General features: G+C 61.3%; 37 protein-coding genes and 3 tRNA genes (1 of these 40 running past the window's edge). 29 read left to right on the top strand and 11 right to left on the bottom strand.

The genetic code is table 11. From position 1 onward, the window contains the following. On the top strand, window positions 1-1,203 hold a 1,203-nt coding region (locus VKV28_16475; protein HLH78398.1), incomplete at its 5' end, for a M24 family metallopeptidase. Window positions 1,204-1,273: 70 nt separating this feature from the next. Next, a complete protein-coding gene (locus tag VKV28_16470) occupies window positions 1,274-2,131 on the top strand; it encodes an alpha/beta hydrolase (protein HLH78397.1) in 858 nt (285 codons plus the stop codon). Between the two features lie 115 nt (window positions 2,132-2,246). Here the strand turns inward: VKV28_16470 and VKV28_16465 are convergent, their stop codons facing one another. The 3 genes from VKV28_16465 to VKV28_16455 form a co-directional block, all read right to left on the bottom strand. After that, window positions 2,247-3,089 carry a hypothetical protein gene (locus tag VKV28_16465; protein ID HLH78396.1) on the bottom strand — a complete coding sequence of 281 codons (843 nt, stop codon included), beginning with the start codon at window positions 3,087-3,089 and terminating at the stop codon, window positions 2,247-2,249. 33 nt (window positions 3,090-3,122) lie between these two features. Further along, window positions 3,123-4,439: a hypothetical protein gene (locus VKV28_16460; GenBank protein HLH78395.1), complete on the bottom strand. Its 1,317-nt coding sequence runs from the start codon at window positions 4,437-4,439 to the stop codon at window positions 3,123-3,125. A gap of 83 nt (window positions 4,440-4,522) precedes the next feature. Further along, a complete protein-coding gene (locus tag VKV28_16455) occupies window positions 4,523-6,175 on the bottom strand; it encodes a glycosyl hydrolase family 28-related protein (protein ID HLH78394.1) in 1,653 nt (550 codons plus the stop codon). Between the two features lie 413 nt (window positions 6,176-6,588). On the opposite strand from VKV28_16455, the gene VKV28_16450 reads away from it, so the two are divergent. The 4 genes from VKV28_16450 (at window position 6,589) to VKV28_16435 (ending at window position 11,057) form a co-directional block, all read left to right on the top strand. Next, complete coding sequence (locus VKV28_16450; GenBank protein HLH78393.1) at window positions 6,589-7,656, top strand: hypothetical protein; 1,068 nt, start codon at window positions 6,589-6,591, stop codon at window positions 7,654-7,656. A gap of 89 nt (window positions 7,657-7,745) precedes the next feature. Beyond that, entirely contained in the window at window positions 7,746-9,041 is a 1,296-nt protein-coding gene (locus tag VKV28_16445) for a hypothetical protein (protein ID HLH78392.1), read from the top strand. Window positions 9,042-9,098: 57 nt separating this feature from the next. Further along, window positions 9,099-9,935: a hypothetical protein gene (locus VKV28_16440; GenBank protein ID HLH78391.1), complete on the top strand. Its 837-nt coding sequence runs from the start codon at window positions 9,099-9,101 to the stop codon at window positions 9,933-9,935. A gap of 168 nt (window positions 9,936-10,103) precedes the next feature. Then, window positions 10,104-11,057, top strand: a complete 954-nt coding sequence (locus tag VKV28_16435) for an amidohydrolase family protein (GenBank protein HLH78390.1) — start codon at window positions 10,104-10,106, stop codon at window positions 11,055-11,057. Window positions 11,058-11,065: 8 nt separating this feature from the next. Here VKV28_16435 and VKV28_16430 read toward each other — a convergent pair whose 3' ends face one another. Continuing rightward, window positions 11,066-12,547: an amidohydrolase family protein gene (locus VKV28_16430; protein HLH78389.1), complete on the bottom strand. Its 1,482-nt coding sequence runs from the start codon at window positions 12,545-12,547 to the stop codon at window positions 11,066-11,068. Window positions 12,548-12,733: 186 nt separating this feature from the next. On the opposite strand from VKV28_16430, the gene cysS reads away from it, so the two are divergent. From cysS to VKV28_16395, 7 genes are all read left to right on the top strand, one after another. Next, window positions 12,734-14,161, top strand: coding sequence for a cysteine--tRNA ligase (gene cysS, locus VKV28_16425; protein HLH78388.1), 1,428 nt, complete (start codon window positions 12,734-12,736; stop codon window positions 14,159-14,161). 86 nt (window positions 14,162-14,247) lie between these two features. Further along, window positions 14,248-15,114 carry a CbbQ/NirQ/NorQ/GpvN family protein gene (locus tag VKV28_16420; protein HLH78387.1) on the top strand — a complete coding sequence of 289 codons (867 nt, stop codon included), beginning with the start codon at window positions 14,248-14,250 and terminating at the stop codon, window positions 15,112-15,114. A 47-nt stretch (window positions 15,115-15,161) separates the two neighbouring features. Beyond that, window positions 15,162-16,205 carry a low-specificity L-threonine aldolase gene (gene ltaE / locus VKV28_16415; GenBank protein ID HLH78386.1) on the top strand — a complete coding sequence of 348 codons (1,044 nt, stop codon included), beginning with the start codon at window positions 15,162-15,164 and terminating at the stop codon, window positions 16,203-16,205. Window positions 16,206-16,755: 550 nt separating this feature from the next. Next, the gene (locus VKV28_16410; GenBank protein ID HLH78385.1) at window positions 16,756-17,541 is read left to right on the top strand and encodes a glucose 1-dehydrogenase; all 786 of its coding nucleotides are present in this window, start codon (window positions 16,756-16,758) and stop codon (window positions 17,539-17,541) included. A gap of 28 nt (window positions 17,542-17,569) precedes the next feature. Beyond that, a complete protein-coding gene (locus tag VKV28_16405) occupies window positions 17,570-19,033 on the top strand; it encodes an amino acid permease (GenBank protein HLH78384.1) in 1,464 nt (487 codons plus the stop codon). Between the two features lie 142 nt (window positions 19,034-19,175). After that, window positions 19,176-20,123 (top strand): SDR family oxidoreductase, encoded by a 948-nt coding sequence (locus VKV28_16400; GenBank protein HLH78383.1) that lies wholly within the window; start codon window positions 19,176-19,178, stop codon window positions 20,121-20,123. After that, window positions 20,123-20,647 carry a hypothetical protein gene (locus tag VKV28_16395; protein HLH78382.1) on the top strand — a complete coding sequence of 175 codons (525 nt, stop codon included), beginning with the start codon at window positions 20,123-20,125 and terminating at the stop codon, window positions 20,645-20,647. The genes VKV28_16400 and VKV28_16395 overlap by 1 nt, the downstream gene beginning before the upstream one ends. Before the next feature lie 169 nt (window positions 20,648-20,816). Here the strand turns inward: VKV28_16395 and VKV28_16390 are convergent, their stop codons facing one another. Then, window positions 20,817-22,037 (bottom strand): MFS transporter, encoded by a 1,221-nt coding sequence (locus VKV28_16390; GenBank protein ID HLH78381.1) that lies wholly within the window; start codon window positions 22,035-22,037, stop codon window positions 20,817-20,819. Between the two features lie 210 nt (window positions 22,038-22,247). Between VKV28_16390 and VKV28_16385 the strand changes: the two genes are divergently transcribed. From VKV28_16385 to VKV28_16360, 6 genes are all read left to right on the top strand, one after another. Further along, on the top strand, window positions 22,248-23,171 hold the full coding sequence (locus VKV28_16385; protein HLH78380.1) for a hypothetical protein: 924 nt from the start codon (window positions 22,248-22,250) through the stop codon (window positions 23,169-23,171). A 180-nt stretch (window positions 23,172-23,351) separates the two neighbouring features. Continuing rightward, window positions 23,352-24,683, top strand: coding sequence for an MFS transporter (locus VKV28_16380; protein HLH78379.1), 1,332 nt, complete (start codon window positions 23,352-23,354; stop codon window positions 24,681-24,683). A 97-nt stretch (window positions 24,684-24,780) separates the two neighbouring features. Then, on the top strand, window positions 24,781-25,338 hold the full coding sequence (msrA, locus tag VKV28_16375; GenBank protein ID HLH78378.1) for a peptide-methionine (S)-S-oxide reductase MsrA: 558 nt from the start codon (window positions 24,781-24,783) through the stop codon (window positions 25,336-25,338). Window positions 25,339-25,588: 250 nt separating this feature from the next. Beyond that, window positions 25,589-26,296 (top strand): YqgE/AlgH family protein, encoded by a 708-nt coding sequence (locus VKV28_16370; protein HLH78377.1) that lies wholly within the window; start codon window positions 25,589-25,591, stop codon window positions 26,294-26,296. A 243-nt stretch (window positions 26,297-26,539) separates the two neighbouring features. After that, window positions 26,540-28,180, top strand: coding sequence for an FAD-dependent monooxygenase (locus VKV28_16365; protein HLH78376.1), 1,641 nt, complete (start codon window positions 26,540-26,542; stop codon window positions 28,178-28,180). An 87-nt stretch (window positions 28,181-28,267) separates the two neighbouring features. Next, window positions 28,268-28,537 (top strand): hypothetical protein, encoded by a 270-nt coding sequence (locus VKV28_16360; GenBank protein ID HLH78375.1) that lies wholly within the window; start codon window positions 28,268-28,270, stop codon window positions 28,535-28,537. Window positions 28,538-28,653: 116 nt separating this feature from the next. Here VKV28_16360 and VKV28_16355 read toward each other — a convergent pair whose 3' ends face one another. Continuing rightward, window positions 28,654-29,661 carry an LLM class flavin-dependent oxidoreductase gene (locus tag VKV28_16355; protein HLH78374.1) on the bottom strand — a complete coding sequence of 336 codons (1,008 nt, stop codon included), beginning with the start codon at window positions 29,659-29,661 and terminating at the stop codon, window positions 28,654-28,656. Between the two features lie 326 nt (window positions 29,662-29,987). Between VKV28_16355 and VKV28_16350 the strand changes: the two genes are divergently transcribed. The 3 genes from VKV28_16350 (at window position 29,988) to def (ending at window position 31,833) form a co-directional block, all read left to right on the top strand. After that, window positions 29,988-30,179, top strand: coding sequence for a helix-turn-helix domain-containing protein (locus VKV28_16350; protein HLH78373.1), 192 nt, complete (start codon window positions 29,988-29,990; stop codon window positions 30,177-30,179). 521 nt (window positions 30,180-30,700) lie between these two features. Further along, on the top strand, window positions 30,701-31,216 hold the full coding sequence (locus VKV28_16345) for a hypothetical protein (GenBank protein ID HLH78372.1): 516 nt from the start codon (window positions 30,701-30,703) through the stop codon (window positions 31,214-31,216). 71 nt (window positions 31,217-31,287) lie between these two features. Then, window positions 31,288-31,833 carry a peptide deformylase gene (gene def, locus VKV28_16340; protein HLH78371.1) on the top strand — a complete coding sequence of 182 codons (546 nt, stop codon included), beginning with the start codon at window positions 31,288-31,290 and terminating at the stop codon, window positions 31,831-31,833. Between the two features lie 10 nt (window positions 31,834-31,843). Here def and VKV28_16335 read toward each other — a convergent pair whose 3' ends face one another. The 5 genes from VKV28_16335 to meaB form a co-directional block, all read right to left on the bottom strand. Further along, a complete protein-coding gene (locus tag VKV28_16335) occupies window positions 31,844-32,143 on the bottom strand; it encodes a hypothetical protein (GenBank protein ID HLH78370.1) in 300 nt (99 codons plus the stop codon). A 92-nt stretch (window positions 32,144-32,235) separates the two neighbouring features. After that, window positions 32,236-32,331, bottom strand: a tRNA-OTHER gene (locus VKV28_16330). Window positions 32,332-32,738: 407 nt separating this feature from the next. Further along, window positions 32,739-32,815: transfer RNA gene (locus tag VKV28_16325), tRNA-Met, on the bottom strand. Window positions 32,816-32,958: 143 nt separating this feature from the next. After that, window positions 32,959-33,687, bottom strand: coding sequence for a metallophosphoesterase family protein (locus VKV28_16320; GenBank protein ID HLH78369.1), 729 nt, complete (start codon window positions 33,685-33,687; stop codon window positions 32,959-32,961). Further along, window positions 33,680-34,720, bottom strand: a complete 1,041-nt coding sequence (gene meaB, locus VKV28_16315) for a methylmalonyl Co-A mutase-associated GTPase MeaB (protein ID HLH78368.1) — start codon at window positions 34,718-34,720, stop codon at window positions 33,680-33,682. The genes VKV28_16320 and meaB overlap by 8 nt, the downstream gene beginning before the upstream one ends. Before the next feature lie 99 nt (window positions 34,721-34,819). Between meaB and VKV28_16310 the strand changes: the two genes are divergently transcribed. The 7 genes from VKV28_16310 to hflX all read left to right on the top strand — a co-directional run. Beyond that, window positions 34,820-35,206 carry a hypothetical protein gene (locus tag VKV28_16310; GenBank protein ID HLH78367.1) on the top strand — a complete coding sequence of 129 codons (387 nt, stop codon included), beginning with the start codon at window positions 34,820-34,822 and terminating at the stop codon, window positions 35,204-35,206. After that, entirely contained in the window at window positions 35,203-36,072 is an 870-nt protein-coding gene (ispE, locus tag VKV28_16305) for a 4-(cytidine 5'-diphospho)-2-C-methyl-D-erythritol kinase (protein ID HLH78366.1), read from the top strand. The genes VKV28_16310 and ispE overlap by 4 nt, the downstream gene beginning before the upstream one ends. 209 nt (window positions 36,073-36,281) lie before the next feature. Further along, window positions 36,282-36,357 (top strand) — tRNA-Gln (locus VKV28_16300). 39 nt (window positions 36,358-36,396) lie between these two features. Then, window positions 36,397-37,356 carry a ribose-phosphate pyrophosphokinase gene (locus VKV28_16295; GenBank protein HLH78365.1) on the top strand — a complete coding sequence of 320 codons (960 nt, stop codon included), beginning with the start codon at window positions 36,397-36,399 and terminating at the stop codon, window positions 37,354-37,356. Between the two features lie 29 nt (window positions 37,357-37,385). Beyond that, on the top strand, window positions 37,386-38,045 hold the full coding sequence (locus tag VKV28_16290) for a 50S ribosomal protein L25 (protein ID HLH78364.1): 660 nt from the start codon (window positions 37,386-37,388) through the stop codon (window positions 38,043-38,045). Between the two features lie 114 nt (window positions 38,046-38,159). Next, on the top strand, window positions 38,160-41,654 hold the full coding sequence (dnaE, locus tag VKV28_16285) for a DNA polymerase III subunit alpha (protein ID HLH78363.1): 3,495 nt from the start codon (window positions 38,160-38,162) through the stop codon (window positions 41,652-41,654). Window positions 41,655-41,668: 14 nt separating this feature from the next. Further along, on the top strand, window positions 41,669-42,157 hold the beginning of the coding sequence (gene hflX, locus VKV28_16280) for a GTPase HflX (GenBank protein HLH78362.1). 810 nt of this gene lie beyond the right edge of the window; 489 of the gene's 1,299 nt are visible here — the first part of the coding sequence; it begins with the start codon at window positions 41,669-41,671; its stop codon lies beyond the right edge, outside the window.

The following is a 42,157-nucleotide window of genomic DNA, read 5'->3' as shown; positions in this document are numbered from 1 at the left end:
CTTGTTATGGAACAAGCCGAGCGTGCGATTGCCCGCATCACGCGCGCCGAGATGGAACGGCGCTGGGCGCTGATGCGTGCGCATTTGGCCGAGCGCGGGGTGGATGCGTTGGTTACTACTGCGCGTGGCCACGATACCCTGGCCGGTTATGTGCGCTGGTTGACCGGCCGCCCGCAGGGCGGCTATCTGCACGTCCTGATTTTTCCGACCCGCGATCCGATGATCAGCATCGAGCACGGCCCGATGGGGCGCCGACAGAACTTGAGCGGCGATGATCCCGAGCGGCCCGGACAAGGCGAGCTTATCACGACTGCGTCGATCGGATCGGTGGAGTACACCAAGGCCTACGAGGCGGAAATCGTTGCCGACGTCGTTCGCCGCCGCGGCTATCGCAAGCTGGCGCTGGCGGGCGCTGGAGCGATGCCTTTTGGCTTTGTCAGCGCGCTCCGCGACATCCTGGGCGCGCAGGTAGAGTGGAGCGATGAAACCCAATTCCTGGACAAGTGCAAGGCTATCAAGAGCGCCGAAGAGGTCGCTGCTATCGAGCAGACCACGCGGATGCAGGACGAGGTGTTTGAGCGCCTGCTCACGCAGATACGTCCCGGGATGCGCGACGTCGAGATAACCTCGCTGGCGCGCCACGAAGGCAATCGGATTGGCAGCGAAGGCAACGGCGTTTTTCTGGGCGGCTCGGCCAGTCCCGGCCATCCCGCCCCAATTTTGCCGCAGCATCTGCAGGGGCGGCGGCTTGGACGCGGCGATCAGTTCACGCTGTTGATCGAGAACAACGGCGCGGCCGGCTATTATGCCGAGCTGGCGCGCGTGATTGTATTCGGCAAGGCCTCCAGCGAGCTGAGTGAAGCCTTCGCTGCCTGTTGCGAAGCCCAGCATCAAACCGTGGCGCAGTTCAAGCCTGGCGCCTCCTGCCGCGAGATCTATCAATCCTATAGCGACTACCTCAAAGGAGCAGGGATGCCGCCCGAGCTGCGGCTCTATTGTCACGGTCAGGGTCTGGACCTGGTGGAACGGCCGTTGGTGCGGCATGACGAGGAGATGCGGCTGGCGGCGGACATGTTTTTGGCCTGCCATCCGGGCTACGCCAGCCCCAACCTGTTCTGTTTCATTTGCGACAACTATTTCGTGGGACCCGAGGGGCCCAGCGAATGTGCCCATCGAACGCCCAAGCAGATTTTTGAGCTGTGAGCCGCGGGCAATCTCCCGGTGGAGATCGCACGCGGCGAGAAACCGAGAGAAACCTCTGACGGGGAAAGATATGGCCAATCAATACAGTTTCGATGTGCAGGAAGTCGAATACCTAAGTCACAACGGCAAGCCGCTGATGGCCAAGCTTTATCGGCCGCGCGGTCAAGGGCCGTTTCCCGCCATTATCGATGTTCACGGCGGAGCCTGGTGCAATCTGGATCGTCACAGCGACACCTATCTGGGCGAGACTTTGGCCAAGGCCGGTATCGTGGTCGCCTCGGTGGACTTTAGGATGCCGCCGTGGGCGTCCTACCCGGGTTCGCTGGCAGACATCAATTTTGCGATTCGATGGCTGAAGAGTCACGCCGAGGAGTTCGGTACACGCGCGCAGCGGGTAGGGATTTTTGGGGTATCCAGCGGCGGCCATCAAGCGATGTTGCTGGGGATGCTACCCAGCGAGCCGCGCTACAGCGCCATTCCCACTCCCGCAGGTGCGCCGGCGGTTGATGCCACGGTCTGCTGCGTAGCACTATTTTGCCCGGTAATCAGTCCGTTGGGCCGCTACCGTTATGCCAAGAAGATCAAGGAGGGTGGCAAGCCCTATCCCGATTACATCGATAACGTCTTGCCCGCCCATCACAAATACTGGATTACCGAGGAGGCGATGGCAGACGGCGACCCAGTGCTGGTGTTGGAGCGCGGCGAATCAATCGCCACGCCGCCGGTACTCTACTTGCAGTCGGGCATCGACCTAGTTCATCCCGAGGCCGACCGCCATCGCTTTGTGGAAGGGTATCGCAAGGCCGGCGGCCAGCTTACGCTGGAGGTGTTCGAAGGACAGGGGGATCGCTTCCTGCGCGATTATCCCAAGACCGACGCCTCGGTGCGAGCGATGAATTTGTTGATTGAATTCCTCCAGCGCTACTGAGGCGTGCTCTCGCGCTGTCCGCCCCGTTCGATGGGTGAACGTGCGCGATGGCTCGGGTGATGAGGGGAGTCGCGCGGGGCCGGGTGCGAATTGCGGCCCCGCGGCGGGGATGGGGTTAGAAGAAGCCGGGCAGATGGTAGGCCGCCAGCCCGTTCCTCATGCCAGTGCTGATGAAGATCTCCCCATGCTTGGGGTCGAGCGCCAAACCGTTGGGCTGAACGATCAAGGTGTCGGCGCCGCGGATAATCGCGCGCGGAGCCACGTCACCATCGTCGGTCTCGTTCCATACGCCTAGAAAGCCCAAAGGCGCGGGTGCGAATTCGGAGATCGGCCCATTACAATTGGCCACCGGCGCATAGCCGCCGGGATCGTAGGGTGGGCGATAGGCGCCCTCCGAAACGGTGGCAAAAATTTTGCCGTTAAGCATCTGGACGTGCCACAAGCCGCGGATTCCGGTGGTGGGCCCGGCGATCAGGCGCAAGGGAGCGACGTCGCCATTGGTGGTGCGGTCGAAGATGAATAAGCCGCCCTGGTAATGGGCGTTGCGAGCGGCGGCAACCACCAGATTGGTCTTTGGGTCGACCGCCACACCGGAGACCACGCGCATACCATCCTTGGAATCAGAGATGACACGCAGGGGGGCGACGTCACCGTTGCCGAACAGCGGGAAAGCGGCAATGTGGGCTTGACCGTAATCGGCTATCCAGACCTCTTTATGCACCGCGTCCACCGCCACTTGCCAGGGTTGATGAAGCTCGGTGTGGGGGCCCTGGATGACGCGCAGGGGCGGCACGTTACCGCCACTGCCGCCCTTGAAGAATACGATCGAGCTGGCCAGCGGCTCGGTGGCGATAATCAAATCGTTGACCGGGTCATAGGTGATGCCGTGAGCGACCCGGGTTAGCTTGGTGCGTTGACCTTCGATCACGCGAATGGGCTCGATGTTGCCACTTGCCACACGGGCAAATGCCGCGACGCGCGGATCGGTCACTCAATTGGGGACCAAGATTTCGTCGCGCCGCGAGTCGTAGGCGATCGCGGTGGGATTGCCGAAACCGGCGTGAGGGGAGCCGGCGGGGGCGTTGCGAATCAGGCGGCGGGGCGCGATGTCACCCTGCGCATCGCGAGCAAAGACCTCTGCGGTATGGTTGAAATTGGCGACCCAGATTTCGTTGCGCACAGGGTCGATCGCCACGCCCATCGGATGCCAAATCAGGGTGCGTGGACCGCCCAGGACCCGCAGCGGGGCCGCATTGCCGTTGGCGTCGCGACGGAAGACCAGAATATCGTTGCTGATCTCGTTGGTGACAAAAATCTCGTTATGGTCGGGATCGACGGCGATTCCGGTAGGCCAGTTGAACTGGGTGCGCGTCCCTTGGATCACGCGGATGGGCGCGACGTCGCCCTTGGCATCGTCGCGGTACACCGTGATCGAGGGCGGAAAGTAGCGGCCACCGCCGTTGTAGTCTTGGTCCCACTCGCCGCGTGACCAGTTGCCGTAATTGGCAACAAAGATCTCGCCATGCTTTTCGTCCCAGGCTATTCCGTGGGGGTCGGCCATCTTTGTCCGGTCACCCCGAATGGAGCGCAGCGGCAGATCGACCTTCTCGGCGCGCAACTTGTAGAACACGATCTGGGCGTTATGCTCGACGCTCACCGCCATCTGCTGATACTTCTGGCTGACCGCGATGCCGTATGCCCCATGAGGCACCGCCAGCACCTTGGCGGTGTAGTCGCCGTCGGCGTTATACGGGAACCGCGCGATGTCATCGCCGTAGTCGTTCTCGGCGATGTAGAACTCGTGGCGGGCCGTATCCAGGCCAATTCCGGTGGCGAAGGACAAAAACGTGGCTGGCCCTTTGACCCAACCCTTGTAGGGCGTGGGCTCCTGGTCTTTGGGGCTGGCTTTGACGTTGAGATCGTAAACCAGCGCACCCTTGAGGTTGGGGTCGCTCAAGACGGCGACTCCAGCCTTGGAATCAATCGCGACGCCATTGAATTCAGGGTAGGGGTCGGAGAGTTCCGAGCATGGCTGCACCGGGCCGCCAGGGATTGAATCGAGCACCTTGAGAAACTTGGCCGACATCTCAGTGTCGATTTTCATCTGCGGAATGGCGCCCATCTTGGCGGGCGCATGAGCCAAGTCCGCGTTGGTGGCGGAGGATGCGGCATAAACCACCGGTGCAACTATTTTCCGCAAGTAAGAGAAGCAGGTCGCTGCGGACTGGGGCGCAGCGGGCAACCGTCCGCCGGCGATCAGGAGAAGGGTTGCCAGCGAGGCGCCGGCCGCGATAGCAAGTTTCCTCATTGGAGAAGTTCTCCTTTACGGCGAGCTAGGATAGCACAGTACAGTGGATAATACCCTTCCGTTGCACCGTAATTAAATGTGGTTCAATGTTGAGCGCCCAGAGATGGCCGCAGGCTGCCGGCGAGAGTTTGGGTAGGACTGATCCAGTCGCCCAGTTGGACCAGTCTATCGGGTCCAGTGACAAAACGGGGGACCTGGTACCAGTTATTCCCGATACTGGCGACGGCGCCGTTGCCGGCGTCGATCGTGCTCAGCCCCAATCCACCGTTGTTCATCAGCCGGACGGTGTTGCCGGTGCCGCTGCTGTGGATAGCGGTGCGAGGTTGGCCGGTTTGCAGCCAGCTTGCGGTGATGGTCAGGGCGGAGTCGGAGGAGGCGAGGTCGATCAGGTCCTCGCCGGGAAGCCCGCCGGTAAAATCCATCGCGACGATGTTGACGATGAGGTTGCGCAGTTGGGGACTGGCACGCAGCAATTGGGCCCCGGTTTCGGCGAACATCCCGATGGATTGGACGGAGTGATACATGGTGCCCGGCTGGAAGTCATAAACCACCGCTTGCGGGTAGCGATTTAAAGCATAGAAGCCCTGCTCGTCGGTGAATCCTCCGGACCACGCCTGGATACCGCATGGGCCGTAACCGATATCCAGATGGCGAAAGCGATGGCCCTCGGAGTTGGAATGGCCGATCAGGATGCCACAGCCGGCGAAATCCTCGATGACGACGTTTTCGATGTCGCTGTTTTCATTATTCGCGTCATTGATGGCGGAAAAGACGATACCGTTGACCACGCTGCCACCAGTACTGGGGTTGCCGATTATCAGATCGCGGGCCAGGTTGTGAGTGGATGAGGGGCCTAGGCGGGAGTTTTCATTGAATTCCACCGCCGTTCCGGGGGTGGCGCCGTTAACTTGGGCGCCATTAATCCACATTTGCTCCACTCCGCTGTCGCGAGAGTCAATAAAACGAAAGGCGGCCATCCCGGCCAGCTCCACACTTGGATTGATTTGCGTGGCCCACCGTCCGGCGCCTCTCAACACCACGCCGCTTGCTCCAGTAATGGTTACGGGAGAGGCCCAGGTGTAACTACCTGGGGGTAGCCACAACGTCCCGCCGCCGGGATTGTCGGCCGTGCGGGTAGGAAGGCTGTCGAGGGCGCGCTGAAGGATCGGAGCGTCGTCGTGGACCAACCAGGTATGGGGGCATGAAGCAATGGCGGGGTGATTGAGCCGCACCTGGGTGGCGGTTCGCGAAGCTATGATCGCTACCAGGTTGCCGAGAATCGGCCTGGCGGGCGCTTCAGGCGGTATTGAGCCAGCCGCGGCGACCGCGGGCTGGCCAAAATCATCGAAGGCGGAGATCTGGCTGTAGGTCAGGAGTCGAAACGGCCCGGTGTCGCGACTGCGGTATATGGCATAGGCGACCGCGTGCGGAACTGGGGTCCAGGTAATTAGGTTGTGATCCTCCACGCTGAGAGCATTGGCATTGAGCACCGATGGCGCCGCTGGGCTGGCGCGTGACAGCCCATGATTAGCGTCGATTGCGACAATCTCGTAGCTCCAGTGCGCAAGGTGCGGGCAAGGCAGTGTCCGACACAGCGAACGCAGGGTGGGTGCGGCCGGTGAGGGAACGGACGGCGCCGGCCCACATTGAGGCAGGCTTACGCCCTGGCCTGGAAAGAAGTCGGCGCGGCCAGTTATCTCAATCAAGGGCGAGCCGGCCTGGCAGCGTGCCGCCACGCGCAGGGTGCTGCCGCGGGAGAAGAAACCGAGGCGTGGGAGACCCAGCCCGTGCGGAGGGGACGTGAGGGCTGTAATACGAGCATCGGGAAGGGCCGCTGGCAACGCTGCTGGCGCGCTATGGGCAGGCACGCAAAGCACGCAGGCCAAGAGCATATGCCATAATTGGGAGCGCAGGATCGGTTTTACCATGTCAGGTTGGTCAGCTTTGCCGTTGTGTCAGTCAGCTTGCTTTCGAGGCGGCGGCGGCACGCGGCGTGGGGCACCTTTGGAGCAGGGGAAAATGGTGGCAAACAGCCAAAAGATCGGCGCCGAGGAAGTGGCGGTTGACTCGGCTTGACAGTCAGGATTGGGCGGCGGTACGGTCCGCGTAGGTACGTTGGCCCGCCCCCAGCGGGCCTGGAGAAGGGACCATGGGCGAGATTTTAGGGATTGGTGGCAGTCACTTTCCCGGTCTGGTGATGGCGGACCACGAGATAATGGTGCCTTTCCATCAGATCCTGGCTGCCCCCAACGTCGATCCGCGCTATCGTGACCGCGCCAACTGGCCCGCCGAAATGATAGCGGAAATGGGTCAGGATGAAGGACTCACGGCGACTCGTGAGTTGCGCCGGCGGCTGTTCGATGATTGCCGCAAGCTGCGGCGCATTATTGACGACTTCGCGCCTGACTTTGTCGTGATATTTGGTGACGACCAGTACGAGAACTTTCGCGAGGACATCATCCCGCCTTTTTGTATCTTTGGTCTGGACGACGACTTCGACGAGCAGCCCTACGCTCATGATCCCCGTTTCGCGCGCAATGCCTGGGGGGAGCCAACCGACTTCACCTTGCGCCTGCACGGCCACCGGGCAGGCGCCAAGTATTTGGCCACTGGGCTGATGCAGCGGGGCTTCCCGATGTCCTACGCCTACAAGACCCTCAATCAGCCCCATCTGGCGCATGCCTTTACCAACACGGTCTTATTCCTTGACTGTGACCGCAAGGGGTTTCCCCATCGGATCGTACCCTTTCATGTCAATTGCTACGGCAGCCAGGTAATCACGGCCAAGGGCTTCGCGGCTCATCTGTTCCAGACCCAGAAGGCTGAGGGTTTGCCAGATCCTCCTGGGCCCTCGCCAGCCTTATGCATGGAATTGGGCGCCAAGCTGGCGCAAGTGGCGAGTCAGAGTCCTTACCGGATCGTTCTGATGGCCTCGGCTGGCTGGTCGCATGCTTTTCTGTCGCCCACCAACGGCTACATCATTCCCGACCACCAGGCCGACCGGATGTTACTGGAGGCGCTCAAGCGCGGCGATTACGAAGCCTGGCGCAAGCGCACGCCGGAGGAGAACGATCGTGCGGGTCATCAGGAGCTGCTGGCTTGGATGGTTCTGGTGGGCGCGATGGCGGAGTTGGGGCGCAAGGCTTTGGTGCATGATTTCCACGAGACCTACATCTTTCGCTCCAACAATTGCTTTGCATCGTTCCCGCCGGGATAACCTCGCTTCACGCTCCGGCGCGCTCGATATGGTTTCTTCCCCTCGAAGGTTGAGGAGGAGGCGTAAAACTAGCTGAGAGAGGCAAGACGATGCTGAAGGTGGCGGGCGGCGCGAGTTTTCAAGTGGGGTGGGGGAGGCCGGTGTGGGGTAAACGGGGACGTCGGGCGTTGGCAACGGTGGCCGCGATAGTGTTGCTGGGACTGGGCGGCGGCGAATTGTGGGGGATCAACCGCAGCAACGCAGAGGAACCCAGTTTCGACGCTCTGACCAATCCGCACAAGCTGTTTCCGGCAGAGCAGGCTTTTCTCAAGGCGGTGCCAGGGATGGTAGGTGGGCCAGTACAACCCTGCACCGAGCTTATCGATCTATATCCCGAATTCAACGGGATCGCCCTGGATACGAAAAACAACTTGGCGATCCTGAGCGACACCAACATGAAGAGCGTGCTGGTGTATAATCTGGACGTGGCGGCTCCGCCCCACGCCCCTGGAATTACGCCTTATAAGGCGTGGATTCGCGGGCCTGACACCTTTTTATCCTTTGCCGCAGGGATTGCGGTCGATCCGGTAAAGCACGAATTTTATACCACCGAGAATGACGTTGGCGACGACGTAGCGGCCTTTCCCTATACGGCCAATGGCGACTACAAGTCGCGGGTGGTGGCGGTGCCTCACGGCTCCTATGGGATCGGAATAAGTCAACATTACCGTCAGATGGCGGTTGCGATTCAGCACAATGCCGAGATTATCTTCTATCGGCTGGGTTCCCACGGCGCCGAGCATCCGGTGCGCTCCATTCGCGGGCCGCATACCGGTCTGGCAGACCCGCACGGGGTAGTCTGGGACGAAGCCCATCACGAGATTCTGGTGAGCAACTACGGCAATTCCAATCAGGGCTATTGGGATCGCGACTACACCGGCGGTGGTCATTATTACCCGCCCTCGGTACGGGTCTTCAGCGATGACGCAGAAGGCGACGCGGTGCCTTTGCGGGTGTTGCAGGGACCGGCGACGCGCTTTAACTGGCCCACCGGTATGGCGGTGGACAATCGGCACAACGAATTGTTCGTGGCCAACGAACCGGCCAACGAGATCCTGGTATTTGCGCGCGACGCCAAGGGCGACACTGCCCCGCTGCGGGTCTTGGGCGGGCCGCACACCCAAATCCTGCGGCCGATGGGTGTGGCCTACGATCCGGTGCATGAAGAGTTGTGGGTGGCCAACTTCGGCCATACCGCGGAGGTCTTCGCACGTACTGCGCGGGGCGATGCCCAGCCGCGGCGCGTGCTGCGCAATGCACCCGCTGGTACGCCAGCGACCGGGTTCGGCAATCCACAGGCGGTTGCGTATGATTCCAAGCGCGACCAGATCTTGGTGCCAAATTGAGTCAGCGATCCGCGAATCGCGGCATTTGCCAGGCTGGCAAGCGACAACACCGAACCCGTGCGGATCATCGAAGGACAACACACCAAGCTGACCCGAGTGGCGCACGGGCTAACCTACGATCCCGGTAACGACGAGATAATCGCCACCGAGCCACTTGCGGCCTCGATTGTGTTTTTCCACGGCGGCGCCAGCGGCGACCATCCGCCGGATCGCGTCATTCAGGGGCCGCATACCTTGCTCCATGCGCCCTGGCAACCGGCGGCCGATGATGTGCATAACGAGTTGTGGATCGCGGACCTGGAGTCGGACGCGCTCCTGGTCTTTCCGCTCAATGGCAACGGCGATGTAGCGCCCTTGCGGGTGATTCACTACGGGCCCAAATCAGGAATGCGGCTACCCTCGGGGGTCGCGGTCGATCCGCAACGCAACCTGGTCGCGGTGGCGGCGCGTGATCGCCACTACAACGCCGCGCTGTTTGTGTTTCGGCGTACGGACAGCGGTGACGCCACGCCGCTGAGCGTGATCGAAGGTCCGGCCACAGGAATCGTGGGTTTATTTCACGTTGCGCTCTACGGTGGGCAGCTATTCGCCGGGGTGGACAATTTCTATTACGTTCCGCCCTACGACGCGGGCGGCTATGAACCGCGCGACGGATGCCAGGGGCCGACGCTGCCCTGGATGGGGCCACTGGGGTTTGTCGGCGTGTGGAACGTAACTGACAACGGCAATGTGCCGCCGCACGCGATAATTCGCGGCGCGGAGACCGGCATGGTCCATCCCAGCGCCGTGGCGGTAGACCCGATTCACGGCGAGGTCTTTGCCACCGATGGAGTGCGCAATGGGACGTTTGGATTTTTGGTGCCGGAATTTTTTCCATCGACCGCACCGCGCTGACGGTGAGGCTGGCCCTCTTAGGGAAGGATGGTGTTCAGCTCGCTTCCAGGCGAAATGGGCGTGCGGAGCGCAGGCGTCAGTCAACACTCGCGCGCCGCTGCGCCGAGCGACAACAGTTCACCCGCGTGGCGGCTTAGTCGCGTGAATCCAAGCTGACGAGGATTAACCATGGCCGCTAATCCCCAGCGGGTGGACGTGCATCATCACATGTTCCCCACTCCTTACCTGGCGCGCGAACGGGATCGCCTGATGGCGCGGCTGGGTGTCAATCCGGCCCCGCTGCTGGCATGGACACCCGCACGTTCGGTGGAGGAGATGGATAAGCATGGAATCGCCACCGCGATTGCTTCCATCTCCACGCCCGGGATCTGGTTTGGCGACAACCGTGCAGCTTGCGACCTGGCGCGCGAATGCAACGAGTACGCCGCGCGGATGGTGCAGGACCATCCCGGCCGTTTTGGCTTCTTTGCGGCTACCCCGCTGCCCGATCCCGACGGCAGCTTGCGTGAGATCGAATATGCGCTCGACGTGCTCAAGGCCGACGGGGTTGGCCTGCTGACCAGCTACGACGATCGTTGGCCGGGCGATCCAGCCTTTTTCCCGGTCTTCGAGGAACTCAATCGCCGCCGCGCCGTGGTCTTCATCCACCCCACCGCGCCGGCGTGCTGCCGCAACCTGACTATCGGCATCCCGCCCGCGATCACCGAATTTCTGTTCGATACCACGCGCGCGATTTCGAGCCTGCTGTTCAATGGGGTGTTGAGCCGCTGCTCGGATATCCGCTTTATCTTCTGCCACTGCGGCGGCACGATGACCGTGCTGGCCCATCGGATGGCCGACTTCGGTGCGCGCCAACCCGAGGTCGCAGAGCGGCTACCCAACGGCGTGCTGTACGAACTCAAGCGGCTGCATTTCGACATCGCCAACGCGACCTACGCACCCAACTTCGCCGCGATCAGAGCGCTGATCCCGCTGTCGCAGATGCTGTTTGGCAGCGATTATCCGTTTGTCCCCATGGAGGCGACGACCGGTGGAATTCCTCAGCTTGGGCTGCCGGTCGAACAATGGCGCGCCATCGATCGCGACAACGCCCTGCGCCTGTTGCCTCGTTTGCGCGGCTGAGTGGCGTCTCAGGCCGCCGCCGGAATTTGTTTGACGCTGTTGCGCAGTACCGCGGCGGCTTGGTCTTCCACTATCGTGCCTTTGAAAAAGTCCGGATTTACCTGCCCCCAGCATCGCACCGCATGGTTGAACATGAAGTCGCGAAATTCGTCTTCGTTGAGCAGTCCGTGCTCGACCATTTCGTAGGCTTCAGCGGTGACGTCACGAATGTCCCACACGTCCCAGTGGCCGATATCCGAGCTGAAGAAGGCATTGAGCTTGGCCTGATAACGATTTTTCTTGCGATCAAAGGCCCAGGCGCTGATTGGATCGTCGGCTTCACAGCCGAAGAAGAAATGGGGCACAAAGAGGTCTTTGATCTCGCGCTTGTGATGAATCTGGCAGCGGGCGAATTCATCCATCAGGGCAGGATCTTCGTTGCGCCCGCGCCAGGTGAGCATGTCAATGAAGCGCTCGGTGAGCCGGCCCTCAACGATTTCGCCGCCGTAATTACGGGCCAGCTCGAGAAAGAGTTTGAGATCGAGGTTGGCAGGGTTGTACTTGGGAATGGCCTCGATGCAACGTTTCTCAAAGTGCCCGAACAAGTCGCTGTAGAGGATGCAGGCCCAGCCCACGCCGCCCTCCAAAAAGGAGAAGTTGAGCTGGGGGAGGCGGCGGGTCACGCCGGCGAAGAACAGCCCCCGGCAAACCGCTTCGTGGGCGGCGGCGAACTGGCCGATATGGTTGTGCATGAAGTTGGTGATCGAGGTGCGCCCGCCAAAAAAGCCTTGGCCGTGGAAGGCGGGGGCGACCTTGAGTTCCAGGCATTTACGCCACACCGGATCGTAGTCGTACTCGCTGTCCACGCTCATGAAGTCCATCCAGTAGGCGAAGCGAGTGGCGTCAGCCACGCCGTACTTGCGCGCCATGTAGGGAATCGGGCGTGGCACGTAGTCGGGAAAGCAGACCGCCTTGTAGCCCAGGGCTTTGACTGAGTATTCCAGCTCCGCGATGGCTTCTTGCGGGGTGTTGATCGGGATCACGGCGACCGGGGTCATGCGGCTTGCGTGCTCGCGGTAGATGTCGGCGTGGTAGGTATTGTAGGCGCGCACCGCACATTGGCGCAGTTCGGGGTCCTCGGGCCGCATCGAGGTTAGGCCGATGCTGGGGAAAAGGATGGTGAAATCGATTCCGGTCTCGTCGAGTCGCTCGCGCAGCAGGCGGGGGAACATCATGGTGGCCTGGTCGCGGGTATTAGGGGTTCGCGACCACCAGATTGGGCGCATCGGACGAGTCTCGCGCCGCTGCTCGGGAGTAAAATTGTACCAGGCCCAGAAACCACGTGTGCGCTCCCATTCCAAGTAGCGCTCCAGCATTTTCGGGCCGCCCAACCGGCTGATATAGTCGTGTACGGCGGGCATGAATTCGGTGGTATGGCCGTCACCGTCGACCACTGGATGGGACATCCGTTTGCGCACGTCAAGCGAGCGTGAATTGCCGCTCGTGGTCATCGCATGCACCTTTTGTCAGATTGGTCGGCAAAATGGCCGCCACTGTTCGTCGGTTAAGCATTCCCGATCGCTTTCGCCGTGGCAACTGTCCGTCAGTGGTTCGGAGTGCGATTTTATGGCAGGTCGAGCCGCGGCCTGCGCTTGTTCAAAGCCGGCTACTCGCGATAAACTTCAAGCAATTGCCCCGTGAGACCGTTTTTCGTCTACAACACACTGACTCGCGCCGTCGAGGAGTTCAAACCGCTGACGCCCGGCGTGGTGACCTATTATTCCTGCGGTCCCACGGTTTATCTGCCACAGCATCTGGGCAACATGCGCAGCTACCTGTTCACTGACGTTTTGCAGCGCGCTTTGCGGTTCAACGGCTACGAAGTCCGCCACGTCATGAACATTACGGACGTCGGCCACATGACGTCGGACGAGGATGCCGGCGAAGATAAGATCGAAAAGACCGCACGCGAGCAGGGGCGCAGTCCGGCGGAAGTGGCCGAGTATTATATTGCACAGTTTCGCCACGATCTGGAGCTGTTGCATATTGAGCCGCCCACCGTGCCGCCTGGGCGCTACGCTCGAGCTACCGAGCATATTCCCGACATGATCGCCCTGATCGACCGGATTGTGAAACGGGGATACGGCTATGTAACGCAAAGCGGGGTTTATTTTGATCTCAAGCGCTGGCGTGGGCCGGGAGGTCGTGGCCGGCTGGCGCGGCAAAGCTTGGAGGAGCAATCTTCCACCCAGCGGCTGGAGCATGCGGATGACAAGCGCAGTCCGCACGATTTCGCCCTGTGGGTGCTCAACCAGCCCCATCACATCATGCAGTGGGACAGTCCGTGGGGACGCGGCTATCCCGGCTGGCATATTGAGTGCTCGGCGATGGCGATGAAGTACCTGGGGCCGACCATCGACATCCATTCGGGTGGTCTGGACCACGTGCCGATCCATCACGAGAATGAAATCGCGCAGTCGGAGGCGGCCACCGGCCAGCCCTTTGTGCATTATTTCATGCACAATGCGTTTTTGGTCGGCATGGAAGGGGCCAAGATCAGCAAGAGCGCGGGGCGCTTTCCGGTGCTGGCGGATGTGGTGGCGGCAGGCTTGAATCCGCTGGCGTTTCGGCTGTTTTGCCTGGGCGCCAAGTATCGTTCCGAGCTGGCTTTCAATATGGAAGCGGTGCGCGCGGCGCAATCCAACCTGGACTATTTCGCCGAGTTCGCGCGCAGCCAGCCCGAGCCGGCAGAAGAGGATGCGCCCTGGGCGGCGGAGTATGTAGAGCGCTTCAGGGAGGCGCTCAACAATGACCTCAATACCCCGCAGGCGCTCGCAGTGGCCTTGGAACTGGTGGCCGAGGCCTACCGGCGCGGCGACTACCATATCTGGCGCGCCCTGTGCGCCTGCGATAGCGTGCTGGGGCTGGATTTGGACGCCATGCGCCGGCGAGCCGGCAGCGGTACATTGCCGCCGGCGATCGCGACCTTGGCGGCGCAGCGCGCGGCTGCGCGCGGACAACGTGATTTTGCCCGCGCCGACGCTTTGCGCCGAGAGATCGAGGCGGCCGGGTACGAAGTCAAGGATACCGCGCAGGGGTCGGTTATCCAGTTGCGAGGGGTATGAGCGGTCCGCGCAGTGAAGGAGAGCGGGCTGGTTGCTAAAATTCGCCCAACCTGCGGTGGGGCCGCGGGCGGGAAAGGACAATTTTCATGGCGGTTGAGTTGAAGACTTTCGATACGCGCTTGACCGGGCAAAGCCCCGAGGTGCGAACCCTCAATCCCGCCCAGACGCCATATTATCTGCCCATTGGCGACGAAGCTGAGATTTTTACTGCGGCCTACAATGCCCGCCTGCCGGTATTGCTCAAGGGGCCGACTGGATGCGGCAAGACCCGCTTCGTGGAGCATATGGCTCATCGGCTGGCGGCCCAACCCGACGGTCCGTGTGAGCTTATCACGGTGGCCTGCCACGAGGATTTGACCGGCAGCGACTTGGTCGGTCGCTATCTGATTCAGGCCGACGAGACCGTGTGGATCGACGGTCCGCTGACTCAGGCGGTGCGGCGCGGCGCGATATGCTACCTGGACGAGGTGGTGGAAGCGCGCAAAGATACCACCGTCCTGATTCATCCGCTCTCCGACCATCGGCGCATCCTGCCGATCGAAAAACGGGGCGAAGTGCTGTCCGCGCACGAGGGCTTTTTGCTGGTCATTTCTTACAATCCCGGCTACCAGAGCATTCAGAAAAACCTCAAGCATTCCACCCGCCAGCGCTTCGTGACGATCGAGTTCAACTATCCCCCCGCGGAAAAGGAAACCAACATCATTGCTCACGAAGCCGGAGTGGATCAAAACTGCGCGGGCCAGTTGGCCTTGCTAGGCGAGAAAGTGCGCAACTTGAAGTCCTCGGGGCTGGAAGAAGGGGTTTCCACCCGCCTGCTGATCTACGCCGGCGAATTGATCCGTAACGGGATTGCGCCGCGGCGCGCCGCCACCGTGGCGGTGACCTGGTCGCTGACCGACGAGGCCGACAGCAAGCGTGCGATCGACGAGATCGTCAAGGCGATTTTTCCCTGAGTGCCGGCGTCCAATTTTTCCTATCGGCTTGGAGGATTTAGAGCGTCGTGATCGACTTGCGTAGCGATACCGTGACCCTGCCCTCGGAGGCGATGCGGGAGGCGATGGCACGCGCCGAATTGGGCGACGACGTCTTCGGCGAAGACCCAACGGTCAATCGGCTGCAGGAACGTGCCGCCGCGCTGATGGGCAAGGAAGCGGCCTTGCTGGTAGCCAGCGGTACGATGGCCAACCTGATTGCCCTGTTAGTTCATTGCCGGCGTGGCACCAAGGCAATTGTCGGGTCGCGCTCGCATAGCTACGTGTACGAGGGTGGCGGCGCCTCGGCGCTGGGCGGGATCGTCTTTGCGCCGGTACGCAATCTCGACGACGGCCAGCTTGATCTAAGTGAGTTGGCGTATCAGGTGGCAACGCCGCCCGATGCTCATTTCGCGCCGCCCGCACTGGTTACTCTGGAGAACACTCACAATCAATGCGGCGGGGTAGCGGTGCCGCTCTCCCACATGCGCGAGGTCGCGACGATAGCGCGGGGGCGCGGGTTGGCGACCCATTTGGACGGGGCACGCATCTTCAACGCGGCACTGGCGCTGGAGAGCGAAGCTGTGACCCTGGCGGCCGAGGCCGACTCGGTTTCCTTCTGCCTGTCCAAGGGGCTGGCCTGTCCGGTGGGCTCATTGCTGTGCGGCAGCGCGGCCTTTATTCAGGAAGCCCATCGAGTGCGCAAGGTGTTGGGCGGTGGGATGAGGCAGGCGGGGATCATCGCCGCCGCCGGCCTGATTGCGCTGGACCAGATGATCGATCGCCTGGGCGAAGATCACAGCAACGCCCGCGCGCTGGCGCAAGGCTTGGGACTGATCGCCGGGCTACAGGTGTGGCCGGCTGCGCGGCGCACCAACATGGTTTTTTTCGACGTTGAGGGCGAAGAGGCGCAGGCGCGCAGCTTCGAGGCCGAAATGAGGTCGCGTGGGGTGCTGATCGGGCGACGTGGCGGGGTCAGTTTTCGTGCCGTGGCGCATTACGGTATTGACCGAGGAGCGATCGACCGGACGGTAATGGCAGCACAGGCGGCGGCCAAGGCGCTGAGCAATTAGCGTGCTTGCACGGATACCCTTGTCAACCCACCGCTTATCCGCCTTGAACATAGTGAACAGCGCGGGTGAATTTGGAGAAATTTTCATAGTTCCTACCCCTGCGCTCCCTCTCTGGCTAGGGATGGGGACGACGGCAGAGTACCCCCCAGTAGCGGTTTCCGGTGCGCGAGAAAAGGCGGGAAAGCGGGGTTTACCGGCCCCGTATCCGCCAAACCTCCAGCCTAACCTCACCCCGCAAGCGAGAGGGGAGCTTATGGGTCGGGGGCGCCCCCATGGGTGGACGAAAACTGATGAGAATAAAATAGAGCAGGGGCGCGCCGCCGCAACCCATGCGAACTGTTTACTCCCTGACCAGGGGTTTTATTGCCCCGTTCGCAATCTCCCCTTCCTGCCCGGGGAGGGGATCCAGGGCAGGGTATCCTTATTACGCCGCAGCAGTGCTGACAGCATCTATTTTCACAGTAGGTTGCAGCGCTCGCTCGGGCCTGAGCTGAAAACAACCCAGCCCTTGCGAGCTGGGCAAGCCGCCACGCTGGCGGGGAAGTAATCCATGGCGGATAACCCGCTGGCGGCGCTGTTTTCGCTGGGCGGTCACCTCGCCTTGGTAACCGGAGCTTCCTCAGGCCTGGGGGTGGAATGCGCACATGCGCTGGCGATGGCTGGTGCCGATTTGGTAGTAGTGGCGCGCCGCGGCGAGCGGTTGGAGACGCTGGCGCGCGAATTGCGCGAGAGTCATGGTGTGCGGGTGTTGCCGATCGCGGCCGACCTCACGCGCGGCGCCGATCTAGATCGGCTGATGGTGGAGGCTGCGGAGCTGGGCGAGATCGATATTCTGGTCAATAACGCCGGCATCGCTCCTACCGGACGTGCCGAGCGGCTGCGCCGTGAGGTGTGGGATGAGACGCTGGCGGTCAATCTGACGGCGCCAATGATGCTGGCGCAACGGGTCGCCGCCGGCCTGATCGAGCGGCGCAAGCCCGGGCGAATTATCAACATTGCCTCGGTGTTGGGTGCGGTCGGCACCGGTATTTATCGGCTGTCGGCCTATACTGCCAGCAAAGGGGCGCTGGTCAATTTGACCAGGCAATTAGCGATCGAATGGGCGCCGCACGGGATCAACGTCAATGCGATCGCGCCCGGTTGGATTCCCACTGAAGCGACCGCGGGCGGGCTGGCGCGGCCGGGAAATCGCGAGAAGATGGAAGCGCTAACTCCACTGGGCCGTTTGGGGCGGCCCGATGAGATTCGCGGGGCGGTGATATTTCTGGCCAGCCCCGCGGCAAGCTACGTGACCGGCGCGCTACTGGCTGTAGATGGCGGCTATTTGGCGTGGTGACGCCAAAGCGCCAAGCAGCGAGCAATCGATGACCAAAGCACCTTCGCTGCGGCAGCAACTCTTTCATCGCAAGCCGATTGCGATGCTTTTGGAGGACAGCCGCACCCACGGGGGTGGCCTCAAACGCGCCTTGGGCGCGCTCGATCTGACCGCGCTGGGGGTCGGCGCGATTATCGGCGCGGGAATTTTCGTGCTGACCGGCGTGGCGGCAGCGGAGATGGCGGGGCCAGGAGTAATCATTTCCTTTGCGGTCTCGGGGCTGGCCTCGGCCATGGCGGCGCTGTGTTACGCGGAGTTTGCCGCGATGATTCCGGTGGCCGGCAGCGCCTATTCCTATTCCTACGCCACGATGGGCGAGTTGGCGGGTTGGATCATCGGATGGGATCTGATCCTGGAGTATGCAGTCGCCTCGGCGGCAGTGGCGGTGGGATGGTCAGGCTATTGCCGGGTGATTCTGGGCGGGCTGGGAATCCATCTGCCTTATGCCTTGAGCCATGCTCCCGGGGCCGGCGGTGGAATCCTGGATCTGCCCGCATTGCTGATCGTCGCGGTGGTAACCACCATCTTAGTGATTGGGATTTCGGAGAGCGCGCGCGTCAATTCGATTATCGTCGCGGTCAAGCTTTTTGCCGTCGGCGTGGTGATTGTGGTGGGGGCGTTTTACGTCCGTCCCGCCAACTGGCATCCCTTCGTTCCCTTTGGCTGGAGCGGAATCATGCACGGTGCGGCGATCATATTTTTCGCCTACATCGGCTTTGACGCGGTCTCGACCGCGGCAGAAGAGGTGATCGACCCGGCCCGCGATCTTCCCCTGGGCATCCTGGGTTCGCTGGCCGCCTGCACCTTGCTCTACATCCTGGTCGCGGCGGTGCTGACCGGGATGACCCCCTACAAAACGATCGACGTCAACGCGCCGCTTTCCTCCGCCTTTGTCAACTTGGGGCTCAATTTAGCCTCTGCTACGGTATCGCTGGGGGCGGTGGCGGGATTGACCTCGGTGTTGCTAGTTATGATGTTAGGGCAATCGCGGGTATTTTTCGCGATGTCGCGCGACGGTCTGCTGCCGCCTATCTTTTCGCGAATCCATCCGCGCTTCCGCACGCCCTATTTTCCCACGATTTTAACCGGGACCGCGGTGGGAATCACCGCGGCGCTGTTGCCGATTCAGGAAATCGCCGAACTGACCAATATCGGCACCCTGTTCGCGTTCGTGCTGGTGTGCATGGGGGTTTGGATCATGCGCCATATCGATCCTCAGCGCGCGCGCCCGTTCGCCACTCCCTTCGTCCCGCTGGTGCCGATCGCGGGTGCGCTGGCCTGCGGCTATCTAATGCTCAGTCTGCCGGTCGTGACCTGGATGCGCTTCGTGGTCTGGCTGGCGCTGGGGTTGGCGGTCTATTTCAGCTACGGTCGATGGCACAGCCGCGTCAGCCGCGGCCGCGACCAGGACGGCTCCTCATTGCCGGGGGAGGTTGCGCAACCCTCACGATAGGTTCGGCGCGCGCCTTGACAGCAGCGCATTCGCTCTTTTGTAATCGCAATCGTGGCGGCATGATGATGAAGGCCACGCGCGCCCTTGAGATCGCAGGTGGCACACCGTTTAACTTCTAACTAACAAGAGGATTGTTACGCCAATGGGAATGCTTGATGGCAAAGTGGCGATAATCACCGGAGCTGGTCGTGGGATCGGGCGCGAAGAGGCGCTGTTAATGGCCAAGCACGGAGCCAAGGTGGTGGTCAACGACCTGGGCTCGCATTTCGACGGCACCGGCGAATCACGCTCGCCAGCCGAGGATGTGGTCAAGGCGATTCGCGCCGCGGGGGGTGAGGCGGTCGCTAATTATGAAAGCGTGGCCGATTTCAAAGCGGCCAAGCGAATCGTGGAATGCGCGCTGGACAACTTCGGCAAGCTCACCATCCTGGTAAACAATGCCGGCATTTTACGCGATCGCATGATTTTTAACATGTCGGAGGAGGATTTCGACGCCGTTGTCTCGGTCCATCTCAAGGGCTCGTTCAATTTGGCTCGCCATGCCTGCGCCTATTGGCGCGAGCAGCAGAAGTTGGGCAACAGCTTGCCTGGACGACTGATTAACACCAGCTCGGACTCGGGATTGATCGGCAACGTGGGCCAAACCAACTACGGTTCGGCCAAGGCCGGGCTGGCAGCGATGGCGATGATTATCGACATGGAAATGAGCCGCTACGGCGTAACAGCCAACGCGATCGCGCCGCTAGCCCGCACCCGCATGACTACCGACGCGCTAGCGGGCGCGCAGCGTCAGAGCGCGGCGGCGATGCCTGCGCCGGCGTCCGGGCAATTCGATCCGCGTGATCCCTCCAACATCGCGCCGCTGGTGGTATGGCTGGCTAGCGATGACGCCAAGGATGTACACGGTGAAGTCTTCCGCTCGGGCTACGGCGCGGTCTGGGTGATGAAGGGGTGGCATTCGGTGGCTCAGTTCAAAACCAGCCAGCCCTGGGATCCGGCCGAATTGGGGGCCAAACTCAAGAGCGTGCTGGCCCAGGGGTTGACCAAGAAGGAAACGATGGCCGAAGTGGTTGCTTCGGCACAGGGCTGATGAGTTCGGACCGGCCGCGCGCGGAAACCTCCCCTGGCGCTTCCGCGCGCTATCGTTCGGTCCTCTTTATCTGCGCCGCGAACACGGCTCGCAGCGTGATGGCCGAGCATTTGTTGCGGCGTGAGTTGGTCGGGCGAGGGTTGGTTAATGCGATCGCGGTGCGCTCGGCGGGGATCGCGCCCTTTGCCCGCGACGGTGCGCTGATCTCATTGGATACGCGGCTGGTCCTGCGCAACGAAGGAATCATGCTGGGAGAAGCTGAGACTTCGACCGATTTGCGCCGCCATCCCGAGCTGATCGAGCAGGCCGACCTGATTCTCACCATGACTGCCAGCCAGACCTCCGAGCTCTGGGAGCGCTTTCCCGCCGTCAGCGGTCGTCAAGTTTTTACACTGCGCGAGTTTGCCGGGGAAGCGGGAGACGTCGATGATCCCTTTGGTCAAGGCGACGACGTTTTCGCCGCTTGCTTAAATCAGATCAAGCGGCTGTTACCCGCAGTAATCGAGCGCCTCATGCGCGGGTAGAACTCGCGCCATGGGGTGTGGACGGGTCATCTCCAGTCGGTGAGCAGCCATCGATGGGGCGCGAGCGAAGCCGCTCGCATTGCATGAACCGAGAGCACGCCGGTTGTACAAACAAACAATGAGGCTGGTGGCAAGGGGCTTGGGAGTCGCGCTGACCAGTTCGCGGCTCTCAAGCGGGGGTGAGCTCAGGCGCGGGGCGCAGGCCCAGCGCGCTTGCAGGGAGTAGAAAAGGGGTAAGCGCGGCGGCGGTACATAAAAAGACGTCCAGCCACAGTACCGCAAATATACTGGAGTAGGCAGCCAAATAGCCCAGACCAACCATCAGCAAGGCGCCCATCGCGTTGGAAAAGCCCATGGCGAAGCCCGAACCGATCGAGCGGTTTTCGGGCAGCAAATCCTGGCCGACTAGAATTTGGGCAGGGTTGGAGGAAATCAAAGCCATCCCAATTCCGGCTAGCAGCAACCACATCAGCGGTCCCGGAAAGAGTAGGAGCAGAGCTAGACAACTTGCCGCCATCGCGCCCGATAACACCATGATGGGACGTCGCCCGATGTGGTCGGAGAGATGGCCGCCGACGATGTTGCCGGCCACGCCCGCGAAAAGGATCACGGTGATCAGCGAGGCTCCGCCCACCAGCGAGCCGCCGCGGCGTACCCAGAGAATGGGAAGAAACGTGACCAGGCTGTATTGAACCCCGGATTCCAAGCCGACATAAGCGACCAGGGTGGCCAATGCCAGACGGCGGCCGCGCCAGATCACTCGGCGCGAGCGGTCGGGATGGCGCGGCAGGTGAGGCAGGCGGGGAGCCAGAAAGGGCAGCGATAGGAAGGCGGGAAGGCTGAGCAGAGGCAGCCAATGCAGGCCCCGGCCGACAACTACCAAGCTGGCGAGCAAAGGCCAGATCGCCTGGCCTAGCTGACCCCCGAGCAAGAAGGTGGACATGCACAGGCCGGTGCGCTGGACCGGCAGCACGCGCACGCTGGCCAAGGCTTGAGGGTGAAACATCGCTCCCGAGAGCCCAACCATCAGCAGCGCTCCGGCCAGGCTCCAGTAGCCTGGCACCCAGCCGATGAGCGCACCGCCCAAAGCGCTACCCCCAACGCCGCATAGAATAAAGGCCCGCCCTCCCAACTTGTCGGCGAACCAGCCAAAACATGGCTGCAGGGCCTGCCCCACCAGCAGCGAGGCCATTACCACCCCGACCAGCCGCAGCGGTATTTGCAACTGGGTGAGGACTGCCGGCAACACGCCAGGAAGAAAAGTGGAGGTGCCGTCGAGCAGGAAATGAGACCACGCCAACAACAGGATCGCGCTGATGGGGGCCAACGCGGGGCCGGTGGCGGCGGGCGTGCCAACTACCAGAGGTTCGCTTGTCGAGGCGCTTTCCATATACTCCGTGCCGCGCTGGGCGAGCCGACCGTCTTTGCCCAAAACGTTAAATTAAAGAACAACATCTATCTCATAGCCCAAGAGCTTGCATCACCAAGACGATCAAGTTTTCGCCACTGTCGAGCAGCTCGGACCAGGCGAGACAATTTTTATTCAGTCAGATTGCGCTATTGCATTGCTGCGGGTTCCTCTCCAAGGTTGGCGGTTGTGATGCGGGAGAAGCGACCGGTTACCAGGCTGGCAGCGTCGGTGGCGGGATTGTTTTTGTCGCTGCTGAGCGTGGGTGCCGACGCTCAAAGCGTCCCGACCGCACCCTCGGCGTGGACCGCCTCGCCATGGGCGCCGGTAATTGCTTATTTTGCCGATTGGCTTCCCCGGGCGAAGCGAATCCAAAACCAGCAACCGCACTGGATTTCTCCTCTGGTTACCACAACGCCTCGATTGGAAGAGAAACTGCGCTACGATCAGCTCTGGCAATCGCAACCACGCGGTGCGGCGATCGACAATTTTGGTGGTGGTAAAGGGGTCGATCTGTTGCCGTTCCAGAACACGCTGATTGTGGTCGGGATTCCGGCGTGGATTGCGCGCAACGGCACGCTGCCGCGTAGCAGCAAGAGTTCGCCACAGCCAGGCGACGGCTGGAGCGACGAAAATTTTCTGTTGAAATACCGGGTGGCGGCGGCCAACGAGGAGCAGGGCAATTACATTTTTAGCGTTCTTATGGGTATCAGCGTGCCCAGCGGGGATAACGGCAACAGCGCTGGTCACGCGATCTTCACGCCGGCGCTAGGAGCGGGCAAGGGTTACGGCAAGTTTGACGTGCAGAGCAACCTGGCGGTTTCCTTTCCCAACGGTGGTATGGATCGACTGGGGATGCCGCTGGTGTGGAATACCGCCTTCCAATACCAGGTACATCGCTATTTTTGGCCAGAAGTGGAAGTCAATTACACTTGGTGGCCCGACGGCGCGCGCGCAGGCTTGAATCAGGTCTTTCTTACCCCGGGGCTGCTGATCGGGCGGGTAAGCATCTGGGAACGGTTGGAGATTACTGGGGGAGCCGGTTACCAGATCGCGGTCACCCATCAGCCGCTCTATAACCATGCGGTGATAGCCTCGCTGCGCCTGCCGTTCTAATTCGCGCCGATAGTGGCGTTCCTGGTCAAGAAAGGCCATCAAGGTCGACATCCACAGTTTTTTTGGCGCTAAAACTGGAAAAACTGAAATATCGATGACATAAATTGATCTCGCGCTGGAGAGTTGGGCGCACCAACTGGTTGCCCAGCGTCGAATACCATACAGCGCCAGGGGTAAGCGATGGCTGCGAAAGCTCCGCGGGTCGCCCGGCTCAGAAAATCCGCCCTACGCAAGCCGCGCCAGCATCATATGCTGGCCGAGCGGCCGAAACTGGGTAAGCAGCATTATCGCATCCTGGCCTTGTGCTGGGCGGGCTGGATTTTCGACATCTATGACTTAATTCTATTTACCTTCCTAATTCCGCCCATCAGCATCTCGTTGCATCTGAACAAGCTGCAGATGTCTTACGCTCTGGGGGTCTCGCTGGGCGCTAGCGCGTTGGGTGGGATTGTGATGGGAGCGCTGGCGGACCTATACGGCCGCAGGCGCGTGCTGGAATGGACCATCCTCACCTACAGCGCGGGCACGCTGCTCAGCGGCTTCGCTCACGGCTTGGTCAGCCTGATCGTCTTTCGCATCATTACCGGCTTCGGAGTGGGAGGAGAATGGGCCACTGGCCACACCTATATTGGCGAAACTTTTCCGCCCCGCTTCCGCAGTCGCTATGCCGCCTTCATGCAGACCGGGGGCTCTGTAGGCTGCCTGATGGCGGCGGCGATAGGCGGGTTCGTGGCGCCCCATCTAGGCTGGCGCCTGGTGTTCATCATCTCCGCGCTGCCGGCAGTGCTCTCGGCCTTCGTGAGGCGGGCCTTGCCGGAATCCGACGTGTGGTTGGCGCGACATCCCGAGGCCCGCAAGGGGCGGCTGTTCATTTTGCCCCGCTTAAGCCACGTGATGGATCCGATCCGCAATCTGATGACCGGACCCCATCGCCGTGATTTCGTGCGCTCGATCATCCTGTGCTCGTTGGACATGTCGGCCTTCTATATCGCATTTTCCTGGTTGCCGACCTATTTCGAGGAACAACGTCATCTATCTGCCGGTACCGCGGCGCTGATTATTTCGATTGCCTACGTGGGAATTCTGCTGGGCCAGTTGATCTTTGGCTATTTAGCCGACGCGATCGGTAGGCGGGCCTCCTTCAGCGTGTTTTCCTGTATCATGGCTACCGGGCTACTTTCGATCACCTTGTTTTGGAGCGACACTGGTGGTTCTTTTACGGCCGTGGGCGGGGCCATGTTCGTGACCGGCTTTGGGGCGGGGATGTTTGGTGGTTACGGCCCGCTGTTTACCGAACTGTTTCCGACCGCAGTGCGCAATACCGCGATGGGTGGGGCTTACAACATGGCGCGTGGAACCCAGTTGTTCACTCCCACCCTGGTCGCCTTGCTGGCCCGGGAGCTCGGTCTAAGCGGCGGCATTGCGTTGTCGGCGGCCTTTGCTTTGGCTACCGGGGTCTACGTCTGGACCTTTCCGCCCAACTCCAGCAAGATAGCTTCAGAGGTCGAGTAGGAACCAAATCGGCTCGCGTCGGGTTAACAGGGGTATGACGCGATCGAAGTCAGCACTGGGACAAATTGCTTTGCTGGCGCTTGTGCTAGGCGCTGCTGTGGCTTCGCGGGCGCTGGCCGCTCAGCAAACTGCGGTACTTGCGGGCGGATGTTTCTGGGGCGTAGACGCGGTCTTCAAGCACGTCAAAGGCGTTTCGCAAGTAGTCTCCGGTTACTCCGGGGGAGCGGCTCAAACCGCGCATTACGACTTGGTCAGCGAGGGTGATACCGGGCATGCGGAATCGGTTGAAATCACCTACGACCCAGCCCAGATATCCTACCGTCAGTTGCTGCAGGTGTTTTTCCTGGTCGCGCACGATCCCACCCAGCTTAACCGTCAGGGGCCGGACGTGGGAAGCAATTATCGTTCGGTAGTCTTTTACGCCGACCAGGCGCAAGAAACCGCCGCCAAAAGTACTATCGCAGAGCTAAATCGGGAACACGTTTTCGCAACGCCGATCGTGACCCAGGTCGTGCCCTTGAAGGGCTTTTATCCAGCCGAAGCTTATCATCAGAACTTCCTGGAGCGGCACCCAGACAACCCCTATATCGTGTTCAACGATCTGCCCAAGCTAAAGCTTCTGCAGCAGAAGTTTCCCACCCTCTATCGGCCCTGACCGGTCCGAGCAGCTTCGCGCGCCGTTGGGATAGGGGCGATGGCAGGGGTGGGAAGCTGGTGGCTAGTGAGGATGGGCGCTGCCGCTTGTCCGTGCTCCCGGGCCGATGCTAAGAAGGGTGCGGCGCGTGCTGTTTTTAGTCATCGGTCGCAAAGCAGTTTCCATCGACCCGGCCGTGGTCCATAATCGAAACAGGGCGGGCGGTGGTATAACGCAATGCGAAATGCGATTACCGGTCCCGCGAGGAGCGATGCGCGCGAAGCTGGCCACAATCGCTTTGGTGCTGAGCGTCGGACTCATGATCCTCGTCGGCTTCTTCGGTCTGGCTCCGGCGCAGGACTCTCCCGACCATAGCCCAGTCTTTCTGGTGGCGACGCCCGATCTGGGCGATCCGCTGTTTTCACAATCGGTCATCCTGATGCTGCCCAACAGCAAGCTGCCCTTGGTGGTAGGATTGATCGTCAATAAGCCCACCCAGATCGGGCTGGCTAAGCTCTTTCCCCGCAATCCGGCTCTCAAGGGAGTGACCCAGACCGCCTTTTTGGGCGGTCCGGTGGACGTCGAGACGCCAGCCGTCCTCTATCGGGCAGCGCGTGCCTCGCCCCAGGCCACCGAGCTTTTTGATGGAGTTTACGTTAGCCTGGATCCCAGCTTCGCAATCGACATGTTTAAACGCCGACCGATTGCCAGCGACGTGCGCCTGTACCTGGGCCGCGCGCAATGGGCTCCCGAGCAGTTGCACGGCGAGATGCAGGAGGGATCCTGGTATGTGCTGCCTGCCGACCCCGAGGTGGTCTTCAGCGCCACACCCGGGCAAGTGTGGCACACCCTGGTGGAGCGCGCTCAGATGGAACGCGCGCTGGCACCCGATGAGACTCCGTCGGTGCCGCTTCGGTTGAAACCGGTGCTCGATCTGAGTCCGCCGTCCACTCCCGCCTATCGCGTTTTCGCGCCGTGACCGAGCTGTAGCAGACCGGGAAAAGTTCGCGCCCTCTGCGCCCGGCTCTCTTATTGCTGCTTGGTCAGAAGATTGGGCAAGCGAGCTGGTCGTTTACGAAGGATACGGCCTGCTGAAACTACAGGTGAGGTTTATCTGCCGTTGTTAAGATGGACGCTGGCACTGGCTCGGCGAAAGAAGCCGGATTAGGCTTCGTTGTTTTAAGGATGGGGAGATGTTTTATCCAAGGAGAATCTACTTGAAATGAGTGCGATGGGGGAGGCAGCGGTGCTGGTGGTTGGGGCTGGCCCGACCGGTTTGATGATGGCTTCGGAATTGGTCCGTCACGGGCTGAGTTGCAGGATAGTTGATAAGGCGCCCGCGCCTTCGGAGCATTCCAAGGCCGCTGCGATCCAGGCCCATACCCTGGAGATTTTCGAGGCCTTGGGAATCGCCGAGCGCTTTGTCGATACTGGTGTCAAGGTCCACGGAATCAGCGCCTACAGCGGGGGCAAGCGAATCTTGCACGTGACCCTCGACGGATTGGAAAGCCGTTACAATTTTGCGTTGATGCTGCCGCAGGACCAGACCGAGCGGCTCTTGGGGGAGTATGCGAGCGCCCTTGGAGTGCGGGTCGAGCGCAATGTCGAGTTGGTGGGGCTTGAACAGGACGGCAACGCAGTGACCGCGTGCCTGAAGGGAGTCGATGGTGAAGAGCGCGCGCGCTTTCAATACCTGGTGGGCTGCGACGGAGCCCACAGCGCGGTGCGTCACGCGCTCAACCTGGCTTTCGAAGGGGCCGAATATCCCGAGCATTTCGCTCTGGCCGATGCCCACGTGGACTGGATCATGCCAGCCGACGAGATCACGGGATTTTTCACCGAGAGCGGGATGCTGATGTTCTTTCCCTTTGGCGGTGGTCGCTATCGCCTGATGGCGACTTGCGATGAGGCGCCCGATCACGGCGAGCCAAGCCTGGCGGATATGCAGGCGCTGGTAGACTCGCGCGCCACCAAAGGAATTCGGCTGCACGATGCGCTGTGGTTATCGTACTTTCGCATTCACCGGCGGCAAGCCCAAAGCTATCGGGTGAATCGGGTTTTTCTGGCCGGCGACGCCTGCCACATCCACTCGCCCGCCGGCGGGCAGGGGATGAACACCGGGTTGCAGGACGCCTATAACCTGGGCTGGAAATTGGCGCTGGTGCTCAAAGGACTGGGGAGAGCCGAGATTCTCGATAGCTACAGCGCCGAGCGGCATGCTGTGGGGCGCGCAGTGCTGACCGCCACCGATCTGACCACGCGGATAGGGGCGCTGCGCAGCCCGGTGGGGATGGTGGTTCGCAGCCGGCTGATGGCGGTACTGAGCGGCAGCGAGTTCCTGACCCAGCGAGCGGGGCGCACGCTGGCAGAGCTTTCGGTCAATTATCGCAAAAGTCCGCTGGTGGAGGACTATCAAGAGGGCATAGCAAAAATCTTCGCTTCCTTCGCCGGTGGCCCGGCGGTCGGGGATCGCGCGCCGGAGGTCTCAAGTTTGCGCACCGAAGCGGGGCAGGAGGTTGGCCTATGGGAGATGCTGCGTGGCACCACCCATTGCCTGCTGCTCTTTCCAGGGGTTGAGGCTCAGTGGGCAGACTATCGCGAGCTTGCCGGGATTGGCCAGCGCGTGACCGAGCGTTACGGCCAATGCGTCAAACCGCTGCTGGTCGTCAACGAAGGGGGGCTGCCCAAGGGCTTGGGCTGGAGCGGCGCGACGATCTGGGATTCCGCGCACAAGCTGCATGCGCAGTACCATGCGGCCGGCGCGGGCCTCTACCTGATTCGCCCCGACGGCTATATAGGTTACCGTTCTTTTCCCCCGCAAGCTGCGCGGCTGGCCGACTTTTTAGGCCGGATTTTCCTGTAGGCACAGCTCGAGCGTTGTGAGGTTGGTAAACAAGACCGCGGCATCCTGCGTCTGATTGGCAGAAATCTGGTGACGAGGTGCAAGCCGATGAGGACCGCGAGGAGAGCTTTGATTATCGCCGCGCTGGCAGGGCTGATGCTGAGCTTACCGATGGCCGCGCACGCGCAATGGTTTCCCGGCCAGCGCTGGGACCTCCATCGCGATTGGCGCGACTTGGCTCACGATCGCTGGCAGTTAAACCGTGATCTCGCCTTTGGCCACTATCGCGCGGCATGGGCCGAACGCGCCGATATCCGCCACGACCAGTGGGACATCTATCACGACCGCTGGGGCTATGTTCCGCCATTTGGCTATTAGCGCGCTGGAGCGCGGTGGGCCGCATGAACCACTCTGGAGGTGGTTGCCCATGGTGCTCTTCAAAGAACCGCGTCAGCGGGCTAAGCGCGCGAGCGGAGGACAAGCACGAGCCAGAGCTATTCCAGCGCAGGTATCACTTCGCGTTTGAACAGATCGACCGTACGTAAGGCCTCGCTCAGCGTGATGTCGCCGAAGATGAAATGGGCGACTAGGTAATTAACCCCGGACTCAGCTAGTTGCTGGCGCAAGATCGTGGCTACTGTCTTGGGCGAGCCAGCGATGCCGACCCCGTTGTTGCGGATGCCTTCCCAATCCGCGGGACGTTCGCCCAGCATCGGGGAACGGCCATGGGTGTGGTAGAGATGGCTGAAGCTGGCGTGCCATTTGGGATAGGCGCGCCGGCCGATATTGAGCGCGGTTTCGTCGTCCTCTGCCACCACTACGAAACGGGTCAGCCCTAGCTTGGGCAGGTAGTTGGGATTGCGCCCGGTTTCCGCCCAGACCGCGCGATAGCGGTCGGTGATTTGGCGCACGGTGGCGACGGGGTCGCCACTTACAATGTTGAAGCCGCGGCGGGCGGTGTTCTCGGCGCTTTCTACCGTATGAACGCCGTACCAGAAGGGCGGATGGGGCGTCTGAACCGGTTGCAATTCTATCGGCACGCCATGGAAGTGGTAGTAGTCGCCGTCGAAGGTCAGAGTCTTGGAGATCATGCCCTTGGTAATGATCTCAAGAGTCTCATCAAAGACCTTGCGGGCTTGGCTGTAATCGACCCCGTAATAGCCGGCTTCGAACGGCGAGATCCCGCGCCCGATGCCGACTTCGAGACGGCCGCCGCTGAGCTGATCGAGCATGCAGATCTCTTCGAGCAAGCGCAGCGGGTGGTAAAAAGGCAGGCAGTAAACCAGCGGTCCGAAGCGTAGCCGGCGGGTGCGCTCGGCCATCGCGGCCAAGAACAGGGAAGGCGAGGGCGCCATTCCCAGCGGGGTCGAGTGATGCTCGGCTATGTGATAGGCATAAAACCCGGCGCGATCCAGGGCCTCGGCGAGTTTGAGCCGACCCTCGTAAAATTCCTGCAAGGGCAGGGTGTTGCGGTCGAGATGATCGAAAATGCCAAATTCCATGCCTGCTCCTCAGCGAGGTCGCGCTGCCGTGGGGCGTGTTCAGCTCCCGTTCGTGGCTAGCTTCGCTGGCTAAGTTCTAGGTGGGGCTGGCGTTCGGGTCAAGGCGTGCAGCCTGTGAACCGCCAAGCCGCTTGCGCAAACGGGCGATTGGTCAGCGAATTAATCGCCGGATCTGCCCGTGGCGAGCAAGTCGCGGGGGCGCCCCCTCCAAAAAACTTTTTTGCAGCCGGTCAACCAAATTAACCAGTAGCTCGTCTTGTTAGTGAAGTTTTGCATCCCGGGGGCTCCTTTTATTCGGGCTCGCGCGGGCTGGAGAGAAAAAGCTCATGGTCGAAATCATGACAGTCAGGGAGCTGAGCGAGTACCTACACTGCCATCCCTCCACGGTCTACCGGATGCTCTCCAAGGGCGAATTGCCAGGCTTCAAGGTAGGCGGGGATTGGCGGTTTCGGCTTGGCGATATTGAAACTTGGTGCAGGAAGATGAGTTTGTCGCAGAAAGAGATGTTGGCCTCCTAGCGGGCGCGAAAAAGTCCGCACGGTTGCACTTCTTAACCTACGATCTCGCAGCCGCTGGGTAAGTCGGGCTGCGGGCTCCCCAGCGTCGTCCTGAGCGCCAGCAAGGGCCGATTCTGGGGTGCGGGTGTCAATCTCAACTAACTGCTCGGAAAATGAGCAGCAGGGGTATCTCTTTCCCTGACCTGAGAGGGTGATTGGAAGCGGCACAATGAACATCCCGGTCAGGGAAACGACGGTTGAGCAGACTCGCAGTGTGCGCGGCCTCCGATGTTTGATTCCTCTCTTCATGGGCGAGCGGTCGCGGATTTATGAGCACCTTTCCTGGCCAACATAGAAACTGAAGGAAGAAGAGGTCCTGTGGTACGCTGATTCTTCGACGCCGTCGCTTGGCGGCGGTAGCGGCTGCTCCCTCGACACATGGGGCAGGCTGCGCAAGGTAGGTCAAGGTTTCGCCTTTCGTCGGTTTAGGCTATAAACCGCTCCTAAGTGGTATTCCCACTCCAAAAGGCAGACTAAAGGAAATGATCGCAATTGTTTGGATAGTGCTCAGCGCGGTTTGGCTGAGCGCTTGTACGCAGTTTCAGCCAACGGCTCCGGCCGTGCAGGCGAAGGACTATACTCCAACTGGCATTTTGCAAAGCGTGACCATGAAGGACAGCTCGGTGCATTACGATGCGGCTGTGCTGAAACTGGGGACGCCACGCAGCCAGGTTCAAACCGCCTTTGGCGACCCCAACGCATCGGAGACCACCAGCAGTGGACAGCTCGAGGATATTTACGCGTTTAATCCGGACGGGAGCAAATTCGTTGATCCCAAGATCCGGCCGCGTAATATCGCCCTGGGAGTGCTGACGATGGGTTCCTCGGTGGCAGTGCGCCAAGCGAGGCTGAAACTGGCCGAGAGTAAGTTGACACTCTACCGCATCTATTACGCCCCCGATCAGACCATTGCTTCGGTAGTGCAGGAAAAGATGTCCAATGCGGCTGCGGACACGCCCGGTGCGAAATCGGAGAGCAGCGGAAGTTCCAATCAATAGCGGGGCTTTGAAAGCTTGAACATTGAGGGCTGCGGCGCCGACATCGAAAGCGCCGTCGAGGAGCTGGCGAGATGATTCTAAAGGTGGCGCGGCTAGGCCATCCGATCGTCCGAACACGAGCGCGCGAAGTTACCCACGAGGAGATTGCGGGAGCCGAGTTTCAAGCGCTGGTGGACTCCATGATCGAGACCATGCGCGAGTACAATGGAGTGGGGTTGGCCGCGACCCAGATCCATTTGTCGCTGCAACTAGCGGTGCTCGAAGTCAATGGCAATCCACGCTACCCGGAGGCCGAGGCCGTGCCGCTGACAGTCCTGGTCAACCCGCGCCTGACCATTTTAGATGACAGCCGAATAGTGGGTTGGGAGGGTTGCCTGAGTATTCCGGATTTGCGCGGAGCAGTTCCTCGGTACAAGCGGGTACGAGTGCAGGCGCTGGGGCGCAGAGGCGAAGAGCTGGACTTCGAAGCCAGTGATTTTCATGCCCGGGTGATCCAGCACGAGACCGATCATTTGCGTGGAGAGGTTTATCTCGACCGCCTGCCAGACATGCACTCGCTGAGCCATCTGGCAGAATTTCAGCGTTTCGTGGTGGATGCGCGGGCACGGCAGTCTTGAGCCTCAGGCGCTACTTGGGCGGATAGGGCGCGGGCAGGATATTAGGGACTTTGCCGGTGACCTTGGCCTGCGCCAGCGCTTTGGCCAAGCTGTCGTTGACCGCGGCCAGGCGGTTATTTTCCTTTTGTACCTGGGCCAGCGCCTGGTGGCTTACCTGGTCGTCATTCTGCAGCTTAGCCAGTTGTTGCTGTAGGTCGTGGATTTGGACAGCTTGCAGAATGAGCTGATTTTGTTGGGCGCGATAGGAGCGATAAGCGTAATAACAGCCAGCCGCCGCACCAATCAGGATGATCGCTAGAAGTACTTTCATCGGAGCTTGTCCCGTGGGCTGACGATAGCCTTAATCGGGGCCGTGCTCCAACCCTTTGATTGTCATTGTTGGGGAGCGCAACCGCAGTGGGCGGGAGGGGGCTGGGATCGAACCAGCATCTTCCGAGGGTAAGCAGGGGTAATGACCGCGGACCACTCGGTGCTCTTCCAATTTAAGCTACCCACTCCAGTGACGGCATGCGCAAAGCGATTAAAAGAGTGCCAGCGACTCGATTCATTCAAAGTACTCAGGGACGTCGGTTTCGGATTGGCTACAGTACCCGCTCTCCCCTGATAAAGCTGCCAGCCGGCACTAAAATCGTAGGCTTTGCCAACGGGCAGAACAATGGCCGTCAGCAGCTTTTTCGCTGGCAAAAAATAAGCAGGTATAGAAAGAAAAGCAATTTAGTTTAGTTATAGCCTGTGTTCGCTCGTTTTGCTGCTTGCCCGGATCAAAGACGCGCATGAATCGAGGTTAATGTTGTACGGACAATCGACAAAAAAATTGACTGCGTTCCACCTCGACGATATTGCCCAATGGAACCGGGGTGCTGGGCTCCTGCGGTCGGTCAAGCTCGACGCTTGGCGGCAATGGATGGTGGCGGCGGTAGGACTCGAACCTACGACTCCGCGGATATGAGCCGCGTGCTCTAACCAACTGAGCTACGCCGCCACTTCCAGAGCCGACAGATTAGCCGGTACAGGATGTGTAAGGAAGGGTCCGGTCGCGGTATGGGAAGCGGCGGCGCCAACGCAAGGCCGAGCTGATATGCCGGTATTCGCCGCTTCAGATACTGAGGAGCGCGACACCAGTACTTAGGCCAGGGTCAACCGATGGCGTTTAACCTTGAGGTTGCCGCGCGAGACTTGCAGACATTCCCCCTGGGTCAGTTCCAGGCAGGTAAGCTTACCGCCGTAGACCAAGCCGGTGTCGATGCCAATTTTGTAGGGTAGATCAAGCAGGACCTCGCGCACTGGGGTGTGACCGAAGAGCACGGTCAGGTCAAGGGTATGGGGGTTTAGGATAAACTCCTGGCGGATCCACATCAGGTCCTCGGGGTCCTGCTCGGCCAGCGAGTGCAACGGAGAAATCCCAGCGTGAACGAACAGAAAACGATCGTGCCGATAGCTGGTGGACAACTGGGACAGAAACTCGACGTGGGTGGCAGGCAGGCGGGCGCGAGTATCGTCCAAATCGGCTTCGTTCAAGCCGTAACTCTGCAGAGTGGTGAAGCCGCCGTTGATAAGAAAGGAATCGCCGTAGCGTCCGGGCAGACCGAGAAAAGACAGCATCATGTCCTCGTGGTTGCCCTTGAGAAAGACCGTGCGATGGGCGCCTTGAGCGAACTCCAGCAGGAGGTCGATAACTTGACGCGAAGCCGGTCCGCGGTCGATGTAATCGCCCATGAAAACCACGGTATCGGTGGCACAGGGGTCAGCCGCGCGCAGCACCGCCTGGAGCTCGTCGGGGCAGCCATGGATGTCGCCGATTGCGAACAGTCGGCCGCGGGCTTGAAGGCGATCGTCTGTGGCGGGCTTAGGCATGCCAATCGTTTGGACTCTCCTCGTTCGCGACTGCTTGCAGCAGTAGCCGAGCCGCGGCATAGGGATTGAGGCGGCCAACGCGGACCTGGTCGAGTAAGCCGCGAGCGCGAGCCCCGGCGAGCAGTTGCGTCACGTGGCGAGTGGAGGTTGCGCGGACTGCGGCGGAGAATTCCTCAGCGCAGCGTTCGTTGAAATCGCACGAGGTGGCGTGGCGAAGGAAGTCGCGATGGCGGTCGATCTCCTCCAATAGCGGTTCCAGGCCGAGGCCGTGGTTGGCCTGGGTCAAGAGCACAGGCGGTTGCCATGGCCGCGCCGGTCCCAGAGCTGCTTCGGCCAGCAATTCGGTACGCAAGCGCGCCGCGCCCTCGCGGTCAGCCTTGTTGACCACGAAGATGTCCGCGATTTCCAGCAAACCTGCTTTCATGACCTGAATGGCGTCTCCGCTTTCGGGGACCATCACCACCACGGTCGTCTCGGCAACGTCCATTATAGCCAGTTCGGTCTGGCCTACGCCCGCAGTCTCGATCAGAATACGATCGAAATTGAAACTTTGGAGCAGCCGAACGACTTCACGAGTGGCCAGGCTGAGGCCGCCGGGGGCGCCGCGTGTAGCCAAGCTGCGGATAAAGACGCCCTCGTCGCGATAATGATCGGTCATCCGCACTCGATCGCCCAGCAGAGCGCCGCCCGAAAAAGGGCTGCTCGGGTCGATGGCGAGAACCGCGACGCGCTGGTCGCCCCCGCGCATCGTCTGGATCAGTTGATTAATCAGCGTGGACTTGCCCGCACCCGGCGGTCCGGTGATGCCCACGACATGGCCGCGGCGAGCCGAGGGATATAGGCGCTCCATGCATTGCCCGACCCTGGGGTCCTGGTTTTCGATCAGCGTAATCAGGCGCGCCAAGGCGGATTTATCGCCGGCGCGAAAACGCCGCTCTAGTTCCTCAAGCGCAGGGGTGGCGAGTTGCGGGGATGGCGTCATGTTGGAGCTGGCCTGCGTGCCTATTGGCGCGCCTACAGCTATCGCCATCATAGACGCGGCGCTGCCCTGACGGCAACCGGCAAGCGGCGCGTTGAGTTATCGGCGGCGTGGATTTATGCTCGGGCCAGGCGCGGGCGGCGAACCTTTTGGATGAAGCTTCCGGACTTTTACGGCAATTGGCGGATAGTCACCGCCTTGGTCATGATGTTGCTGGGAATCGGTAACTGGCTGGTTGGGCTCAATGGAACCACCCAGTACCGGCGCAAGCTGGAGCTTTTGCAAGTTCGGCCGGCGACTGAACAGTATCGCAATTTCGACGAGCTGGATGCACGCAGTGATGATGCGGTGTTGGCGCCACTGATTCAAAATCGGCGCAACGTGTCGTACGCCGCGGCCCAGATGGATTTTTATCACGCGGTCTATCTGACCGGACGAATACTGTTTGCCGCCGGTGTGATCTTGGGGCTGCTAGCTTGCCTGGCGGCGATTCGGCATGACACCCGTCGAGCCGTGACCCAGCGGCTCGATCCCTCATGACCACCGCCGGGTTGACGGTCCTGGCGCCAGCCAAGATCAATCTGTTTTTGCGCGTGACGGGGCGGCGCCCGGACGGCTATCACGAATTGGACTCGGTCTTTTTGCCGATCGCGCTTTACGATGAGGTGGCGGTGCGCGTGAGCGCCGACCCTGGGCAAATCACGCTGCGCTGCGACTGGCCGCAGTTGCCACGCGATTCCAGCAACCTGGCGGTGCGGGCGGCCCAGCGTCTGTGCGGCGAGACCAAGCGGATAGGGGTCGAAATCGAACTGCGTAAGCGGATAGCGGTGGGCGCGGGGCTGGGCGGCGGTTCCAGCGATGCTGGCGCGGTACTGCGGCTGTTAGCCAAAATGCTGCCAGTGACCGCCACGCGGCTGGCCGAAGCGGCCGTGGCGGTGGGTGCGGACGTGCCGTTTTTTCTGGAGCCACGGCCGGCGCGAGTGGGCGGAATCGGGGAGTTGGTCGAGCCGCTGGGATGGGGGATGGAACTCGCCCTGGTGGTCGTGGTGCCGCCGTGCGAGGTTTCCACCCGCGAAATTTATGGGGCTTTGCGGCGCGAGCATTGGAGCGGAGCTGCGCCGGCCAGGCTGGAGCTAGAGCGAGGAGAATGGGCCAATTTATTGGTCAACGATTTGGAAGGGCCCGCTCTGGAGCGCTATCCGATCATCGGTGAACTTAAAGTGAAACTCAAAGAATGTGGGGCGCAGGGCGCTTTGATGTCGGGTAGTGGAGGGGCGGTCTTTGGCTTGTGCCGCGATCCGGAGCACGCAGAATTCGTGGCACAGCGAATGGCGAGGGTGGGGCACGGCATCCGCTGCTATGCAACGAAGGTGATCGAGCAGGCGCCGCCAATCAGCGCATGGTGATGGCGTAATAGCTCATAATTGACAACATCATTCCCTGTCCGTAACATCCCAACATTCCTTGATGAGTGGGACGGCACGGACGCCGCAAGGCAGCGCCACGGCGGGGTTAGCAACGGGTCGCGCAGAGCGGTCCAAAGGCGGTATCTTGGATCGAGTCGAAAGACCCTGGGCCCAACCGGGAACCGCAGTCGCGTAAAGATGTGGCATGCTGGGCGGTCGCCAAGCTGGTAAGGCACCAGGCTTTGGACCTGGCATTCGAAGGTTCGAATCCTTCCCGCCCAGCCACTTGTGAGGCAAGGACATTGAAGGGCTGCGGACAACATCATGCCTGAGCGGGCAAAGGACGAAATTCAAGTCTTCACCGGCAATTCCAACCCGGCGTTGGCGCGCGAGGTTTGCGAAGCGCTTGGGGTGCGACTGGGGGCGGCGGAAGTAGGCCGTTTTCCCGACGGCGAAGTGATGGTGGAGGTGCGCGAGAACGTGCGCGGGGGTGACGTGTTCGTCCTGCAATCGATCTGCGCTCCGCCCAACGACAATCTGATGGAGCTGCTGCTATTGATGGATGCCTTGCGGCGAGCCTCGGCCAAGCGGATCACCGCCGTGGTGCCCTATTTCGGCTACGCCCGCCAGGATCGCAAGGTAGCCCCGCGCGTCCCGATCAGTGCCAAAGTGGTGGCTGATGTATTGACTACGGCGGGCGCCTCGCGAGTGCTGACGGTAGATCTGCATGCCGGGCAGATCCAGGGCTTTTTCAACATTCCGGTGGACAATCTCTTTGCCATGCCGGTGCTGATAGGTTATCTGCGCAAGCGGCATGAGGGGCGGCGGATTACGGTGGTGTCGCCCGACGCAGGCGGAGTGGAGCGGGCACGGGCTTTCGCCGGGCGGCTCAATGCCAACCTGGCGATTATCGACAAGCGCCGGCGGCGGGCCAGCGAAGTGGCAGAGATGCAACTGGTGGGCGAGGTGCGTGATACCACCGCGATCCTGGTGGACGACATGATCGATACCGCCGGCACGGTCACCGAAGCGGCCAAAGTGGTAGTTGGGGCGGGCGCGGCCGAAGTGATCGTGGCCGCCACCCATTCGATTCTTTCGGATCCGGCTTGCGAGCGGCTCAACCACTCCGCGGTCGCTGAGGTGATTACCACCAACACGGTGCCGCTGCGGGCCAAGGTGCAGGCCGAGCTGCGCCACATCCGGGTGCTGTCGATCGCCGGTCTGCTGGCGGAAGCGCTGCGTCGGATTCATAATGAGGAATCGGTCAGCTCGCTGTTCAACTAATTTGGCGCCCAGGCGCCGAGCGGGAAGTTATGGAAACACTGGAACTGAATTGTGAGCCGCGCGCGCTTTCTACGCGCGGTGCGGTGCGCGAACTGCGCCGGCGGGGGCAAGTGCCGGGCGTTATGTACGGGCCCAAGCGCAGCCCCATCGCGCTCGCGGTGGCAGCGGCGGGGCTAAAGGCGGGAGCGTTGGGCAATACCAGCCAGCGGCTGCTGCGTTTGAAGTCGGCCTCCGCGGAATTGGACGGACGCCATGTGATCGTCAAGGAGGTCCAGCGCGACGCGCTGGCGGGACGGCTGCTGCACGCCGATTTTTATGAGGTCGATCTCAACGCCAAGATTCGGGTGCCGGTGCCGCTGCGTTTTTCAGGTCGCGCCAAGGGGGTGGTCGACGGCGGCATCCTGCAGCCGCTGGAGCGGAGTGTGGAGGTGGAATGTCTGCCGCTGGAGATCCCCGAGGCGGTAGAGGTGGATGTGACTGAAATCGGCATTCACGAGGCGATCCACGTCTCGGCACTCAAATTCGGTGCCAACATTCGGGCCTTGTACGACACCGATTACCCCATCGTAACGGTGTTGCCGCCGACGGTCGAAGCGGCACCCGCTCCGGCCGAGGCAGCAGCGGAAGCGGCCCCAGCCGAGGGTGCGCCCGCGGTGGCGGCCAGCGAGGCGCCGGTCAAGAAGGGTTAGGAGCAGGCCGCCCGCGATGGGGGCGAAGAACGATCGTGAAGTTGGGCCGCGCCACGGTAGGCGCGGCCGGCGTGTTATCGCGGACGAGGTGGCAGTGGCGCGGGAGGGGTGGCTATGAGTTTTGCCCATCTACATGTCCATACCCAGTACAGTCTGCTCGATGGTGCCAACAAGCTGGCGCCGCTGCTGGACTACGCCAAGCGCAGCGCGATGCCGGCAATGGCGATCACCGATCACGGCAACATGTTTGGGGCAGTAGAGTTCTACCGCAAGGCGGTGGAACGTGGGATCAAGCCGATCATCGGTTGCGAAGCGTACCTGGCGCCGGGCAAGCGCACCGACCGTACGCTTACCCCCAAGGCCGACGACGTCGATGGGGGTGGCAACTACCATCTCATCCTGCTGGTGCAAAACCGCCAGGGTTATCAGAACCTTTGCCGCCTGCTGACGGCGGCCTATCGCGAGGGCTTGTACTACAAGCCGCGCATCGACAAGGAAATTCTGGCCGAATGGTCGGAAGGGCTGATCGCGTTGTCAGGCTGCCTGTCGGGCGAATTGGCGCGCGCGTTGCGCGCCGGTCATACCGAGCGCGCGCTGGAAGTGGCGCGCTGGTACGCGCGGATTTTTCCGGGCCGTTTTTATATCGAGCTGCAAGATAACAAACTGCACGGCCCTTATAATGAAGCGTTACTTGAGATTGCGCGCCGAGTCGGTTTGCCCGTCGTAGCCACCAACGATTGCCACTACCTCCATCGTGAGGACGCTCGTGCCCACGAAGTCTTGCTGTGCATTCAGACCGGCAAGACCCTGGCCGACGAAAGTCGTTGGCGCTTCGACACCGACGAACTCTACGTCAAGACCCCGGCGGAGATGGCGGCGGCGTTTTCCGAGCTACCCGAGGCGCTTGCCAACAGCCTGGAGATCGCGCGGCAGGTGGATTTTGAATTCGAGTTTGGCAAGTTCCATTTTCCTCGCTACGAGGCTCCCGCCGAGCGGAATCTGGACGAGCTGTTGGAGGAGCGCACGCGCGAGGGACTGAAACGACGACTGCAAGCCATTAAAGCGCGGCGCGGCGCGGTGGACGAAGCTCCGTACTGGGCCCGACTGGAGCGCGAGTTGCCGGTGATTCGCGAGATGGGCTTCTCGGGCTATATGCTGATCGTCACGGACTTTATCGACTTCGCACGCAAGCGCGGGATACCGGTGGGGCCAGGGCGAGGCTCGGTGGTCGGCAGCCTGGTGTCTTATGCGCTGTACATCACGGAACTGGATCCGATCGAGCATAAGCTGTTGTTTGAGCGTTGGCTCAATCCGGGGCGCAAGTCGATGCCCGATATCGATGTGGATTTCTGTTTCGAACGGCGCGACCAGGTGATCGATTATGTGCGGGCCAAATACGGCGAGGATCGAGTGGCCCAGATCATCACGTTCGGCACGATCAAGGGCAAACAGGCGATTCGCGACGTGGGCCGGGTGCTGGGGCTTTCGTTCGCCGAGACCGATCGGATCGTCAAGCTTTATCCCGCGCCCAAGCAGGGGCGAGATTTCCCCTTGGAAGAGGCGTTAAAGATGGAGCCGCGGCTGCGCGAAGAGCGCGAGCGCCATCCCGAGCTGTTTGAGTTCGCCTTCAAACTAGAGGGGCTGCTGCGGCATGCCTCGCGCCATGCCGCCGGGGTAGTGATCGCCGATCGCCCGCTGGAAGAGATGGTTCCGCTGTACGCCGACAAGGAGCGCAGCGAAGGGGCGCCGGCGATCACCCAGTACTCGATGAAGTACATCGAGGACATCGGGCTTATCAAGTTTGACTTCCTGGCGCTCAAGAACCTGACGATGATTCGGGACACGCTGCAGCTGATCGTCGAGAACGGCAAGCCGGCGCTGGAGTTAGAGCGGATGCCGCTGGACGATCCCGACACCTATCGAGTTTTGGCGCGTGGCGACACGGTGGGCGTGTTCCAGATGGAGAGTTCGGGCTTTCGCCGCTTCCTGACTGACCTCAAGCCCTCCAATTTCGAGGACGTAATCGCCGCGATTTCACTGTTCCGACCCGGCACGCTGGACGCCGGAATGGTCGAGCCGTATATCGAGCGTAAACATGGCCGGGAGGCGGTCAAGTACCCGCATCCGCTGCTCGAGGAGGTGCTGAAGGACACCTACGGCGTGATCATCTATCAGGAACAGGTGATGCGGGTGGCGCAGGCGCTGGCGGGCTACAGTCTGGAGCAGGCCGACATTTTGCGCGCCGCGATGGGCAAAAAGAAAAAAGATGTGATGGAGCAGGAGCGCGCGCGCTTTATCGAGGGGGCACGCGCCAACGGTGTGGATGCGGCCACCGCGCAAAGCATTTTCGAACAGATCGAGACCTTCGCCTCCTACGGTTTCAACCGCTCGCACGCGGCGGCCTACGCCTTGACCACCTACACCACCGCTTACCTTAAAGCCCATTATCCGCAGGAATTCATGGCCGCCCTGACCTCGTTGGAAATGGACGACGTCGACAAGACCTACAAGAATATCGCGGCGTTGCGCGAAATGGGGATAAAGCTACTGCCTCCTGACGTCAACCAAAGCCGGCTCAAGTTCACGGTGGCGCCGGAGGGGATTCGGTTCGGGTTGGGCGCGATTCGCGGGGTGGGCCAGAAGGCGGCCGAGGCGATAATCGCGGCGCGCGAGGCGGGAGGGCCGTTCACCAGCTTGTCCGAGCTATGCGTGCGAGTTGATCCGCAGCAGGTCAATCGCAGGGTGTTGGAGGGGCTGGTCAAATGCGGGGCGTTCGATTCCACCGGCAGCGAACGGGCCGAGAGCGTGGCCGAGATCGACGAAGCTCTGCGGGCAGCCCAACGCCAGGGTGAGGCGGTTGCGGCCAACCAGATGGGGTTGTTCGGCAGTTTGCCGGTCAGTGCGCGGGCCCCACGTCATGCGGTGAAGCCGTGGACGGTCAAAGAGCGGCTGGCGGCGGAGAAAGAGGCGTTGGGCTTTTACGTCACCGGCCATCCGCTGGACAAGTACGAGCGTGACATTCGCCGCTTGACCGACCTTACCTGCGCAGATTTGGCCAGCGTACCCGATGGCAAGCAGGTCGCGGTGGTGGGCGTGGTGCAATCGCTCAAGCTCAAGAACAACAAGCAGGGCAAGCGCTACGCCACCTTCACCTTGGAAGACCTTCAAGGGGCGGTTGAGATTATCGCCTGGCCCGAGACTTATCAGCGCAACGAAGCGGCGATCCACTGCGGCGAGCCGGTAGTGGCACGCGGCAAGCTGGATATCGGCGAGGAGCGTGCACAAATCCTACTGGACGAGCTCAAACCCCTGACCCAGGCCCTGGCTGAGAGCGTGCGTGAGGTGCACATCCGAGCGCCCAAGGCGCGCCTGGAGAGCGCGGCCTCGCGCTCGGGGTTCCGCGCGCTGCTAGCGCGTCACGGCGGAGCCTGTCCGATATATCTGCATTTGGAGCTGGATGCGGTGCGGGAAGCGGTGTTTTTGCTTGGCAATGACTTTCGAGTCGCGCCGACCGAAAGCTTTGTCGGCGAAGTGGAACAGTTGCTGGCACCCGGCGCGGTGCAATTGCGCGGTCAACAAACTGGCTCCCCTTCGGTGGCACCGCTCTGATAGGATGCGACTGAGTGAACCTATCGTCTGAAGGAGGGTTTCTGCCCGACCAAGCATTAGCAAGAGGCCACGAACGGGCCATTTTGGTGGGCGTGGCGGTGGCAGGTGATGCTCGCGGCGCAGCCCAGGATTTGCTGTTGGAACTGGGTGAACTGGCGCAAAGCGCTGGTGCGACAGTGGCAGGAAAGCTGTTTCAGAGCCTCAAGGAGATCGATCCACGCACCCTGATCGGCGCCGGCAAGGTGAGGGAATTGCGCGACTTGGCCAACGAGCGCGCAGCTAACCTGGTAATATTCGATCAGAGCCTCTCCCCGGCCCAGGCGCGCAACCTGGAGCGCGAACTCAATGTGCGTGTGATAGATCGCACGCAGCTAATCTTGGATATTTTCGCGCAAAGGGCGCGCACTCAGGCGGGCAAGCTACAAGTCGAAGTTGCTCAACTGAGCTATCTGCAGCCTCGCTTGACGCGGCAATGGACCCATCTGTCGCGATTAGGTGGGGGC

Source organism: Candidatus Binataceae bacterium (genome assembly GCA_035294265.1).
Taxonomy (GTDB): Bacteria; Desulfobacterota; Binatia; order Binatales; family Binataceae; genus DATGLK01.
Note: the sequence above shows the minus strand (reverse complement) of the source record. Positions and strands in the feature narration are given on the sequence as shown.

Bases quoted from the DNA above. Each gene is read 5' to 3' on its own strand.
- VKV28_16350 (HLH78373.1), top strand. From the start codon at position 29,988: ATGGTCGAAATCATGACAGTCAGGGAGCTGAGCGAGTACCTACACTGC.
- VKV28_16390 (HLH78381.1), bottom strand. From the start codon at position 22,037: ATGGAAAGCGCCTCGACAAGCGAACCTCTGGTAGTTGGCACGCCCGCC.
- VKV28_16410 (HLH78385.1), top strand. From the start codon at position 16,756: ATGGCGGATAACCCGCTGGCGGCGCTGTTTTCGCTGGGCGGTCACCTC.
- VKV28_16365 (HLH78376.1), top strand. From the start codon at position 26,540: ATGAGTGCGATGGGGGAGGCAGCGGTGCTGGTGGTTGGGGCTGGCCCG.
- VKV28_16445 (HLH78392.1), top strand. From the start codon at position 7,746: ATGCTGAAGGTGGCGGGCGGCGCGAGTTTTCAAGTGGGGTGGGGGAGG.
- VKV28_16320 (HLH78369.1), bottom strand. From the start codon at position 33,687: ATGCCTAAGCCCGCCACAGACGATCGCCTTCAAGCCCGCGGCCGACTG.
- meaB (HLH78368.1), bottom strand. From the start codon at position 34,720: ATGATGGCGATAGCTGTAGGCGCGCCAATAGGCACGCAGGCCAGCTCC.
- VKV28_16450 (HLH78393.1), top strand. From the start codon at position 6,589: ATGGGCGAGATTTTAGGGATTGGTGGCAGTCACTTTCCCGGTCTGGTG.
- VKV28_16420 (HLH78387.1), top strand. From the start codon at position 14,248: ATGGCGGTTGAGTTGAAGACTTTCGATACGCGCTTGACCGGGCAAAGC.
- VKV28_16430 (HLH78389.1), bottom strand. From the start codon at position 12,547: ATGACCACGAGCGGCAATTCACGCTCGCTTGACGTGCGCAAACGGATG.
- VKV28_16295 (HLH78365.1), top strand. From the start codon at position 36,397: ATGCCTGAGCGGGCAAAGGACGAAATTCAAGTCTTCACCGGCAATTCC.
- dnaE (HLH78363.1), top strand. From the start codon at position 38,160: ATGAGTTTTGCCCATCTACATGTCCATACCCAGTACAGTCTGCTCGAT.
- VKV28_16355 (HLH78374.1), bottom strand. From the start codon at position 29,661: ATGGAATTTGGCATTTTCGATCATCTCGACCGCAACACCCTGCCCTTG.
- VKV28_16360 (HLH78375.1), top strand. From the start codon at position 28,268: ATGAGGACCGCGAGGAGAGCTTTGATTATCGCCGCGCTGGCAGGGCTG.
- VKV28_16370 (HLH78377.1), top strand. From the start codon at position 25,589: ATGCGCGCGAAGCTGGCCACAATCGCTTTGGTGCTGAGCGTCGGACTC.
- VKV28_16400 (HLH78383.1), top strand. From the start codon at position 19,176: ATGGGAATGCTTGATGGCAAAGTGGCGATAATCACCGGAGCTGGTCGT.
- ispE (HLH78366.1), top strand. From the start codon at position 35,203: ATGACCACCGCCGGGTTGACGGTCCTGGCGCCAGCCAAGATCAATCTG.
- VKV28_16310 (HLH78367.1), top strand. From the start codon at position 34,820: ATGAAGCTTCCGGACTTTTACGGCAATTGGCGGATAGTCACCGCCTTG.
- VKV28_16345 (HLH78372.1), top strand. From the start codon at position 30,701: ATGATCGCAATTGTTTGGATAGTGCTCAGCGCGGTTTGGCTGAGCGCT.
- VKV28_16335 (HLH78370.1), bottom strand. From the start codon at position 32,143: ATGAAAGTACTTCTAGCGATCATCCTGATTGGTGCGGCGGCTGGCTGT.
- def (HLH78371.1), top strand. From the start codon at position 31,288: ATGATTCTAAAGGTGGCGCGGCTAGGCCATCCGATCGTCCGAACACGA.
- VKV28_16380 (HLH78379.1), top strand. From the start codon at position 23,352: ATGGCTGCGAAAGCTCCGCGGGTCGCCCGGCTCAGAAAATCCGCCCTA.
- VKV28_16385 (HLH78380.1), top strand. From the start codon at position 22,248: ATGCGGGAGAAGCGACCGGTTACCAGGCTGGCAGCGTCGGTGGCGGGA.
- VKV28_16290 (HLH78364.1), top strand. From the start codon at position 37,386: ATGGAAACACTGGAACTGAATTGTGAGCCGCGCGCGCTTTCTACGCGC.
- VKV28_16395 (HLH78382.1), top strand. From the start codon at position 20,123: ATGAGTTCGGACCGGCCGCGCGCGGAAACCTCCCCTGGCGCTTCCGCG.
- VKV28_16470 (HLH78397.1), top strand. From the start codon at position 1,274: ATGGCCAATCAATACAGTTTCGATGTGCAGGAAGTCGAATACCTAAGT.
- VKV28_16460 (HLH78395.1), bottom strand. From the start codon at position 4,439: ATGAGGAAACTTGCTATCGCGGCCGGCGCCTCGCTGGCAACCCTTCTC.
- VKV28_16435 (HLH78390.1), top strand. From the start codon at position 10,104: ATGGCCGCTAATCCCCAGCGGGTGGACGTGCATCATCACATGTTCCCC.
- VKV28_16405 (HLH78384.1), top strand. From the start codon at position 17,570: ATGACCAAAGCACCTTCGCTGCGGCAGCAACTCTTTCATCGCAAGCCG.